General features: G+C 66.4%; 55 protein-coding genes and 1 pseudogene (1 of these 56 running past the window's edge). 36 read left to right on the top strand and 20 right to left on the bottom strand.

The features are described 5' to 3' along the window. Positions 1 to 1469, bottom strand: the 5' portion of a protein-coding gene (locus IEY36_RS28400) for a TonB-dependent receptor (protein ID WP_188973349.1). The gene continues 772 nt to the left of window position 1, outside the view; the window shows 1469 of its 2241 coding nt (coding positions 1–1469); the start codon lies at positions 1467 to 1469; the stop codon falls past the left edge of the window. Between the two features lie 229 nt (positions 1470 to 1698). Here IEY36_RS28400 and IEY36_RS28395 point away from each other — a divergent pair, with 229 nt between their 5' ends. The 6 genes from IEY36_RS28395 (at position 1699) to IEY36_RS28370 (ending at position 7669) form a co-directional block, all read left to right on the top strand. Continuing rightward, positions 1699 to 2796: an alpha-hydroxy acid oxidase gene (locus IEY36_RS28395; RefSeq protein ID WP_188973347.1), complete on the top strand. Its 1098-nt coding sequence runs from the start codon at positions 1699 to 1701 to the stop codon at positions 2794 to 2796. 270 nt (positions 2797 to 3066) lie between these two features. Beyond that, the gene (locus IEY36_RS28390; protein ID WP_188973345.1) at positions 3067 to 3747 is read left to right on the top strand and encodes a PepSY-associated TM helix domain-containing protein; all 681 of its coding nucleotides are present in this window, start codon (positions 3067 to 3069) and stop codon (positions 3745 to 3747) included. Between the two features lie 12 nt (positions 3748 to 3759). After that, a complete protein-coding gene (locus IEY36_RS28385; protein ID WP_188973343.1) occupies positions 3760 to 4284 on the top strand; it encodes a DUF2271 domain-containing protein in 525 nt (174 codons plus the stop codon). A 16-nt stretch (positions 4285 to 4300) separates the two neighbouring features. After that, entirely contained in the window at positions 4301 to 5107 is an 807-nt protein-coding gene (locus IEY36_RS28380) for a DUF4198 domain-containing protein (RefSeq protein WP_229681658.1), read from the top strand. 97 nt (positions 5108 to 5204) lie between these two features. After that, positions 5205 to 6143 (top strand): FAD:protein FMN transferase, encoded by a 939-nt coding sequence (locus tag IEY36_RS28375; protein ID WP_229681657.1) that lies wholly within the window; start codon positions 5205 to 5207, stop codon positions 6141 to 6143. 14 nt (positions 6144 to 6157) lie between these two features. Further along, positions 6158 to 7669, top strand: a complete 1512-nt coding sequence (locus tag IEY36_RS28370) for a sulfite reductase subunit alpha (protein ID WP_188973339.1) — start codon at positions 6158 to 6160, stop codon at positions 7667 to 7669. Between the two features lie 411 nt (positions 7670 to 8080). Here the strand turns inward: IEY36_RS28370 and IEY36_RS28365 are convergent, their stop codons facing one another. Continuing rightward, a complete protein-coding gene (locus tag IEY36_RS28365) occupies positions 8081 to 8977 on the bottom strand; it encodes a nitrilase-related carbon-nitrogen hydrolase (protein WP_229681656.1) in 897 nt (298 codons plus the stop codon). Between the two features lie 268 nt (positions 8978 to 9245). Here IEY36_RS28365 and IEY36_RS28360 point away from each other — a divergent pair, with 268 nt between their 5' ends. From IEY36_RS28360 to IEY36_RS28305, 12 genes are all read left to right on the top strand, one after another. Then, positions 9246 to 10943 (top strand): efflux RND transporter periplasmic adaptor subunit, encoded by a 1698-nt coding sequence (locus IEY36_RS28360; protein ID WP_188973337.1) that lies wholly within the window; start codon positions 9246 to 9248, stop codon positions 10941 to 10943. A gap of 2 nt (positions 10944 to 10945) precedes the next feature. Further along, the gene (locus tag IEY36_RS28355; protein WP_188973335.1) at positions 10946 to 14059 is read left to right on the top strand and encodes an efflux RND transporter permease subunit; all 3114 of its coding nucleotides are present in this window, start codon (positions 10946 to 10948) and stop codon (positions 14057 to 14059) included. A gap of 18 nt (positions 14060 to 14077) precedes the next feature. Then, positions 14078 to 14461: a hypothetical protein gene (locus tag IEY36_RS28350; RefSeq protein ID WP_188973333.1), complete on the top strand. Its 384-nt coding sequence runs from the start codon at positions 14078 to 14080 to the stop codon at positions 14459 to 14461. 10 nt (positions 14462 to 14471) lie between these two features. Continuing rightward, the gene (locus IEY36_RS28345; RefSeq protein WP_188973331.1) at positions 14472 to 15023 is read left to right on the top strand and encodes a hypothetical protein; all 552 of its coding nucleotides are present in this window, start codon (positions 14472 to 14474) and stop codon (positions 15021 to 15023) included. Then, on the top strand, positions 14986 to 15771 hold the full coding sequence (locus IEY36_RS28340) for a response regulator (RefSeq protein WP_188973329.1): 786 nt from the start codon (positions 14986 to 14988) through the stop codon (positions 15769 to 15771). The genes IEY36_RS28345 and IEY36_RS28340 overlap by 38 nt, the downstream gene beginning before the upstream one ends. Beyond that, positions 15768 to 17114, top strand: a complete 1347-nt coding sequence (locus IEY36_RS28335; protein ID WP_229681655.1) for an ATP-binding protein — start codon at positions 15768 to 15770, stop codon at positions 17112 to 17114. The genes IEY36_RS28340 and IEY36_RS28335 overlap by 4 nt, the downstream gene beginning before the upstream one ends. A gap of 188 nt (positions 17115 to 17302) precedes the next feature. Then, complete coding sequence (locus IEY36_RS28330; RefSeq protein ID WP_229681654.1) at positions 17303 to 17599, top strand: DUF411 domain-containing protein; 297 nt, start codon at positions 17303 to 17305, stop codon at positions 17597 to 17599. 101 nt (positions 17600 to 17700) lie between these two features. Beyond that, the gene (locus IEY36_RS28325) at positions 17701 to 17904 is read left to right on the top strand and encodes a heavy-metal-associated domain-containing protein (protein WP_188973327.1); all 204 of its coding nucleotides are present in this window, start codon (positions 17701 to 17703) and stop codon (positions 17902 to 17904) included. A 92-nt stretch (positions 17905 to 17996) separates the two neighbouring features. Beyond that, positions 17997 to 18536: a CopM family metallochaperone gene (copM, locus tag IEY36_RS28320; RefSeq protein ID WP_229681653.1), complete on the top strand. Its 540-nt coding sequence runs from the start codon at positions 17997 to 17999 to the stop codon at positions 18534 to 18536. 1 nt (position 18537) lies between these two features. After that, positions 18538 to 18813, top strand: coding sequence for a DUF2933 domain-containing protein (locus tag IEY36_RS28315; protein ID WP_229681652.1), 276 nt, complete (start codon positions 18538 to 18540; stop codon positions 18811 to 18813). 62 nt (positions 18814 to 18875) lie between these two features. Further along, a complete protein-coding gene (locus tag IEY36_RS28310; protein ID WP_188973325.1) occupies positions 18876 to 19280 on the top strand; it encodes a hypothetical protein in 405 nt (134 codons plus the stop codon). A gap of 14 nt (positions 19281 to 19294) precedes the next feature. Continuing rightward, the gene (locus IEY36_RS28305) at positions 19295 to 21664 is read left to right on the top strand and encodes a heavy metal translocating P-type ATPase (protein ID WP_188973323.1); all 2370 of its coding nucleotides are present in this window, start codon (positions 19295 to 19297) and stop codon (positions 21662 to 21664) included. Positions 21665 to 21679: 15 nt separating this feature from the next. Here the strand turns inward: IEY36_RS28305 and IEY36_RS28300 are convergent, their stop codons facing one another. Continuing rightward, positions 21680 to 21958, bottom strand: a complete 279-nt coding sequence (locus IEY36_RS28300) for a metal-sensing transcriptional repressor (protein ID WP_188973321.1) — start codon at positions 21956 to 21958, stop codon at positions 21680 to 21682. 56 nt (positions 21959 to 22014) lie between these two features. Here IEY36_RS28300 and IEY36_RS28295 point away from each other — a divergent pair, with 56 nt between their 5' ends. Continuing rightward, complete coding sequence (locus IEY36_RS28295; RefSeq protein WP_188973319.1) at positions 22015 to 22281, top strand: hypothetical protein; 267 nt, start codon at positions 22015 to 22017, stop codon at positions 22279 to 22281. A gap of 124 nt (positions 22282 to 22405) precedes the next feature. On the opposite strand, the pseudogene IEY36_RS28290 reads toward IEY36_RS28295, so the two are convergent. Together IEY36_RS28290 and IEY36_RS28285 are read right to left on the bottom strand one after the other, a co-directional pair. Next, positions 22406 to 22849 (bottom strand): annotated as a pseudogene (locus tag IEY36_RS28290) (DUF488 domain-containing protein). 22 nt (positions 22850 to 22871) lie between these two features. Then, positions 22872 to 23258 carry a CBS domain-containing protein gene (locus IEY36_RS28285; RefSeq protein ID WP_188973318.1) on the bottom strand — a complete coding sequence of 129 codons (387 nt, stop codon included), beginning with the start codon at positions 23256 to 23258 and terminating at the stop codon, positions 22872 to 22874. 447 nt (positions 23259 to 23705) lie between these two features. Between IEY36_RS28285 and IEY36_RS28280 the strand changes: the two genes are divergently transcribed. From IEY36_RS28280 to IEY36_RS28265, 4 genes are all read left to right on the top strand, one after another. Beyond that, positions 23706 to 24326 (top strand): helix-turn-helix domain-containing protein, encoded by a 621-nt coding sequence (locus tag IEY36_RS28280; protein WP_229681650.1) that lies wholly within the window; start codon positions 23706 to 23708, stop codon positions 24324 to 24326. Positions 24327 to 24417: 91 nt separating this feature from the next. Continuing rightward, positions 24418 to 25239, top strand: a complete 822-nt coding sequence (locus tag IEY36_RS28275; protein WP_188973316.1) for an XdhC family protein — start codon at positions 24418 to 24420, stop codon at positions 25237 to 25239. 11 nt (positions 25240 to 25250) lie between these two features. After that, positions 25251 to 25967, top strand: a complete 717-nt coding sequence (locus IEY36_RS28270; RefSeq protein ID WP_188973314.1) for a 5-formyltetrahydrofolate cyclo-ligase — start codon at positions 25251 to 25253, stop codon at positions 25965 to 25967. After that, positions 25964 to 26416, top strand: a complete 453-nt coding sequence (locus tag IEY36_RS28265; RefSeq protein WP_229681649.1) for a PAS domain-containing protein — start codon at positions 25964 to 25966, stop codon at positions 26414 to 26416. The genes IEY36_RS28270 and IEY36_RS28265 overlap by 4 nt, the downstream gene beginning before the upstream one ends. A gap of 142 nt (positions 26417 to 26558) precedes the next feature. On the opposite strand, the gene IEY36_RS28260 is transcribed toward IEY36_RS28265, so the two are convergent. Together IEY36_RS28260 and IEY36_RS28255 are read right to left on the bottom strand one after the other, a co-directional pair. Then, entirely contained in the window at positions 26559 to 27794 is a 1236-nt protein-coding gene (locus tag IEY36_RS28260) for an NnrS family protein (RefSeq protein ID WP_188973312.1), read from the bottom strand. A 57-nt stretch (positions 27795 to 27851) separates the two neighbouring features. After that, on the bottom strand, positions 27852 to 28004 hold the full coding sequence (locus IEY36_RS28255) for a hypothetical protein (protein ID WP_188973310.1): 153 nt from the start codon (positions 28002 to 28004) through the stop codon (positions 27852 to 27854). Between the two features lie 82 nt (positions 28005 to 28086). Here IEY36_RS28255 and IEY36_RS28250 point away from each other — a divergent pair, with 82 nt between their 5' ends. Beyond that, complete coding sequence (locus tag IEY36_RS28250; RefSeq protein WP_188973308.1) at positions 28087 to 28518, top strand: Rrf2 family transcriptional regulator; 432 nt, start codon at positions 28087 to 28089, stop codon at positions 28516 to 28518. A 27-nt stretch (positions 28519 to 28545) separates the two neighbouring features. Here the strand turns inward: IEY36_RS28250 and IEY36_RS30885 are convergent, their stop codons facing one another. Further along, positions 28546 to 29040, bottom strand: a complete 495-nt coding sequence (locus tag IEY36_RS30885; RefSeq protein ID WP_229681648.1) for an FAD-dependent oxidoreductase — start codon at positions 29038 to 29040, stop codon at positions 28546 to 28548. Between IEY36_RS30885 and IEY36_RS28240 the strand changes: the two genes are divergently transcribed. Then, on the top strand, positions 29039 to 29530 hold the full coding sequence (locus IEY36_RS28240) for a cupin domain-containing protein (protein WP_188973306.1): 492 nt from the start codon (positions 29039 to 29041) through the stop codon (positions 29528 to 29530). The two genes, IEY36_RS30885 and IEY36_RS28240, sit on opposite strands and share 2 nt — an antisense overlap. Before the next feature lie 45 nt (positions 29531 to 29575). On the opposite strand, the gene IEY36_RS28235 is transcribed toward IEY36_RS28240, so the two are convergent. After that, positions 29576 to 30496 carry an AraC family transcriptional regulator gene (locus IEY36_RS28235; RefSeq protein ID WP_188973304.1) on the bottom strand — a complete coding sequence of 307 codons (921 nt, stop codon included), beginning with the start codon at positions 30494 to 30496 and terminating at the stop codon, positions 29576 to 29578. 85 nt (positions 30497 to 30581) lie between these two features. Between IEY36_RS28235 and IEY36_RS28230 the strand changes: the two genes are divergently transcribed. Next, a complete protein-coding gene (locus tag IEY36_RS28230) occupies positions 30582 to 30956 on the top strand; it encodes a VOC family protein (RefSeq protein WP_188973302.1) in 375 nt (124 codons plus the stop codon). Positions 30957 to 32264: 1308 nt separating this feature from the next. On the opposite strand, the gene IEY36_RS28225 is transcribed toward IEY36_RS28230, so the two are convergent. Together IEY36_RS28225 and IEY36_RS28220 are read right to left on the bottom strand one after the other, a co-directional pair. After that, entirely contained in the window at positions 32265 to 32696 is a 432-nt protein-coding gene (locus tag IEY36_RS28225; protein WP_188973300.1) for a hypothetical protein, read from the bottom strand. Continuing rightward, positions 32693 to 33436, bottom strand: a complete 744-nt coding sequence (locus IEY36_RS28220) for a DUF2786 domain-containing protein (protein WP_188973298.1) — start codon at positions 33434 to 33436, stop codon at positions 32693 to 32695. The genes IEY36_RS28225 and IEY36_RS28220 overlap by 4 nt, the downstream gene beginning before the upstream one ends. A gap of 71 nt (positions 33437 to 33507) precedes the next feature. On the opposite strand from IEY36_RS28220, the gene IEY36_RS28215 reads away from it, so the two are divergent. Then, complete coding sequence (locus IEY36_RS28215; RefSeq protein WP_188973296.1) at positions 33508 to 34224, top strand: glutathione S-transferase; 717 nt, start codon at positions 33508 to 33510, stop codon at positions 34222 to 34224. A gap of 61 nt (positions 34225 to 34285) precedes the next feature. On the opposite strand, the gene IEY36_RS28210 is transcribed toward IEY36_RS28215, so the two are convergent. Then, positions 34286 to 34705, bottom strand: a complete 420-nt coding sequence (locus IEY36_RS28210) for a DUF6525 family protein (RefSeq protein WP_188973294.1) — start codon at positions 34703 to 34705, stop codon at positions 34286 to 34288. 398 nt (positions 34706 to 35103) lie between these two features. Between IEY36_RS28210 and rsgA the strand changes: the two genes are divergently transcribed. From rsgA to IEY36_RS28175, 7 genes are all read left to right on the top strand, one after another. Next, positions 35104 to 36177 carry a ribosome small subunit-dependent GTPase A gene (gene rsgA, locus IEY36_RS28205; RefSeq protein ID WP_188973292.1) on the top strand — a complete coding sequence of 358 codons (1074 nt, stop codon included), beginning with the start codon at positions 35104 to 35106 and terminating at the stop codon, positions 36175 to 36177. Positions 36178 to 37188: 1011 nt separating this feature from the next. After that, positions 37189 to 37740, top strand: a complete 552-nt coding sequence (locus IEY36_RS28200) for an Hsp20/alpha crystallin family protein (protein ID WP_188973290.1) — start codon at positions 37189 to 37191, stop codon at positions 37738 to 37740. A gap of 80 nt (positions 37741 to 37820) precedes the next feature. After that, positions 37821 to 39443: a chaperonin GroEL gene (gene groL / locus IEY36_RS28195; protein ID WP_188973287.1), complete on the top strand. Its 1623-nt coding sequence runs from the start codon at positions 37821 to 37823 to the stop codon at positions 39441 to 39443. A 48-nt stretch (positions 39444 to 39491) separates the two neighbouring features. Further along, positions 39492 to 40862: a sodium-dependent transporter gene (locus IEY36_RS28190; RefSeq protein ID WP_188973285.1), complete on the top strand. Its 1371-nt coding sequence runs from the start codon at positions 39492 to 39494 to the stop codon at positions 40860 to 40862. A 40-nt stretch (positions 40863 to 40902) separates the two neighbouring features. Further along, a complete protein-coding gene (locus IEY36_RS28185) occupies positions 40903 to 42243 on the top strand; it encodes a cyclic 2,3-diphosphoglycerate synthase (protein WP_188973283.1) in 1341 nt (446 codons plus the stop codon). 152 nt (positions 42244 to 42395) lie between these two features. Beyond that, a complete protein-coding gene (locus IEY36_RS28180; RefSeq protein WP_229681647.1) occupies positions 42396 to 44756 on the top strand; it encodes a Lon protease family protein in 2361 nt (786 codons plus the stop codon). 28 nt (positions 44757 to 44784) lie between these two features. Then, positions 44785 to 45681 (top strand): hypothetical protein, encoded by an 897-nt coding sequence (locus IEY36_RS28175; RefSeq protein ID WP_188973281.1) that lies wholly within the window; start codon positions 44785 to 44787, stop codon positions 45679 to 45681. 98 nt (positions 45682 to 45779) lie between these two features. Here IEY36_RS28175 and IEY36_RS28170 read toward each other — a convergent pair whose 3' ends face one another. Next, positions 45780 to 46754, bottom strand: a complete 975-nt coding sequence (locus tag IEY36_RS28170; protein ID WP_188973279.1) for a zinc-dependent alcohol dehydrogenase family protein — start codon at positions 46752 to 46754, stop codon at positions 45780 to 45782. A 78-nt stretch (positions 46755 to 46832) separates the two neighbouring features. Continuing rightward, positions 46833 to 47315: a hypothetical protein gene (locus tag IEY36_RS28165; RefSeq protein WP_188973277.1), complete on the bottom strand. Its 483-nt coding sequence runs from the start codon at positions 47313 to 47315 to the stop codon at positions 46833 to 46835. 118 nt (positions 47316 to 47433) lie between these two features. Between IEY36_RS28165 and IEY36_RS28160 the strand changes: the two genes are divergently transcribed. Continuing rightward, a complete protein-coding gene (locus IEY36_RS28160) occupies positions 47434 to 47598 on the top strand; it encodes a hypothetical protein (RefSeq protein WP_188973275.1) in 165 nt (54 codons plus the stop codon). Positions 47599 to 47912: 314 nt separating this feature from the next. On the opposite strand, the gene IEY36_RS28155 is transcribed toward IEY36_RS28160, so the two are convergent. From IEY36_RS28155 to IEY36_RS28130, 6 genes are all read right to left on the bottom strand, one after another. Next, positions 47913 to 48881 (bottom strand): Bug family tripartite tricarboxylate transporter substrate binding protein, encoded by a 969-nt coding sequence (locus IEY36_RS28155; RefSeq protein ID WP_188973273.1) that lies wholly within the window; start codon positions 48879 to 48881, stop codon positions 47913 to 47915. Positions 48882 to 49002: 121 nt separating this feature from the next. Then, complete coding sequence (locus tag IEY36_RS28150) at positions 49003 to 49980, bottom strand: Bug family tripartite tricarboxylate transporter substrate binding protein (RefSeq protein ID WP_268238214.1); 978 nt, start codon at positions 49978 to 49980, stop codon at positions 49003 to 49005. 163 nt (positions 49981 to 50143) lie between these two features. Then, positions 50144 to 51070, bottom strand: coding sequence for an SMP-30/gluconolactonase/LRE family protein (locus IEY36_RS28145; RefSeq protein WP_229681646.1), 927 nt, complete (start codon positions 51068 to 51070; stop codon positions 50144 to 50146). Then, the gene (locus IEY36_RS28140; RefSeq protein WP_188973269.1) at positions 51063 to 51833 is read right to left on the bottom strand and encodes an HpcH/HpaI aldolase family protein; all 771 of its coding nucleotides are present in this window, start codon (positions 51831 to 51833) and stop codon (positions 51063 to 51065) included. The genes IEY36_RS28145 and IEY36_RS28140 overlap by 8 nt, the downstream gene beginning before the upstream one ends. Further along, entirely contained in the window at positions 51830 to 52663 is an 834-nt protein-coding gene (locus IEY36_RS28135) for an NAD-dependent epimerase/dehydratase family protein (protein WP_229681645.1), read from the bottom strand. The genes IEY36_RS28140 and IEY36_RS28135 overlap by 4 nt, the downstream gene beginning before the upstream one ends. Further along, positions 52660 to 53580, bottom strand: a complete 921-nt coding sequence (locus tag IEY36_RS28130) for a TauD/TfdA dioxygenase family protein (protein ID WP_188973267.1) — start codon at positions 53578 to 53580, stop codon at positions 52660 to 52662. Before IEY36_RS28130 ends, IEY36_RS28135 begins: the two co-directional genes overlap by 4 nt. A 221-nt stretch (positions 53581 to 53801) precedes the next feature. Between IEY36_RS28130 and IEY36_RS28125 the strand changes: the two genes are divergently transcribed. After that, the gene (locus IEY36_RS28125) at positions 53802 to 54836 is read left to right on the top strand and encodes a LacI family DNA-binding transcriptional regulator (RefSeq protein ID WP_188973265.1); all 1035 of its coding nucleotides are present in this window, start codon (positions 53802 to 53804) and stop codon (positions 54834 to 54836) included. Positions 54837 to 55538: the final 702 nt, after the last annotated feature.

The raw sequence follows: 55538 nt of genomic DNA, 5'->3' as shown, positions 1-55538 counted from the left end.
GTGCCGCCGAACTGCTGGTAGTCGGATTGTTGGCGCGTCCAGCGCAGGCCGCCGAGGACGGAAATCTCGGGCGTCAACCACACGCGATCGCTGGCGAAGGCGGCGAACTGGGTTGTCTGCGAACGCCGGTTCGCATTGGCCGCGATGCTCGGCGTATAGGCGAAGTCGAGGTTGTTGTTCGGCGCAAGTAGGTTGCCACGATAATTGGTGCGGTCGGTGCCGTAGACATAGCCGTCGCGCTCGAAATCCTCGTACCAGACGTCAAGGCCGAGCGTTGCCTCATGCCGCAGTGACCAGGTGTTGAAGCGCGCCACCGCGCTGGTGATGTTCTGCACGCCCCAGGTCTGCGACGTATAGGGCGAGCCCGCGCCGCTGAAGGCGTATTGTGGCACGCCTCCACCATTGAACAGTCGGCCAGCGCAGGTCGCGTCGCAGGACACGATGGAATAGCTGAAGTCGCGCTCCTGAATGCCGAGACGAGTATCGTTATAGACTGTCAGCCACTCATTCGCACGGTGCTGCAGGCGCGCCGTCACGCGATTGACCGTGGATTGGTCGCGATCGGTGTGGTTGCTGCCGTACCAGGTGGCCCGGCTGACACCGTATTCCGTGACCGGACGGCCGACGATGCTGCCAGGCCGCGCCACCACTGGGATGCCGCCATCGGTCGGCTCGTCGTAGCGGTAATAGAGGTATTCGAGGGTCAGCGTCGTATCGGTGCCTAGGCCGAAGGCGATGGACGGCGCGATGCCCCAGCGCTCACCGGTCGGCATGTGCCGGTCCACCAGCCGCTGCTGCTGGTACATCACGTTCAGGCGCAGCGCCGTGGTCTCGCCGATCTGGTAGTTCGCGTCGGCGGTGCCGCGCAGCATCCAGTTCATGCCGCCCGTCACGTCCATGTTGAGCGCATTGCCCAGATGCGGCGTGCGGCTGGTGACGTTGATGATGCCGCCCGCAGAGCCGGACCCGAAATTCACACCCGACGGGCCAAGAATCGCCTGCACTTCCTCGAAGGTGAATGCATCGCGGCGGAAGCTGCCGAAGTCGCGCATGCCGTCGACGTAAAGGTCATTCTGCGAGTTGAAGCCCCGGATACGCAACTGGTCGCCGGCAACGCCGCCATTGCCCTCCCCGGCCGAGGAGGTGATGCCGGGCACGTTGCGCAGTGCTTCGCCAAGCGTTGTGACATTCTGCTGGCGCATCACCTCCTGCGGAACGACCTGGATCGTCTGCGGGATGTCTTGGATTCGACCGGGAATACGCCCGAGTCCGGTCGTGCCTTCAAGCGTGTTCTCCGGCCGCGCGCCGTCGACGCTGATCTGCGGAAGGCTCACCGCGCCGGCGGCCTGGCCCGGTTCGCTGCTTTGGGCGCCGGCGGGTGCGGCGGCGGTGATGGCGAAGCCCGCAGCAAGGCTCGCGCCGAAGGCTGTTCTCGAAAGCGCGGCGCGAAGCGTCGACGGATTGTTCACGTTGATGGTCTCCCGGCGGCTTGCGCCGTGTCAGCATTGAGGTCGTGACACAATATGCGATTGCGAGTCATTATCAATCTGGAGATTAACGATCGGTGACCCAGCGATACCGACCGCAGCGCGGGTGGCATTTCGGCAACAGACTCCGGGCGCGGTGTGCGAACCGGTTCGCCGTCTGCCACCGCGTCGGGGCCCGCTAGGATGCCGCGCGCAATGCGAGGTGAGGACGATGCCGAGCGCCTATGCCATTCCCCCGGACGTGACATGTCTGGCCGACTACGAGGAACACGCCCGCGGCCGGCTCTCACCGGCGGCCTGGGCCTACATCGCCGGCGCCGCTGCGGACGGCCTGACCATGCGCCGGAACCGTACCGCCTACGATTCGATACAGCTCACCAGCCGCGTGTTGAACAACCTCGGCGGCGGCAGCACGCGCCTCCATCTGTTCGGGGCAGACTTTGATTTCCCGGTTCTTCTGGCACCAGTCGCTCACCACGGTCTGGCCTGCGCTGCCGCGGAAGTCGCCACCAGTATCGGGGCCACGGCGGCCGGCTCCGGCCTCGTCGTCAGCACCGAGGCCGATACGGCCATCGAGGACATCGCGGCCGCGACCAACGGGCCCTTCTGGTTTCAGCTCTACATCCAGCACGACCGCGCCTTCACCCACGCACTGGTCGCGCGGGCCGAACGGGCCGGGGCGAAGGCGATCGTCGTCACTGTGGATGCACCGGTCGCCGGGATTCGCAATCAGGAGCAGCGGGCCGGAATCACGCCCGGCAGCCTTGGCGAGGCCGTCAATCTCCGCGGCCTCCGGCCCGGTCCGGTCGCCCAGGCTCCTCTGGGCGCCAGCCTGCTCTTCGACGGGTTCCTAACAAATGCCGCCCGCTGGGAGGACATCGCCCGACTGCGCGCTGCAACGCGCCTGCCGCTGCTGATCAAGGGCATCATGGCCATCGAGGATGCTGAGCGGGCGATCGGGGAGGGCGCCGACGGTATCGTCGTGTCCAACCATGGTGGCCGCGTGCTCGACACCCTGCCCCCCACGATCGAGGCGTTGCCCAGCATCGCAGCGGTAGTGAAGGGGCGCGTCCCGATCCTGGTCGATGGCGGCATCCGTCGTGGCACCGATGTGATCAAGGCGCTCGCGCTCGGTGCGACGGCCGTGATGATCGGTCGCCCCTACATGTTTGCTCTTGCCGTGGCCGGTCCTGCCGGCGTCGCGCACGCCTTGCATCTATTGCGGATCGAATTCGAAATGGCGATGGCCCTGACGGGCTGCGCAACTCTCAAGGACATCGGCAGCCAGGCGATCTGGCATCGAACCTGAGGGCGGTGGCGCGCAAATGGCCCGGGTGAAGTCTGGAGCGCGCCAGCCGAAGCCCGAACGCGACGCGCACGACGGCAGCCGACACGGGCGGGGGCGCCAAGTGCGAGACATTGTACTTGCAACTGCCTCGCACTTGCGATTAGGTGCAGCCGTCCCCTAATGCATTTGAACGTGGCGGCCCCTACCCATGCGATCGCCTTCCGGAGCATTCGGCCTCCGTGTCTCCCGCGCGACGGGCACGCCTGTCCTGTGCCTGCGGATCGCGCGGCGATGACGCGTGCCGCCTTCTCGCCGCCGGATGGGTCGGCCGTTGACGCCGTGCTGCCGGCGCGTCGCGCCATTCTCGGTGGCCGCGGCTTCTGGCTGAAGCACCTGCATCGCTGGCACTGGATCAGCGCGGCCGTCAGCCTGATCGGGATGGTTCTGTTCGCCGCCACGGGCATCACGCTCAACCATGCCGGCGACATTGAGAGCGTGCCGCGGGTCACGACGCGCTCCGCGACCTTGACGCCGGAATTGCTGGTGGGTCTGCCGGCATTCAACGGTGATGGGAAACACTCGATGTCTCGGGAACTGCGCAGCTGGATCGGGGCGACTTTCGGTGTCAGTGCCGGTGACCGCCTCGCCGAATGGTCGGCCGATGAGGTGTACCTGCCTCTGCCGCGACCGGGCGGCGACGGCTGGCTGACAATCGAACGCGAATCCGGCCTTGTCACGCTCGAGGTCACGACGCGCGGCTGGGTCTCTTACCTCAACGACCTGCACAAGGGCCGCAACGCCGGTGCTGCCTGGAGCTGGTTCATCGACATCTTCGCCGGTGCCTGCCTGGTCTTCTGCCTCACAGGGCTCGTGCTTCTCCAGTTCCACGCTCGTACGCGACCAGCCACCTGGCCACTGGTCGGCGTTGGCCTGGTGGCACCGCTGGTACTGGCGATCTTGTTCATCCACTGACCGAGGACCTTCATGCGCATCGCCTCCTCCCTGGCCCTCCTGGGCCTCGCGACGGCACCCGTCACGGCGGCAAGGGCCGCCCCCGAGATGGCGGTGACCGTCGAGGTGCCGCAGCTTTCGGTCGCCGAATACCACCGCCCCTACGTGGCGATCTGGGTGGAGCGGCCCGATCAGCAGGCGGCCGCGAATCTCTCTGTCTGGTACGACGCGGGCATGCGCAATCGGGAAGGGGAAAAGTGGCTGAAGGACATGCGGCAATGGTGGCGCCGCACGGGCCGGACGCTGCAGATGCCGGTCGATGGCGTGACCGGCGCGACGCGCGCGCCGGGCCGCCACACGCTGCGCTTCGATGCCACGCGCACGGCGCTCTCGGGCCTCGAACCGGGCCAGTACAACCTTGTCGTGGAAGCGGCGCGCGAAGTCGGCGGCCGCGAACTCCTGCGCGTGCCGTTCCAATGGCCCCCGACGGCACCACACAGCGGCGTTGCACAAGGTGAGAACGAACTCGGCACCATCACCGTTCAGATCACACCGTGACATGAAGGAGAGTCGCATGACCATCCGCTCGCTGCAGCGCCTGGCGCTCGCCGCCATGCTGGTTGTCCCGGTCAGCGCGGTTGCGCACCGGGCCTGGATGCTGCCCTCGGCCACCGTGCTGTCGGGCGACGATCCCTGGATCACGGTAGATGCCGCCGTCTCCAACGATCTCTTCTACTTCGAACATTTCCCGATGCCGCTCGAAGGGCTGACGGTCATGACGCCAGACGGGTCCGCCGCGGAGACGGTGAACCAGTCGCGCGGGCGCTACCGCAGCACCTTTGACGTGCGGCTGACCGTACCCGGCACCTATCGCATCGCCGTCACCGGCGAGGGATTCAACGCTTCCTGGCGAGCCAACGGGCAGACGCGGCGCTGGCGCGGCACACGTGACGCCTTCGCCCGCGAGGTGCCGACCGATGCCGAGGGGCTGCGCGTCAGCCTCGGCCAACGACGCGTCGAATTCTTCGTCACCCGCGGCGCACCGACGGACCGCGTCCTGCAGCCGCTGAATGAAGGTCTGGAAGTGGTGCCCGTAACCCACCCCAATGACCTGGTCGGCGGCGAGCAGGCGCGGTTCCGCCTTATGCTGGACGGTAAGCCGGCCAGTGGTGTCGAAGTCGCCGTCGTGCCCGGCGGCAATCGCTACCGCGACCAACTCGGCGAGATGAAGATCCGCACCGACGAGGATGGCAGCTTCGCCGTTACCTGGCCCGGACCCGGCATGTACTGGCTGAGCGCCTCGGTCCGGGATAGCAATTCCGGCATGCCGAACGTGCAGCGCAACGCCAGCTACGTCGCGACGCTCGAGGTGCTGCCGTGATGGTCGGCATGGCGAGGCCGGCGCGACGCTGACGCGGCCAGACGTGCATCGGGTCCTGATACCGACGGCGTTCGCGCCGCCATCGCCGCCGCGTGGCATGCCAATCCTGGCGCTGAAGGGCGAGACGATGGGCACGAGTTGGTCTGTGCGCTGCGCCGCGGGTGCCGACGGTGATGGTCTGCGCGCAGAGATCGAGCGGTGCCTTGATCGCGTGAATGCGGAAATGAGTGGTTGGCGTGCGGGCTCCTACCTTTGCCGCTTCAACCGCTTGCCCGCCGGCGGCTCGTTGCGGCTGCCGACGGGGTTCCGCAGTGTGCTTGAAGCCGCGCTGGCGACCGCCAAGGCGACAGCGGGCGCCTTTGACCCGACAGTAGGTCCGCTGGTCGATCTGTGGGGATTCGGTGCCACGCCAACCATCCATGAAGGTCCGCCACCGAGCACCGGGATTGCCGCCGCGCTCCGCCGGGTCGGCTGGCGGCAGTTGGAATTCGATAGCGCCGACGGCGGCCTGCACCAGCCAGGCGGCGTTGCGCTCGACCTCAGCGGCATTGCCAAGGGCTATGCCGTGGACCTCGTCGCGAGGGCACTCGAAGCTGCTGGTGTCAACTCCTACCTCATCGAGGTCGGTGGCGAGTTGCGCGGGTGTGGCGTCAAGCCGGACGGAGCGCCGTGGTGGGTCGCGCTGGAATCCCCGGTTGCGAAGAGCGCGCCTGCCTACCTTGTGGCACTGCACGATCTCGCCATCGCCACTTCCGGCGACTACCGGCGCTACTTTCGGCATGGCGGCATACAGTACGGCCATACACTCGACCCGCGCAGCGGTTGGCCGATCCCGCCTTGCATCGCCGCCGTCACGGTTCTGCATCGCCATTGCATGCAGGCCGATGCCTTGGCGACGGCGTTGGCCGTGCTGGGCCTGCCGGCGGGGCTTGAACATGCAACCCGCCACGGCATCGCGGCCCTCATCGTGTCGCGGGATGGTGCCGGAGGTTGCACGGATCACCTCTCCCCGGCGCTCGCCGCGATGCTCGGCTAATCACGGATACGACAATGTCACCGGAAAGCGGACGGCTTCTCGCCGCCTCGGCGGTGCTGGGCGCATATGCGGCCTTTTGTGGGCTGATCGCCTGGCGCACCAGGCGCCACCGCCGGGCTATTGCGGCACAACCCTACGCACGTGGAGCGCAGCCGATCCTGGTTGCCTATGCCAGCCAGACCGGTTTCGCCGAGGAGTTGGCGCAGAACACTGCGGCGCTCTTGCAGGCCGGCCTGGTGCCGGTCCGCATCTGTGGCGTGGATGGGCTGAATGCCGATGCGCTTGCCTCGGCGCGTCGCGCGCTGTTCCTGGTCAGCACGACCGGCGAGGGCGACGCGCCTGACAGCGCCGCGCACTTCGTGAGCAAGGTGATGGATGGATCAGCGCCGCTACAGGGGCTGGACTACGGGCTGCTCGCACTCGGGGACAGTAGCTATGCGCGGTACTGCGCGTTCGGCCGGCGGCTGGATACCTGGCTGCAGGCGCAGGGCGCCACGCCCCTATTCGGGCGCATCGAGGTCGATGGGGGCGCGGCCGATGCGCTTCGCCATTGGCAGGTGCATGTCGAAGGCTTGGCCGGAACCGCGCCGGGCAACGCCTGCCTCGGCATTGTCGAGGACACCGCGCCATGGCGATTGGTGGAACGCTGTGTGCTGAACCCCGCTGGGCTCGGGGAACCGGTATTCCGTCTTGCTTTCGAACCGGTCGCGAGCCGACCCATCTGGCAGGCCGGCGATATCGCGATCGTGGTGCCACAGAACCCGCCGCACCTGGTGCACGGGCTGCTCGCGGCGATCGGATTGACCGGCGAGGAGCCAGTGAAAGGTGGCACGCTGTCCGAGGCGCTGGCGACGCGGCAATTACCGACTGATGCATCGTGTCTAAACCGACTCGCGCCGGCAACGCTGGCGGCAGCGTTGCCGCTTCTGCCAAGGCGCGAATACTCCATTGCATCCGTGCCGGAAGACGGACGGCTCGAGCTGCTGGTGCGCCGCGTGCGGCGGCCCGATGGTGGGCTTGGTCTCGGTTCCGGGTGGTTGACGACGCATCTGCCGGTCGGCCGCGACGTCGCGCTACAGCTGCGCCCGAACAAGGGGTTCCACGCGCCGGATGTGGACATGCCGATAATCTTCATCGGCAATGGCACTGGCATGGCCGGCTTGCGCGCACATCTGCACGCGCGGCTTCTTGCCGGCTACCGACGGAACTGGCTGCTGTTCGGCGAACGCAGCCGCGCGCACGATTTCCTGTGTGATAGGGAGATCGAGTCCTGGCTTACGTCGGGTGACCTGGCGCGGCTCGACCTTGCGTTTTCCCGCGACGAACCGCGACGCTATGTACAGGATGCGCTGCGCGCCGCCGCGCCGGATCTGCGCCGCTGGGTCGATGCCGGTGCGGCCATCTTCGTTTGCGGCAGCGCCCAAGGCATGGCGCCCGGCGTGCACAAGGTCCTTCAGGAGGTCCTTGGCGAGGAGGCCGTGATGGAGTTGGCAGCGACGGGACGTTACCGGCGCGACGTCTACTGAAGGCGGCACCGTCGGCCGAAGTCGCCCGTCGCCGCGCCCATCGCAGATGGAAGCGCACCGGCACCGTGACAGCCAAGCTGTCCTCCGGGATGGCGGCCGGCATGTTGGGCAGGTCGGCGCGCTGGATCATTGCCTTGGCCGCTTGTTCGATATCCGCATCGCCGGCATTGCGTTCAACGCGCCAGCGGCGGACGCAGCCATCCGACAGCATGGTAAATTGCTGCGTCACGACAGCCGCACGTCGCGCATGGCCGACAACGGGCCCCGCTACATTGCTAGTGAACTGGCAGAGAAGGTTAGATCCCAGTTCCTCCCGCTTCCAGAAAGGCACGATGCTGCGCCACCCAGCCCCCAGTTTGTTGCCACGCCAACGGCGCTAGTCGAATCGAACGGGAGCCTGCTTCTTTCGGTTCACGGTAAGAGTGAAGACATCGGGCCTGGCATAATGCCCGCTGGCGTCAAACTTCCGCCGAGAGACACGCGCGGCCGCCACGTCGATCTCGGCGAACAGCAGGCCCTTCGCCCGGCCCATCGGCCCTGCGATGACGCTGCCGAAGGGTTTGTAGACGACGGCGTCGCCCGCGTTGATCCACCCGTCCTGATTCGGAAAAGCGCATCGCGATACGGCACGTCATCGGGTATGACGGATGCTTCCAACGCCGTCGCGCATCCAACGACCCAGCAGCCGCCCTCACGCGCGATGTGCTGCATCGTCGCGAGCCAAGTTCCGCCACTGTCCCAGGACGGGGCGACGTAGATGTCGATGCTCTGCGCATAGAATGCGTAACGTGCCAGCGGCATGTAGTTTTCCCAGCAGATCAGTGCCCCGACGCGGCCGACCGCGGTGTTCACGACGTTCAGGCCTGAGCCGTCGCCGAAGCCCCAGACCATCCGCTCCGGGTTCGTCGGAATTAACTTGCGGTGGTTGTTCGCAAGCCTGCCGTCCGCATTGATGATCGCGTAGCTGTTGAACAGCGTGCTGCCGCTGACCGAGCCATCGACCTCCTGGTAGCCCAGGACGATTACCAGCCCGTGGTCCTTCGCCGCGTCCAGAGGCGGTCGCAGCCCGTCCCTGCTCAGGTCGGCGGAATTCGCCTGCGAGAGAGCGTAAAGTTCATCTGTCTTGCTCATCCCTGCCTCAGGCGGCAGCCGCCATACGAAAGTCGGGTAGCCAGGAAGCCATGCCTCGGGACATACCGGCATGTCGCAGCCCTTCTCTGCCGCCTCCTGCACGAGCTCGACCGCGCGCGTCATGGATTTTTCGAGATCGAGGTAGACCGGCGGTTGCTGGACAACTGCAAGCTTCATGTAATCGTTCGACGTTCGACTCTTTCATTCGCATCCATCCGCCGGTCTCCCGGCGCGCAGAGAAGGTTGGAATCCGGTTCCCACCGCTGCGGTGGGAACTGAATTCCAACTTGCTCTGGGCGCTGTGAGACGCGTCTCGCCGGCTGCGTCACCTTTCGCCAATGGCTAGGTGCCTCCGCTGCAATGTTTTGTCATGATCGGGCAACGCCCACGACGTCCTGCGCCGCCAGATTGAGATGGCGGTGGTTGGTAGTCAGGGGGCGCGCGCGTGCTGATTCGTATTTTGCTGCTTCTGGCGCTGCTGGCCGCACCCGGCATCCGCCCTGCTTTCAGCCACGAAGGCCATTCCCATGGTGACGAACCCGCGCCGCCCGCGGCCGCCGCACCGCGCGCCGAGGCGCATTCCGATCTGTTCGAGATTGTGGCGGTACTGGGAGCGGACCGGCGGCTCTGGCTCTACCTCGACCGACACGCAACGTCAGAGCCGATCGACGGCGCCACGGTCCAGGTCACTGTTGATGGCCAAGACATCGGAACGGCCCCCCGCGCGGGTGAGGCTGTGTACGTCCTCGAAAACCCGGCGCTAGACCGCCCGGGTCAACGGAACATCGTCTTCACCATCACCGACGGCGAAGACATGGACCTGCTGCCGGTGACGCTCGTGATTCCCGCGGGCGTTGCCGCTGCAACCTCTGCGCCAGGGCTCGCGGAAGTGGCCTCGACGGCGATGCGCGAGCCTTACGTATGGGCGGCGGGGATATTCCTGCTGCTGGTCGGCGTGGCTGTCGGCAGGGCAGCAGCGCCACGGCCATTGCCTCCACTGGTTGTCGTCGAACCGTCAGCAACCGGCACGCGCCCACATGCCTTGCCGTCCGGCGCGCCGATACCTGAGCGCGTGGCTGCCGCGCCGGCCGTGATGGCCTTGATGGCGATAGTCATGGCGCCGGTGCTTGCCTGGGCGCAGCCGATGGACGCGCCGCGGCGCCAACCCGACGGCAGCATCTTCGTGCCCAAGCCCTCGCAGCGGCTCCTAGGCCTCCGAACCAGCCCGGCCGAGCTGGGTGAGGCCTCGGTCACCATCCACCTTACCGGACAGGTGGTGGCGGACCCCAACGCCTCCGGCCGCGTCCAGGCATCCGAGGCGGGCCGCATCGAGCCACCGGAAGGCGGCTTCCCGGCGCTTGGCCAGCGCGTCGCGCGTGGCGAGGTTCTGGGCTTTGTCGTGCCCATCATGGCCGCGCAGGATCGCGTCGGCGTGCGCGCCAGCATCGCCGAGCTCGACGCGCTCATCGTCATAAGCGAGGCACGGGTCCGCCGCCTGACCGCTCTGACCGGCACAGTCGCGGCACGAGAGATCAGCGATGCCCGCGCCGATCTCGAAGGCCTGCGTCAGCGCCGCGCGGCGAACCTGCCGGCGGTGACCGGGCGCGAGCCGATCGTGGCACCTTCCGCCGGCCTGATCAGCGTGGTTCGCGTCGCCGCCGGTCAGGTGATCCAGGCGCAGGAACCTCTATTCGATATCGTCGATCCCGCCAGACTGTGGGTCGAGGCCATCGCCTTCGACACCGCAGCGGTTGCGGAGGTCTCGGCGGCCTCGGCCATGACGGCAGGCGGCCAAGTGCTTCGGCTCGGCTTCGTGGGCCGCGGCATGACGCTGCGTCAACAAGGCTTGCCTCTGCATTTCCGCATCGAGGCCGGCGCCCGTGGCCTTGCCGTGGGGCAACCGGTGACGGTCCTGGTGGAGACGCCACGCCGCACCGTTGGCATCGTGCTGCCGGCTGAGGCGGTGGTGCGCAACCCAGAGGGCGGCCAGGTGGTCTATGAAATGCCGAGCGCCGAGCGCTTCCTGCCGCGGCCCGTGCGGGTCCAATCCCTCGACGGCCAGCGCGTGCTGGTAACCGTGGGGCTGGAACGCGGGGCGCGGGTGGTGACCAGCGGCGCCGCGCTGATCGCGCAGGTCCGCTAGCCGTGTTCAACATTCTCGTCACAGCCAGTCTGCGGAACCGGCTGTTCGTCCTCGTCGCCGCAGTGATCCTGGTGGTCTATGGCGCGCTGACATTGCAGCGCCTGCCTGTGGATGTCTTCCCCGACCTGAACAAGCCGGTGATCACCCTGATGACCGAGGTTGAGGGCCTGGCGCCGGAGGAGGTCGAGCTTCTCGTCTCCTACCCGATCGAGACGGCGATGAACGGCATGCCGGGTGTCACGCGCGTGCGTTCGGTGTCCGGCGTTGGCCTGTCGATCGTCTTCGTGGAGTTCGACTGGGGCACGGACATCTGGGTGAACCGGCAGCAAGTGGCGGAGCGCCTCTCGCTGGTGCGGGCACAGCTGCCGGCGAATGTCGCGCCACAGATGGCGCCGATCTCCTCCATCATGGGCGAGATCATGCTGGTGGCGATGTCCACCGATGGCTGCGCCAGCCCGATGGAGTTGCGGGAGCTGGCGGATTGGGTGGTGCGACCTCGGCTGCTGACAATCCCTGGCATTTCGCAGGTGATCCCAATCGGCGGCGAGGTGAGGCAATACCGCGTGACGCCGGATGTCGCGCAGATGCACGCGCTGGACGTCACACATGAGCAGGTGATTGCAGCGCTTCGGCAGTTCGGGGGCAATACCGGTGGCGGCTATGTGGATCAGGCGGGGCGCGAATACCTGATCCGCAACATCGGCCGCACCACACGGCTGGAGGATCTTGCGAATACGCCAGTGGCCATGCGGGCCGGCCAGCCGATCCCGCTGCGCCAAGTCGCGACGGTCGATTACGCCGCACGGCTCAAACGGGGCGAGGCCGGCAGCATGGGCCAGCCCGCCGTGATCCTGTCGATCCAGAAGCAGCCATCTGCCGACACGGTGGTCCTGACGGCACAGGTCGAAGCGGCGCTGGTCGAGTTGCAGCGCGCCATGCCGCCGGGCGTGATCGCGAACAACGTGCAGTTCCGCCAGGCCGATTTCATCGCCGCCTCGATCGGTAACGTGCAGAAGGTGCTGCTTGAGGCGGTCGCCGTCGTCGCCGTGGTGCTGTTCCTGTTCCTGCTGAACGGGCGCACCACCTTCATCTCGCTGACCGCCATTCCGCTTTCCGTGCTCATCACGGTCGTGGTGTTTCAGCTGCTCGGCCTCTCGATCAACACCATGACGCTAGGCGGCCTCGCCATCGCGATCGGCGAGCTGGTGGATGACGCGGTGGTCGACGTGGAGAACGTCTTTCGCCGTCTCCGGGAGAACCGGGCGCGGCCGGACCCCCAGCCCGCCCTTCTCGTAATTGCTCGGGCGAGCCAGGAAGTCCGCTCGGGCATTGTCTATGCGACGATGATCGTGATCCTGGTTTTCGTGCCGCTTTTCGCGCTGACGGGAATCGAAGGGCGGTTGTTCGCGCCGCTCGGCGTTGCCTACATCGTCTCGATCCTGGCGAGCCTAGTCGTCTCGATCACCGTCACGCCCGTGCTCTGCTATTACCTGTTGCCGCGCATGAAGCGAATGGCGCATGGCGACAGCGCTCTGGTGCGAGTACTTAAGCGCTGGAACGAGCGTGCCTTGCTCTGGGCCTTCGCCCGCGCGCGCCTTGTCTACCTGCTCGCGGGCGTCGGCGTGGCAGGCGCGCTGGCGACCGTGCCCTTCCTGGCGCGCTCCTTCCTGCCGCCCTTCAACGAGGGCACGCTGACCATCAGCCTGCAATTCCAGCCCGGCATCAGCCTGGCTGAAGCCAACCGGCTTGGCCGGCAGGCGGAACTGCTGATCATGCAGGTGCCGGAGGTCCGCACCGTGGGACGGCGCACCGGCCGCGCCGAGCTGGATGAGCATGCAGAGGGCGTGCATTCCGCGGAGATTGACGTCTCGCTCCATGCCTCCACACGCGGCAAGCAGGCGATCTCGGCCGATATCCGCACGCGACTCGCGGTACTGCCGGGCAGCGCCAATGTCGGCCAGCCCATTGGCCATCGGCTGGACCACATGCTCTCCGGCGTACGTGCCGAGATCGCGCTCAAGATCACCGGCGACGATCTGGACACGCTCCGCACCCTCGCCGAGGGCATGCAGCAGCGCCTTGCCGCCATCCCCGGCCTGACAGACCTCCAAGTGGAGCGCCAGGTGCGCGTGCCGCAGCTGCAAGTCGCGGTGAACCACGAACTCGCGGCGCTGTATGGCGTCTCGGCAGCGTCCGTCGCTGAAGCCCTGCAAGCCCTGTCCGGTGGCCAGGTCGTCAGCCAGGTGGTGGATGGCGCGCGGCGCTTTGACGTGGTGCTGCGCCTCGGCGACGCGGACCGCACCGGCCCCGGGCTCGCCGCCGTCATGATCGAGACGCCGGGCGGGCGCGTGCCGCTGTCGCTGCTGGCTGAGTTGCGGGACACCGATGGGCCCAACCAGATCCTGCGGGAGAATGGCCGGCGGAGGATCGTGGTGCTCGCCAACACCGATGGCACCGACATGGCCGCCATCGTCGCGCGCATTCGGGCTGAGATGGAGGCGGCCACCTTGCCCCCAGGCTACTTCTTCACGCTGGAAGGCACCTTCCAGGCGCAGGAGGAAGCGGCGCGGCTGATCGCGGGACTCTCGCTGGTGTCCTTGGCGCTGATCTTCATGGTGCTCTACAGCCGCTACAAGTCTGCGGTGCTCGCGCTGATCATCATGGGCAACGTGCCGCTCGCGCTGGTGGGCGCCATCGCTGCGCTATGGATCGCGGGGCAACCGCTCTCGGTCGCCTCGATGATCGGCTTCATCACGCTGGCTGGCATCGCGACCCGCAACGGCATCCTGAAGGTGAGCCACTACCTGAACCTCGCGCTGCTCGAAGATGAGCGCTGGGGCCTGGCGCTGGTGATCCGCGGCAGCCTGGAGCGGCTGACGCCGGTGCTGATGACGGCGCTTTCCGCGGGCTTCGCGCTCATCCCGCTGATGATCGGCGCGAGCGAGCCGGGCAAGGAGATCCTGCACCCGGTCGCCGTGACCATCTTCGGCGGGCTGATCACCGCCACACTGCTCGATACCTTCCTGACGCCCCTGCTGTTCCATCGCTTCGGGCGCCCTGCCCTGGAACGGCTGCGCGCCGTCCAGCAGGAAACGAAGCTGGCTGAGGCCTATTGATCCATGAGGAACCTGCCCATGACCCCGCGCCGCATGCTGCTCGCCAGCTTCGTCCTTGCCCCGTTCGCGGCCGTCGCGCATGAGCCGCGTCGCGGCCCGAACGGTGGCCAGAAGGTGGATATCGGCAGCAATCACGCCGAGCTCGTGGCCGAGGGAAATACGCTACGGCTGTTCCTGTTCGACAGTGCCGACCGCCCGATTCCTGCCGTCGGCGTCACGGCGCAGGCCGTCATCCTCGCCGGCGGGCGCCAAGCCACCATCGCCCTCGCCCCCACCGGCGCCAATGTTTTGGCGGGAACCGGAGACTTCTTGGCAGCGCGCGGCATGCGCGCGGTTGTCACGCTGACGCTGCCCGGCCAACGTCCCGCGCAGGCGCGATTCACGCCGATGGATCAGAACTGAGGAGGGAAGGATGCGCTCGACCTTGACGGCCTTGGCCCTGTTTCTGGCGAGTCCCGGCTGGGCCGACACGCCCTCGCCTTATGCCGGCATGGAGGACCGCTCGATCCGCGCGCTCTCCGCGGAGCAGCAGGCGGATCTGCTGGCCGGCCGTGGCATGGGCCTCGCGCTGGCCGCGGAGCTCAATGGCTGGCCCGGTCCAGCCCATGTCATCGAACTGGCTGGCGCGATGCAGCTCACACCAGCACAGCTCGCGGCGACGCAGCGCCTGATTGCGGAGATGCAGGCGGCGGCTGGCGACCTCGGCGCGCGGGTGATCGAGGAGGAGCGCGCCCTCGATGCTGCCTTCCGCGACCGGAGCATCACACCCGCCAACCTCTCGGCCCGCACGGCCCGCATCGCGGCTTTGCAGGGAGAGATCCGGGATGTGCATCTGCGAACGCATCTGGCGCAGGTGGCGCTGCTGAACGCAGAACAGATCGCCGCCTATCCTCGCCTGCGTGGCTATGCCGGCGGCGCATCCCAGCATGGCGGCGCGATGCCGGGCGGCCACCGGCATCATTGACGTGATCGCATCCGATAGCCTGCCGCAGGACGCCCACATCCTCGTCGTCGAGGATGATGGAGAGATGCGCACGCTGATCGCCAGGCTTCTGCGCCAGAGCGGCTTTCGCGTCACAGGCGCACGTGACGGCCGCGAGATGTGGGAGGTGCTGGCCGGCGCACCCGTCGATCTCGTGCTGCTCGATGTGATGTTGCCTGGCGCCTCCGGACTCGATCTTTGCCGAGCGCTGCGCGCCAAGTCGGGCGTGCCGATCATCATGGTGACGGCGCGTGGTGAGGAGACCGATCGCGTGCTCGGGCTGGAACTCGGCGCCGACGACTACATCCCGAAGCCCTTCGGGCGCGCCGAACTGCTGGCGCGCGTGCGCGCGTTGCTGCGGCGCTCGCGTGGCGAGGCGGGCGAACCGATGGCAGGCCAGGCGGGCGAGCGGATCCACTTCGCCGATTGGAGCCTCGACACGCGGCGTCGCGAGCTCAGCGCGCCGGATGGTACGGCGGTGGATCTCTCGAGCGGCGAGTACGATCTGCTGCTGGCATTCTGCGAGCACGCCCAGCGCGTGCTGAGCCGCGACCAACTGCTCGACCTCGCCCGCAACCGGATGGCCTTCAACGGCACGGAACGCTCGGTCGATGTCATGGTCAGCCGATTGCGGCGGAAGCTGGAGCCGACGGAGGACAGCCCCGCCATCATCAAGACGGTGCGCGGCGCCGGCTACATGCTGGTGCCCACCGTGAAGCGCGGGGCATGACGAAGCTGGGGCGCCTGCTGCCGGACACGCTCGGCGGGCGCATCGTGCTCGTGCTGCTGGTCGGTCTGATGGCCTTCCATCTCGGCAGCCTGTGGTTGCACCAGATCGGCACCGAGGCGGTTCTGGGCACCACGCGCGAGGTGCAGCTGGCCGAGCGCCTGGTGGCGGCGAAACGCGCCGTGGCGGAGCTGCCGGCCGAGGAACGCGACCGCACCGCACACGCACTCTCCAGCGCCAGCCTCGACATGCACTGGACCCTCGCGCCCACCGTCCAGCCCGCGCAGGCCAGCAGCGCCCGTATCGACACGCTGCGCAGCCGCCTCGGTGAGTTGGTGCCGGAACTCGACGTCACGGGGCTGCGTTTGGGCTACGGCGAGGTTGGCGTGGCCGATAGCGAGGCGTCGCGGCACCTCCTGCTCGGCGCCCTGCCGCTGCCGGACGGAAGCTGGCTCAACTTCTCCGCCGCCCTGTTCCGCCCGCCGGCGCCGGAACACGCAACGCTGCTCTCCACCACGGCGATGGCAGTGGGGATCCTATTGCTCGGGCTGCTGGTGGTGCGGTTGATCGGGCGGCCCTTGCGCGCGCTGTCCGATGCGGCGGATCGCTTCGGCGGCCCGGGCCCGGTGGTGCCTGTGCCCGAGGACGGCCCGCGCGAGGTACGCCACGCCGCGCAGGCCTTCAATCGCATGCAGGGCCGCATCGACCGCCTGATCGCCGACCGCACTCAGGCCCTGGCCGCCGTCAGCCATGATCTGCGCACACCCATCGCACGGCTGCGGCTACGCGCCGGCTTCGTTGAGGATGGCGAAGCGGCGCACGCCATCGATGCCGACCTCGACGAGATGGAGGCGATGATCGATTCGACGCTCGCCTATCTACGCGGCGAGACGGAGAGCGAGCCGCGCAAACCCGTCGATCTCGTCGCGATGATCGAGACGCTGTGCGACGCCGCCACCGATGCGGGGGCGGCCGTGACCTATGCCGGCCCCTCGCAGGCCAGGCTTGTCTGCAGCCCAGTGGCGCTGAAACGCGCTGTCTCGAACCTGATCGACAATGCCGTGAAGTACGGGGCCGGCGCGCGTGTCGTGCTTGAAGATGAGGGGCGAGAGCTCCTTATCCGGATCGAGGATGACGGGCCGGGCATTCCGGAGGCTGACATGCAGACGGTATTCGAACCGTTCCGTCGCCTTGAGACCTCGCGCAATCGCGGCACGGGTGGGAGCGGACTGGGCCTGACCATCGCGCGGCGCGCAGTCGAACAGCACGACGGCACGTTGCAGTTGAGCAACCGTCCCGGCGGCGGACTTCTCGCTCTCGTTCGCCTGCCGAGGACCCGGAATTGAGGGAGTATGGGACGACGTTGGTTCGAAGAACCTTTGTGACGGCCGGCCTTGGCGAATTGGCCTTGCCCAGGCTGGCTCGGGCAGAGGTGCTGCCACGCCTCCAGGTCTGGCGGGATGAGCACTGCGGATGCTGCGCCGCGTGGGTGGACCACATGCGCGCAACGGGGCTTCCCATCGAGGAAAATGTCGTGCGCTCGGTGGCTACGGCGCGACGCATGCTCGGTACGCCGTCCGATCTGCTATCCTGTCATATGGGGCTCGTACGGGGCTATGCGCTTGAGGGTCATGTCCCGGCGGCGGCGGTGACACGTCTGCTGGCCGAGCGCCCCGCCGGAATCAGCGGGCTCGCGGTGCCAGGCATGCCGGGGGGCTCACTGGGCATGGAAGTCCCTGGCCAAGTGCCGGACAGCTATGACGTTCTGGCCTTCGATGCGCGTGGCGATCGCTCGGTGTTCATGCGCTTCCGCGGCGGCACACCGGTGTGATGCGACCCCGAAGCCGAAATGGGGCCGCATGTGGCCCTTGACCCTCCCATAGGGGCAAACACCACGTCCTCGGTCAGACAAGAACCCATCAGGAGGGCGTGATGCATCGCTTTCGGATTGCGAACATGAACTGCGGCGGCTGCGCAAAGGGCGTCACGGCGGCGCTGCAACAGGCGGACCCTCTGGCGCGGATCGACATCGCGCTGGATGCGCGGGCGGCGGCTGTGATGTCGGCCGTGGACGCGGCGCGCTTGGAGCAGGCGCTGCGCGATGCTGGTTGGCAGGCTGAGCGGATCCCCGCCTGATCCCGCGCTGACATGTTTTGTCATGACGGCGAGACGCTGGTGACATGCCGGTGGATCAGAGTTGGGGAACTTGAATCAAAGGACTCCGGCACATGACCTGCCTTGCACCAAAGCTTGCCCTTATTGCCGGCCTCGCCACCGTCTCCGCGACAGGCTTGGCCATCGCGCAGGGCACTGCGCCGCAACTGCAGCCGGCACAGCCCGGACAGCCCGGCATGATGGGCCAGATGCCCGGCATGCAGCAGCACATGCAGCAGATGCAGCAGATGCAGCAGCGGATGATGCCTGGCGCGCAGGCGCCGGGGAGTGGTGCTGCGCAGGCGCCGGCGGCGGCCGACCCGCATCACCCCGACGCCGCGGCTCCTGGAACTGCGGCGCAATCCGCCTCGACCGCCGCTTTCATGGCCGCGAACGAGAAGATGCACCGCGACATGGCCATCACCTACACCGGCGATGCGGACCGCGACTTCGCCGCCTCCATGATCCCGCACCATGAGGGCGCGATCGCGATGGCGCGGGTCCAGCTGGCGCATGGTCGGGATCCGGAGATGCGCAGCCTGGCCGAGGCCGTGATTCGCGCGCAGGAGGGCGAGATCACCACGTTGCGCGCCTTCCTGGCACGGCCGCGCTGACATGGTCGACGAGACCACCCTCGGCTCACCCGCCAGGCATCTCATGCCAGGTGATCGGCCAGTTTGGTGGCGCACACGCACGGGGGTCACTGTGATCGGCTTCGCGCTGGTCGCGGCTTTCTACGTCCTGCGAGAGCATTGGGAGCACGCGTTCGGCGCGCTTCCCTACCTCCTCCTCCTCGCCTGCCCGCTGATGCACCTGTTCATGCACCACGGACATGGCCACGGCGGAGGCGGGCAACGCGCTGGTTCAGATCGCGGCACCGGCGCCAAGTGATTCACCTTGTTCCGCGAGGGTGGGCTGGCTTGGCTGCTCCGGCGGCACGCTACCTCTCGGCCATGCTGGCCATGAGCCTGACCTGGGAGATCGCGCAGCTCCCCCTCTACACGCTGTGGGTGGAGGGAACGCCGGGCGAGATCGCCTTCGCAGTCCTTCATTGCACTGGCGGGGACGCGACGATCGCTGCTGCTGCGCTGGCAGTCGCGATACTGCTGACACGATCCTGGTATTGGCCAATCCAGGGATGGAGGCGCGTCACCATGGTCGCGACCGTGATGGGCCTCGGATACACGGTGTTCAGCGAATGGATGAATGTCGATCTGCGCCAGTCCTGGACGTATACGGCCGCCATGCCGCGCCTTCCGCCGTGGGGAACCGGGCTCGCCCCTTTCCTCCAATGGCTATTGTTGCCGCCTCTGGCGATGCTGGCAGTGCGGCCGCCCGCGCGACCATTCGCGCGCTGAGGAGTTGAACGGTCATGGAACATCACGGCTCCCACACAGCCCACGGCAAGCATGATCCTCACCTTGAAGGGACTGCGGCGGCATCGGGCACCGTGAAGGATCCAGTCTGCGGCATGACGGTGGACCCGGCAAAGACCGCGCACCACGCCGATTATGGTGGGCATGCCTACCACTTCTGCTCAGCCGGTTGCCGAACCAAGTTCGTCGCCGAACCGGGAAAGTATCTGCAGGCGCGTGCGCCGCTGCGCGCTGAGGCCGCGGCGCCGGGCACCATCTACACATGTCCGATGCACCCGCAGATCCGGCAGCCGGGCCCGGGCAGTTGCCCGATCTGCGGCATGGCACTCGAACCCGAAACCCCCTCGGCCGAGACGGGACCCAACCCGGAACTGGCGGACTTCACTCGTCGCTTCTGGATCGGCCTTGTGCTGACTGTCCCGGTAATCCTGCTGGAAATGGGCGGCCACCTGACGGGAATGATGCACCTCGTCGGCGGGCCGCGCGTCGGCAACTGGATCCAACTGGCGCTGGCGACGCCTGTGGTGATCTGGGCGGGCTGGCCGTTCTTCGTCCGCGGCTGGCAGAGCCTGGTGAACCGCAGCCTCAACATGTTCACGCTGATTGCACTCGGAACTGGCGTCGCCTGGGTGTTCAGTATCGTCGCCACCCTCGCTCCCGGTATCTTTCCCGGCGCCTTCCGCGCGGCTGATGGCTCGGTGGCGGTGTACTTCGAGGCGGCAGCCGTGATCGTGGTGTTGGTGCTGCTCGGGCAGGTGCTGGAACTGCGGGCGCGCGAGCAGACGGGCGGCGCCATCCGCGCCCTGCTCGATCTGGCCCCGGCCCAGGCGCGTCGGTTGCGCGACGATGGGTCGGATGAGGAAGTCCCGCTGGCGGTAATCGTGGTCGGCGATCGGCTACGCGTCCGCCCAGGCGACAAGGTGCCCCTCGATGGCGCGGTGTTGGAGGGCGCCTCCAACGTCGATGAGAGCCTGGTAACCGGTGAGTCGGTGCCGGTCACCAAGACAGTGGGTGATCAGGTCGTGGGCGGGACGCTGAACGGCCAGGGCAGCTTCGTCATGCGTGCCGATCGCATTGGCCAGGATACGGTGCTGGCGCAGATCGTTCGCATGGTTGCGGGCGCCCAGCGTTCCCGCGCGCCGATCCAGCGCCTGGCGGATCAGGTCAGCGGCTGGTTCGTGCCCGCGGTGGTGGCCATCGCGCTGCTCGCCTTCGCAGTCTGGGCGACTTGGGGACCGGAACCGCGCCTCGCATTCGCGCTGGTCGCCGCCGTGACGGTGCTGATCATCGCCTGCCCGTGTGCGCTGGGGCTGGCGACACCGATGTCCATTATGGTGGGTGTGGGCCGGGGCGCGCAGGCCGGCGTCCTCATCAAGAACGCCGAGGCGCTGGAACGCATGGAGCGGATCGACACGCTCGTCGTGGACAAGACCGGCACGCTTACCCAGGGGCGGCCGGACGTTGTGGCGGTGATCCCGGCGACGGATGTCGACGAGGAGGAGGTGTTGCGCCTGGCTGCGGGGCTGGAACGACCAAGCCAGCATCCCCTCGCCGAAGCCGTGGTGCGGGCGGCGGAGAAGCGCGGGATCGCCGTGCCGCCCGTCGAGAGCTTCGACGCGCCCGTTGGACGTGGTGTGACTGGCGCGGTCGAGGGACGTCATGTCGCGGTAGGCAATGCCCGGCTCATGGACGAGGCCAAGGTGAATGTCGTCGCGCTGTCGGCGGAGGCCGAGCGTCTGCGCGGTGACGGCGCGACGGTCTTCTTCGTGGCGGTGAATGGCCGCGCCTTCGGGATTGTCGCCGTGGCGGACCCGGTGAAGGCGACGACACCGGCGGCGCTCGCGGGCCTCGCCAAGGAGGGCGTGCGGGTGGTGATGTTGACCGGTGACAATCGCACGACAGCCGAGGCCGTGGCGCGGCGCCTCGGCATCACCGAGATCGAGGCGGAGATCCTGCCCGAGGACAAGCAGCGCATCATCGAAAAGCTGAAGGCCGAAGGGCGTCGCGTGGCGATGGCGGGTGATGGCGTGAACGACGCGCCGGCGCTGGCAGCGGCCGAGGTCGGTATCGCCATGGGCACCGGCACGGCCGTGGCGATCGAGAGCGCGGGTATCACGCTGCTCGGCGGTGACCTGATGGGCATCGTGCGGGCGCGGCGACTGTCGCAGGCCGTAATGGGCAATATCCGGCAGAACCTGTTCTTCGCCTTCGTCTACAATGCGGCCGGTGTGCCGATCGCCGCGGGGGTGCTGTACCCGATGTTCGGCATTCTTCTGTCGCCCATCATTGCGGCGGCGGCGATGGCGCTGTCGTCGGTAAGCGTGGTCGGGAATGCGCTTCGGCTGCGAACAGCGCGGTTGGATTGATGTTGGAAACCAAGCTCACATATATTTCGTGATCGCCTTGAACTCATCGATTGGCCCTCGATCGGCGCGCGGGATCGCGCCGACCACATGGTCCAGACAATCGTTGAGAGGGTCATGGATGAGGGTGCGCTTGGCCTTCGCGGTGGCCGCTTCCACTGCGTGAAGCTGCTGCGCGATGTCCAGGTATGGCCGACCCGCCTCGATCATCTCGACCACGCTGTGCAGATGACCCTCGGCCCGCTTCAGGCGTTTGGCGATCTCCGGGTGGGAGCCGTGGATATGAGGATCGCTCATGCGGCTTTCCTATCCCCCTGGCGGGGATACCGGCCATCTGGATCGGCGTTGCAGGCATGGCATTGGGGCAGCCGCGCGGCATGAGGGAGTTTCGACACATCGGCAGGCTGCTGCTCGTGGCCCTGCTGGTCTGCACCTTCGCGCGGCCCTTCGCCGCGGTATCGATGCACGACGCCGACCGTGTTCACGCCACTGACGATCCGTGTCTGCCCGCTACCCACGATGCCGGCGATCATGCGGTCACGGACCATGTGCATGAGGCGGTGACGCTGGGCGCGGTCACTTTGGCGCCGCGCTGGATGCCGCGCGCCCGGCTCGCATAGCTCGGGCAGGGGGGCTTGGCGTCAGCACCACGCAGCAGGATGGAACGGCCACCCCGCGGACGCGGCTGGGGAAGTCTCGACGCGCCGCAGGGATCAGTCCCTGCGATCGCGGTTCCACCCCATTTCAGCAACGACCCGGATTCGGATCCGTGTCGAGCAGAAACTCCCGAAGCACGACTGCTTCGTTGTGCTGTTCGACGCGCGCGGCGAAGATCAGCGTTACGGGTCCTTGGCCGATCAAGTCGCGGACCGGCGCGGTGGCTTGGTCCTGCCCGCGCAACTCGGCGCGGTATCGTCTGCGGAATTCGTCCTAGCGCGCAGGATCGTAGTTGAACCATTGACGCAATGCCGTGCTGGGTGCGACGCCACGGCACCAAAGGTCCAGCGCCGCGCGTGCCTTGCTGACGCCGCGCGGCCAGAGGCGGCCCGCCAGCACGCGCGCGCCATCATCCGGCGCGGCCGCATCGTAGATGCGCTTTAGCCGGACCGTGGGGCGTTCCGTCGCGCCCACGCTGCGCGTCCCCGATCCGGACGCCGCCCGCCCTGTGGTCGTCGCGGCCGTCGCCATCAAAGCATCACCTAGTCTGACATCAGCATGACCTCTGTACGGTCGCGACGCCTTTCACGCCCGGCACCTGTTCGGCAAGCACGCGCAGCGCACGCTGCACCGCAGGGCCTGGCGTGAATCCGAAGAATTCGTCGATCCCGTCATGGACCTCGACATGGGTGTAGAAGGGATCGGCCCAGTCCTCGCGCCGCATGGCCGCGAGAATGGCGGAACGAATGCGCGTGTCGGGCAGGTCGGCCGGTTCGATCTCCTGACTGATGACGGCGGGCAGGAGATCCGGGCGGGTGACCACGCCATGCAGGCGGCCGTCCTCAATCACCGGGACGCGGTGAATACCCTTCCGCTCCAGCGTCGTGGCGATGACCGAGGCCGGTGCGTCCGGCGGGATGGTGTCGATGTCGGTCGTCATCACCTCCTCCGCAACGAAGCCGTGGACGTGGGCGTAGCGATCGGCCGACTTGGCCGGATCGGCGAACAGCCATCGCGTCCAGGACGGATGCTCTGATCCGGGCGCCGATAATCGGATCGTGAGGTCTACCAGGCTCACCACGCCGAGCAGCGTGCCGTCGGCCTGCGTTACCGGGACGGCTGAGATTCAGCCGGCGGCCAGGAGTTGAACGATCGTCATCACGGGGATGTCGGGCGGTATCGTCACCACCGTTCGGGTCATCAGGTCGCGAGCTGTCGGTTCGGTCATGGTCCTTACTCCTGCCCTTCCCGGAATGGGTGGGCTCGTCCGGAGCGGTGCGGCAGGCAAATGGGCGGAACGGCGCCCGCACCCGCCGACCGTGGCCTTGACGGGTGAGATTCAGCTTGCTCTCGCGAATTCATGCCGACAATTGAGTTTTAATGACCAATGAATGCGGAAAATCTGCATCTCGAGGCGCCGATGGATACTGAACTGGTCCGCACCTTCCTCGCCATCGTCTCAGGCGGCAGCTTCGTGCGCGCGGCGGATCGCCTGCATGTCAGTCAGACGACGGTCAGTGCCCGCATCCGCACGCTGGAAGACCAGCTCCGGCGACGCCTGTTTATCCGCAACAAGGCGGGTGCCAGCCTGACCCCGGTCGGCGCCGCGCCAGGGGCGCAGGAATACGTCCAGGTGGATTGGAGCCCCGACCTCGCCCTTCACTACGCGACGGCCGGCGCGGCGTACGGCGATCCTGGCCTGGTCGTGGACCTTGGTCCGCTCGGCCTTGGCTATATTCTTGAAGCCGGCGGGGCCGGATATTTCCGTCTGGGCGCGGCGCGGCCGCATCTGGAGAGCGGGCGTCTCGAACTCGTGCCCGATACGCCGGAATTTCTCTACCCCGGTTATGCCGTCTTCAGCGAAAGCAGTGGCGAGCCGGGATTGATCGAGGCCGCGCTCAATGGCTTGCGCCAGTTGGCACGGAGCCTGCCGGGCACGGCATCCGCCGACCCAGCCCCGCGTAGACGCACCGTACGAAGCAAGAAATCGGCATTGAAAGGCCAATAAATCTCGTTGGTCGTGTATATCTATTGGGATCAGTATCCTCCCGTACCGGCTGCCGACCCGCGGCCGACGTGCAGGAGGGACACGGCCGAGAATGCCGGACGGAAGCGCATTGGTTGAACGCATGGCGGCCCTGGCCGGGCGCGGAGAACCGCACGTCCTCGCGACAGTGGTGGAGACGATGGGCTCCACCTCCGCCCATGCGGGCGACAAGGCGCTGATCAATGCGGCGGGGACCGTTCTGGCCGGATGGGTCGGCGGTGGCTGCGCCGAAAGCACGGTCCGCCAGGCCGCGCTGGATTGCCTGGCGGACGGGACGCCGCGCCTGATCGGGCTTGATCTGGATGACGAGGTGCTCGGCGTTGGCATGCCCTGCGGCGGCACGATGCGCGTCTTCGTCGAGGCCTTCCTGCCACCGCCTGGTTTGTGGCTCGTCGGGCATGGCCGGGTGGTGGAAAGTCTCAGCCGGTTCGGGGTGGAACTGGGCTTTCGCGTCATTGTCAGCGACACGCCCGCGCCCGATGCGGCGCGTTATCCGGGCGCGGCAGGACTCATCGGCGACGACTACCAGTTCGCGCGGTTGCAGCCGCAGCACGGTGATGCCGTGGTGATTGCGACGCAGCACAAGGGGGATCATCTCTCCGCGGTGCGCGCGCTGCGATCGCCGGCCGGCTGTGTCGCCATCATCGCCAGCCGCAAGCGCGCCGGGCTGATGCGCGACTTCCTTCGCGTCGAAGGCTTCAGCGGGGACGAACTCGCGCGCCTGCGTGCCCCGGCCGGGCTCGATATCTGGGCACACACGCCGGAGGAGATCGCCCTGTCGATCATCGGCGAGATTGTCATGCGTCGTCGCGGCGGCCACGGCGGACCGCGCCGTGGCGCCACCACGGCGCCCGCCATGGCAGAGACAGGCTGACGGACGGCAAAATGACGCAGCGTCCCGGCATCGCCTCACCCGAAGAAGACCCCAATGCGGAGATCCTCTGCGCCTCGCCGCCCTGCTTCATGCATGAACTGGACCCGGCATGGCTGGGGCTTCTGTCCTGGGAGCAGGTGCGGGCCTGGCGCAGGGCAGAGCGCGCCGCGCTGATCGCACGCCGGGTCGCCGTACCCGTGGCGGAACGGCTGGAACGTGACGATGCGATCACCGTTCATCTGCGCGCGACGGTGCCGGACCTCGCGCAGCGGCATGTCGGATTCTACTGGCCGTTCAAGGGTGAGTACGACCCGCGTCCTCTTGCGCGCGCCCTTCACCACGAAGGAACCAGGCTGGCGCTGCCGGTTGTCGTCGCGAAAGGGCGGCCGCTGATTTTCCGCAGCTGGTCGCCCGGCACCCGCATGATGCCAGGGGTGTGGAACATCCCCATCCCCGACGAGGGCGACGAGGTCACACCCGACACCCTGCTGATCCCGCTGGTGGGGTTCGATGCGCAGGGCTACCGGCTCGGTTATGGCGGTGGCTATTACGACCGCACGCTCGTCAGCATGGCATCGCGGCCGCTTGCCATCGGGGTCGGCTTCGAGAGCTCGCGCCTCGTCACCATCCATCCGCAGCCGCACGACGTGCGGATGGATCTGACGGTGACCGAGGCCGGTGCGACAAGCGTCAGCCGCGGCACCAGACTGAAGGAGCCCGCACGTTGACCGTTGCCCCCATGAGTGCGGCGCAGCGACAGACGCTTGCCGACACGATCCTCACCTCCGCCGGGGACGCCATCCTCTGTTGTGACCGCGACGGGCTGATCCGCTTCTGGAATCCGGGCGCAGTGCGGATCTTCGGCTTCTCCGCCGAGCAAGCGCTGGGGCAGTCCCTCGACATCATCATTCCCGAACAGCAGCGCGCGCGTCACTGGCGCGGTTTCCAGCGCGTCATCGAGAGCGGGCACACCCATTACGAGGAAGGCGACCTGCTCGCCGTACCGGCGCTGCGCCAGGACGGCCGACGCATCTCGGTCGAGTTCACCATCATGCCGATGCGAGGCCCCGACGGACGCATGGACGGCATGGCGGCCGTGATGCGCGACGTGACGGAACGGTTCGAGGCACTGCGCGACGCGCGCCGGCGGTTGAAGGACGCGCAGAAGGCCGAGTAGGCATGCTGCCCCGCCGCCGAGCAAGCCAGGCGGACGGAGGCGATGCAGGGTCCCAGACAAACCGGCCTGAAGTCCGATCGTCATTTCGCCGGGTGAGGCAGGACTAGGCGGGCTTGTCGGATGTCGTGCCGGCTCGCGGCCCTCACCCCGGCTTCCCGTCCGGCCGGGTGAGGAGCAGCACTGGCGCATAGACCATCAGGTACAGCGCGAAGGCCGCAACCCAGAGCGCCCCAGCGACCATCAGCGGCGCCAACGCGCCGCCGGTGAGCGGCGGCCCAAAGCAGCGCATCAACGCGGCCAGCGCGATCAGCACATAGGCGACGACGGTGGCCGGGGCGGCGACCAGGTCACGCCCCGTGTGACCCAGCGCCGCGCGGGTCATCACCGCCACGATCATCAGCGCGAGCGCGCCGGCGCCCTGCAGGTGCAGCCAGTTCATCGCCCACGGCGCGCCTGCCAGCAGAAACGCGGCTTTCGTGGCAAGCGACAGGGGCACGAAGGCATAGGCCAAGTGCAGCACCCAGACGATCGGCACGCCCAGAGTCCGCAGCCCGTGCCAGCGGGAAAGCCGAAGCCCGACGAGGATCGCCGCCAGCGCCGCGACGCCGCCAGCCGCCACGCTGTCCGGCAGGACGAGGTCGATCAGCAGCACGCCCAGCAGCGACAACACGGCGGCGCGGTCGATGCCCGGCAGCGGCGAGGGCTCGGCCGGCCTGCCGGTCTTGCGCAGGGCGTTCAGGGTGAAGGAGGGGACGATGCGCCCGCCGATCAATCCGACCAGGGCGAGCGCGGCATTGGCCGACAGGAGCTGCCCCAGCCGCCAGGTATCCGCGGCCCACCAGCCAGCCGCCCCACCCAGCATGAGGAGATCGCCACCCCAGAACACAAGCACGATGAGGGGCGGGCCGAAAAGCCTCGGCTGCCGGGCCTTCACGAGGGACGGCAGCAGCAGGAGCAGAAGCATCGGCAAGCCGAGCAGAGCGATCGCGGCCGCCAGGCCGGTTGAAAGAGGCGATCCCGGCAGCAAGGCGAGGCGACCGGCAAGGATGACCGTCAGCAGGATCGCCAAGGGGGCACCGGCATGGCCGCGCCGCCCGGTCCAGTTCGGCACGGCCGTCAGCAGGAAGCCGACCATCGCGGCGCCGACGAAGCCAACCAGCATCTCATGGCCGTGCCATCGCACGAGCGGGAGTGGCCCGTCCGGCACCGCCATCCCGGCGAGCGCGGAGGCCCAGAGCGCAACGCCGAGCAAGGCCCAGATTCCCGCGAGGAGAAAGAAGGGCCGAAACCCTTGGGCCAGCGGCGCGAGGCGGAACCCGCGCCGCGCCCCGGCGACGGAAGCCACGCCGCGACCGGGCCCGTTTGATACTGCACTCATCGGCTTGCCTGCCTTCGGGACTATGGGGCGCCGCTGGCGTCGCCCCGCAACGATGGATCAGATGAAGGGCAGCACCGCCATGACGCCCACGAAGTTCCACACCAGCATGTTCACGAGGGAGCGGAGCATGGTGCGGCTGTCGGGATCGGCGACGTGGAGGGCGTCGCTGACGAGGTCGCCCGGGAGGAGGAACAGACGGAGCGGTGTCATGGGGCCCCTTAAGATCTATGTGTCGTCCATCTTATGGGCGCGCGGATCTTGAAAAGCAATATTGTATATGTATCTTTAAACCATGCGCCTGACCGTCCTGACTGACTACTCCCTCCGCATGCTGATCCATCTGGCGGTGAAGCCGGGCGGAAGGGCGACCATCGCCGAGGTGGCGACCGCCTATGGCATCTCGGAAGCGCATCTGATGAAGGTCGCGCATCTGCTGGGGCAGTCGGGCCATGTGAGCACCGTGCGCGGCCGCGGCGGCGGGCTCGCACTGGGGCGGCCCGCAACCGAGATCACGGTCGGCGACGTGGTGCGGCAGATGGAACCGGACATGGCGGTCGTCCCGTGCCTGGCAGGCGGCTCCTGCGCCATCCTGCCAGCCTGTCGCCTGAAGCGGACGATGCATGAAGCGCGCGCAGCCTTCCTCACGGTGCTGGACCGCACCAGCATCGCCGATCTTGCTCAACCCGAAGGGCAATTGCAGGAGCTGCTGGGCATCGCGGCATGAACGCGTGCAGCCGGATGGTCTCGGTGTTCATGCGGACGCCAAGGATGTCGCGGATCGGCGTTGCGATATCGGCCGGAGAGAGTGCGGCCGTAGCCACCGGCAGAGCAGCGGCTGAAAGACATGGTGGTTGCGGCGATCGATGACGACGAGATCGTTCGGCTCTCGCGCCAGCATCATCGCCTCCGTGAGCCCGGCGAAGCCTCCCCCGACAATGACGACGCGATGCCGGGCGGCCGCAGGCTGCGCGGGTGGCATGGGTTGCGCGGCGAGGGACATCGGCATGACCTCCATTTCGCGCTGCGGACGAGGTGGGCAGCGAGTTATTCGCAGCGCGTGCCGCAGCGTCACGACCTTTGACGCATCGTCCTGATGCGCGTGCGCTATTGCGCTGAAGGCACATGCATCCCGGGCATCGGCTTCGGGCCGCATCGGCATTGGATGGAGCACGGCGGCGCATCGATCCTCCGCACTGCCCGGCGCACAGGCGGGCTCCATGCAACCGAAGGAAGGAATGTCTGCCATGAGTGCTTCGACCCAGCATCGCCCCGCCTTTCGCCGTGGCGCGGCCTTCGCCGCCATCCTCGCGGCCGGCCTCGTGGGTGTCTCCGGCGCGCAGGCCGGCGAATGCCCTGCCGATCAGCGCCTTGCGGATGCGCGGCCGGCGGCGACCCATCCCGCGAATGGCGTGACCGACACGGTCATCGCATCCATCGAGCTGTCGCGCGAGCCGGCAGCGATCCAGGACCGGAAGTTCCGCATGCGTCGGCTGGTCATCCAGCCGGGTGGCACGGTGCCCTGGCACAGCCACGGCGATCGCCCGGCCCTGATCTACATCGTGGAGGGCGCGATCGTGGAGTACGCCTCGAATTGCGCGGTCCCGATCACGCATCGCGCCGGCGATGTCGCGAGCGAGACGCATGCGACCTCCCACTGGTGGCGCAACCATACCAATCGGCGCGTCGTCCTGATCTCCGCGGATCTTCTTCGCGATCCCAACGACCGGAACATGTGAGGCGGGCCGGGCAGGGAGCGCAATCGCCTCCCTGCTTCCCCGGCCTCAAGCAGGATGCCGGGGATGCGTCATGTCGGCGATGGCCCGCCCGGAAGGCGTTCGGACCACGCGACGGGGGACAGCCGCCGAAATGACGCCTGACCGCCGCCAGGCCTGCGGTGCCTGGCCGAAGGCCGCACGGAACTGAGCGTTGAAGGTCGATAGATCGCCAAAGCCGATGTCGAAGGCAATCGTCGCGACACTCTCCCGCGTGCGGCGCAGACGGAGCGCGGCGCGGCGCAGACGAAGATCGAGCAGGTAGCGATAGGGCGTGCGCCCGGTCACGCGACGGAAGCGGCGGAGGAAGTGGTAGCGGCTCATGCCCGCCTCGGCCGCCAGCGCATCGAGGCCGAGAGCCTCCTCCGCGCGCGCTTCGATGAGGCGTATGGCGCGGGCAACGCGTCGCTCATCCGCCGCGGGGCAGGGCTCGCAGCGCAGCGTCGCGCCGGCGCTGGCAGCGACGACCTGCTCGGCGACGGCCAGCGCGAGCTCCTCCATCGATGCCGCGGTGCCGGTCGATGCGGCTTCCAGCGCGACCAGGATGCGGGCGAGGGCGGGGCCGGATGGCAGCATGGGGGTGGCGAAGCGGAAGCGCGCCGTGCCGGCTGCGAAGGCCGCGATCTCCTCGAACAGCGCGGGTGCCAGCTGCACGGCGATGCAGCGGTCGCCGTGCCCATGCTCATGGCCGCATTCGTAGCAGGTGCCGGCATTGCCGAGCAGCACGGCGCCGGGGTGCAGCAGTGCGCGCCCCGATGCGGCGCGGTAGCCGAAGGTTCCGCCCACCACCAGGCCGATGCCGTAGTCCTCGTGCCGTTCCTCAAACCGCCGGTCGGATGGGCCCGCGCGGCAGACGACGTCGCTCACGCGCCAGTCCGGGCCCTGGCCGAGCAGGCGCAAGGTCAGCGGCGGGGCGGACTCGATCTCCATGGGCGGCATCATAGCAATATTCCCCAAGCCTGGCGGTGCCGCGCCGCGCAAAGTGCCCGCACCACGAGCAAGGAGATACAGAACGGTGATCAATCACCTTTCCATCGGTGTCCGTGACATCGCGCGCACGAAGCGCTTCTACGACGCGGCGCTGGCGCCGCTCGGCTACCGGTGCCTGAGCGAGGGCGAGGGCTCGCTGGGCTATGGCGCGAAGGACGTCGTGCTGTGGATCGGGCAGACGGACCACCCGGTGCCGGCCGACCCGCGGTCCGGCCTGCATGTCTGCTTCGACGCGCCGAGTCGTGCGGCGGTCGGCGCGTTCCATCGCGCTGCGCTGGCCGAGGGCGGCAAGGACAACGGTGCGCCCGGGCTGCGGCCGGATTATGGCCCGACCTACTATGCGGCCTTCGCGATCGATCCGGATGGCTACCGCATCGAGGCGTATTTCGGAGCGGCGTGACTGGACGGCCTTGGAGGCAAGCGACCCCGCGCAGGGCAGGCCACCGGCAATCCGGCCGATGGCTCCAAGAGGGGGCGGCGCGGGCGTCGCATGGGCCGAGGTCGTGCTGCGGCGGTGCGGTCAGCATGCGTTCAGAGAGGTTCGTTTCTCGGCTCCCACCGCTGCTCCAATCTTCTCTCTCACAACCTGTCTCTCCTGCGCGGTGCACTGCGCTGAGGCGCAGGTTTTGCTGGGATCGGCGCCTGGACCTTGATGGTGCGATATCGCAATAAACGCCAATTTCAGTCCGCGGAAGAGGAAAGGCTCTCCAACCTTGAGGGTGGGCTGATTTTATCATCAAGCTTAAGCCATTGAACTCAAGGAATATTTTCTAGGTGAGAGTTTCAAAATTCAGCAAACCGATCGCCCCGGCAATGTTCTTTTGATCCGAATTGTTGATCGAGCCCCAAAATTCATACGGCGTCGATTGCGTCGTATCGCCTCGCAAAATTGGTAATCATGGGCGACGAGGACCACGTCTTCGCCTGATTCAAAGACGACAAAACGGTCCGGCTGATCGGCGCGAGACGCTGACGGTTCTCCGACGCGCCGGCGTGCCCGGAAGTAGGTCCGTCGACGTTGTGCATGTGCGTTCCGGCGGCGCGGTCCTAGACAGGCAGCAACGACAGGAACCCTGTGTTCGCGCGGCGTTCTGGGACGGTGGCTTCCCGACGAAGCAGACAGCCCGCGCATCCATGCCGATCGAGCCGGCGGCTCCTGAGGTCGCCCCGCCTGTCACCCACGCCATGCCGGCCTGGGAGCCAGCGGCGGCAGAGGCGGGCGCAGCCTGCGCTGAGGAGCCCGTCGCAGCACCGCGGCACGGCCGAGGGCGGCCTCGTAAACAGTCCGCGCTGGTGCCGGTGCGTTCCGAAGCGGAGACAGCCCAAACTTGTACGGCCTCCGCTGAAGAGCCCGTCGTTCGCCGCACGCCGGGACCGGGGAGGCCGCGCATACAACGTGCCTCGAGGCCAGCGGTGGCAACGGCCGGCGCAGCGCGCACTGAGAAGCCCGTCGTTGGGCCGAGCCACGACCAAAGGCGGACTCGCAAACAGCCGGTCGGCTCGTCGACGAGACGCGTCGCCGATCCATTCAACCCCTCCGACGACGGCGCGAACTGCATGCGCTGCGGCTATGCGGTCGAGCCGGCGCGGGAGAAGCGCGGGCTGATGACGTGTGCGGTGTGCGCGTAAGCAGAGCGCACGGCCCCGCTCCAGTCAGATAAGGCCGAATTCGGAATGACCGCATTGCGGTCGCGACGCATGACACGACTCAGTTCGGATCCAGGAACGATGGCGTGGCCTCCGGATTCCATTTGATTGCAGCGGCTGCCAGCGTTTCGGCCAGCATCTCTTGATCCAGCCGGCAATGTCGCACCAGAAGCCGAACATAGATCCCAACAAAGTCGGGACCGTGACCCGCACCGGAGCCCTCAGCCGTGCTGGTCATCGCATGCGCGATCTCGTGCAGCAGTATCCACGTCGGAAGGCTCGCAGGCGCCTCGATCGCCAAGCGGCTGCCGGTCGCGAGTGTCACTTTGGTCGCTTTGCGTGGCCGGACGCGTGGCGGCCATCGCAGACCTTCCGCCGTCCAGACATGGTCCACGATCCCCTGCATGTGATTGAACGTCACCACGGAGCGGTCCAGCGGCGCGATGACCCGGTTCTCCCACGCGTAGAGCCGCTCGTCCCGCGCGCTGGTCATCGCTGTCGGCCAGGCAGGGATGGCGTACCGGCGGCACCGCGAAGGGGCCTCTCGAGGCTCACGCGGCCACCGGCTTCCATGCCCCGCCGATAGGCATCCCCGTCCCGTACGGTTCGACTCGTGTAGCTTGTCCGCAGACGGATCCCGATTTCACGAAAGCCGTCTGCGATCAGTTGCTCCTTCACTAGGACCAGCGCCGTGCCCGTCGAGGTCGGCGTTCTGGCGGCTTCTTCGGAAGCCCGGCGATGGGCCGCGAGCTCCTCGATGCGTTTCGACACACGTTCGGCAAAACCATAGCGGAAGCTTCGGAGCCGATTCTGTGGCGTAGCGCGGCTGCGCTGATATGCGGCGCTGGCGCGATACGCGGCCTCCTCGTGGTCGACCGTGCCCGACACGATATGCATCAGGTATTCCGCCATCAACACGTCAGGTTCGAGCCCATAGAAGACAAAGGTCGTGCGCCCGACCATCCAGCCTTTGGTCTCGGCCAGATCGATGACCGACAGGAAGATGCCGGAAAGTGCCTGGAGGCGAGGCCCGGTGAACACGACCTCGCGCTGGATGCAGATCTCCTGTCGCAGCTCCACCTCGGTCATGGTGAGGCCATAGACCTCGAGCAGTTCGCCGATCTTCTGTGCGGCAGCGAGCGCCTCCGCCTCCGAACAGCCGCGATCCACAGTGCGGGCCGCCAGAGCGCGGATGCGACCCTTCACCTTCTCCAGCTCAGTCTGTTGGCTCACAACACCTCGCCTTGTTCTCCCGCAATGAATATGAATGTCCCAACTGACAGTCCTGTTCGAGGAGGTGCTCCATGGCTGCCTACGAACTGTTCTACTGGCCTGGCCTGCAGGGCCGCGGCGAATTTGTCCGGCTCGCGTTCGAGGAAGCGGGCGTCGCCTACCGCGATGTTGCCAAGGATGGGTCGGTTGCCGAGGTCGCCGACGGGTTCGGTAACGTGGACCTTGCTACGCCTCCCTTCGCGCCGCCTTTCCTGAAGCATGGCAAGCGGGTCATCGGCCAGACCGCCGCGATCCTTCTCTACCTCGGCGACCGGCACGGTCTGGCGCCGAAGGCTGAGACGGGTCGGCTCTGGACCCATCAATTGCAGCTCACCATCGGCGACGTCGTGACCGAGGCGCATGACACCCACCATCCGATTGCCTCTCGCCTCTATTATGAGGACCAGATGCCCGAAGCGAAGCGGCGCGCAGAGGATTTCTGCCGCCAACGGATGCCCAAGTTCCTGGGCTGGTTTGAGACGGTGCTTGAGCGGAACGCCAACGGGAGGGGCCATCTGGTCGGCGCCCGCGTGACCTATGCCGAACTTTCGCTTTTCCAGCTGGTCGCCGGGCTGAGCTACGCATTTCCGAAGGCGTCCCGGCGGGTTCTGCAAAAGACCTCGAGGGTGGCTGCGCTCGCGGAGGCGGTCGCCGCGCGCCCGCGTATTGCCGCTTACCTCGCTAGCGAACGACGCATCCCGTTTAATGAGCTTGGGATCTTTAGGCGTTATCCGGAACTTGACCTGTAGGGGGCACGACCCATCAGCTATCGCCGGGATGGCTGGGTGCCGCGTCGCAGTTGGCCCTCGATCAGCGCCGGACGCGCCGGCCTGCCTTCCGCTTGCCCGGTGCCTTTGACCGCTTTCCCTTCGGGGCGACGTGAATCGGCACGGCTGCGGGGATGCCGTCCGTCCCAACATAACGTTGGAGCGTCGCGCTGGCCGCGAGGTGCGGATAGGCGTTCGGGCCGTTCGGCCATGTTCTCGCGAAGGCGGCGACTTCTGCATGATCGTGACTGCGAATGGTCTGGACGAGGAGGGACGTCGCCTGGGCCGGCCGTAACCGCAGTTGGCGCAGCAGGTGAATGTGCCATTCACGAGCACGCAGGGGGCACCAGTCAACCAAGGCTTCCTGCAGGGCTTGGCGCACCTCGGCGGGCAATTCCTCATAGGCCCGGTAGGAATCGCCCTTCAGCTTGCTGTAGGGCTTGGTTGCCATGCTGTTGTCCATTGCTGGCTTCTAACGAAGGGAAGACCTTCCGGAAACCGTAGCGCCAGCCGTCTGATGCACAGCACCTATGCCACCTCGTCGGACGATGGCGCGGTTCCGCCCTCATGGCTGGTCGTGCCCGAAGTGGAATGGCGGCTTTCCGGCTGCCGCCGGCGCAAAGCAGCCTATCGCCTATTCGGGGATGGGGTCACCGGTGATTGTGCCCCCTCGACCGACGGGGTTATTGTTGATCGGGGCGACGCTGATCCCCTGGCAAGGCATGGCGGCGCGCTATCGTCGGTGCATCACCCCACACTTCGCGCCGTGCTGGGCCGATCATCTTCCGGGGGTAAAGCCCAAATGGGCGGCTTGCCGCAAGGTCGGTGCTAGACTGCCCATCCCATATGAAAGTGCCGGTCTTGATCGAACAATATGGCTGGTCCGATGCGCTGCGGCTGGCGTTCGAGCCGCATGCGCGAGCCGGCTACATCCCTGGGCGCATCATCGTCCAGCAGCGTCTGGCGAACCTTGTGGCCACGGATGTCGGCACCCTGAGCGCCAAGCTCTCCGGACGCATGCGTCACGAGGCTCGGGAGGCGGGCCATCCGGCCGCCGGCGACTGGGTGGCTTTGTCTGCGAACGTCGACGAAGGTTCAGCCACCATCCATGCCGTCCTGCCTCGCCGCACGGCGTTCGTGCGCAGGGCGGCCGACAGCGTGCAGACACTGCAGGTTGTCGCCGCCAACATCGACGTCGTTTTCGTCGTCACCTCGATGAACGCTGACCTCAATCCGCGTCGGCTTGAGCGTTTCCTCGCGGCTGCCTGGCAGAGCGGTGCGCGGCCGGTGGTGGTACTGACCAAGGCCGACCTGTGCGAACAGCCTGAGACCCAGGCCGCGGAAATCGCAACCCTGGCGGCGGGCTGCCCGGTGCTCGTCGTTTCGGTGCGCCAGGGTCTCGGCCTGGGCGGCTTGATGGATCACATCAAGCCGGGCGAGACCTGTGTGCTGATCGGCTCATCGGGCGTTGGCAAATCCACGCTGGTGAATGCCCTGCTGGGCGAGGAGCGGATGGCAACCCAGGACATCCGCGCGGCAGATGCCCGGGGGCGTCACACTACCAGCCATCGCCAACTCGTGCTGCTGCCTGGCGGAGGGCTGCTCCTCGACACGCCCGGCATCCGCGAAGTGGGCCTGGTTGACGCCGATGAAGGTCTCAGCACGGTCTTCGACGACATAGAACAGCTGGCCCGGAATTGCCGGTTTCGCGACTGCGGGCACAATACCGAACCCGGCTGTGCCGTGCGCGGCGCGCTGGACGCGGGCCTCCTCGACGCCGACCGCTGGGCGCATTTCCAGAAGTTGAGCCTGGAGCTGGCGGCGTTGGGGTTGACGAAGGACCGGATGGCGCAGGAGGTCGAACGCCGTCGCCTGGCTGCGCTGCAGAAAGCGTATCGGTCGACGAAGAAGGATCTGCGAGACCCGGCCTCCTGAACTCTGTCGGCAACTGAGGCGCACGAGCGCGACCGAGCAGCTGAATGGGTGCGCCCTGATCCTGCCAATGTCCGCTTCCTGGTGAGCTTACCCAGCCACATCAGGTTCGAGACGCCACCAAGCGATGCGGTCGGATTTGGCCGGAAGTTGCCTGTCCGCTCATCTACTGCTGGCTCGGAAAGCGGACGCCTAACGACCATTCGTTTCCGCCGCACCCGTCATGGTAAGCACCCGGTTATTGCGGCCGCCGCTAGACCTCTTGGCGCGACCTACTGCTTGCAATGGATTGAGAGACCTCGCGGGCGCTTTCCAGGAAACGCACCACGATGGGCCTTGGTGTGCGGTGTCTCAGGGTCACCGCCATTATCTGCCAGATTCGCGATGGCACATCCACAGGTAGGATCTTGAGCCGGGGGGGCGTGAAGCAGCAGGACCGACCACGGAAACGTGGTGATGCAGTTGCTCGTTGCCGCCATGCTGGCGCGCAGGTGCATGGACAGAGTCTTCATGTGGAGCCTGGGCGGTTGCCCGCATCGGCGTAGCCCCGCAATCGCTGAACGTCTCGCGCCCAGGAACACGAGGATTGGAGCGATGCAATCACCACCGACGCTCGGCGATCTTCACACTCTGCTCCAGTCGAGCCTATTGAACCTGCCGAGCCATCGCTGGAGAGCCTGGCCATCGCGCTACGGGTCATCGCTGAGCGCGTCGGCATGTCCAAGGCAGAGGCCGAGACGTTGGTCCGGTCGCCGCGCTCGCCCGTCACACCGGATCGTGGCTGATGACCCTATCTTGAAGCCGCGGCACCGTGCCTGCGCGCCTGGCCCGAGCACCCCTCAACTCTCCCGGCGACGGCAATCACGGGGATGTGTGAACCTACATCTCGCATCTTGATCTCTCTCAAGGCCGCCTTCTCTGATCTTCAGCAAAAAGCAATCGGGGTCTGTCGGTGATGCACTCCGCACTTCCAAGCGAGACGGGGACCCGACAAACACGGAAGGACCTCTACCGATGCCCGAAGTGAAGACTCAGGCACCCGCAAAGATGGGGGAAAATCCCGCCGCCGTTGCCCCCTCGGAAAGCAGTTGGCCTGCAGGCATTTGGCAGCCCCGCGCTGCGCTGCGGGCCGAGATGGACCGCGACTTCGAGGCATTCTGGCAAAGCTTCGGCGGGGCCAGGCCGGCTCCTCTTCAATGGCCGTGGCGCTTTGACACCGCCCTCGGATCGGCAATGCCTGCTGCTGATGCGCTGAAGAACGAGAAGGACTTCCGTATCGTCGCCGAACTGCCGGGCTTGAGTGCTGACAACATTGACATCGGCATCTCGGATGACCTGCTCACCGTGAAAGGCGAGAAGGCGGACGAGCGGGAGGAGAAGGCAAACAACAACCGCGTCTCCGAGCGCCGTTTCGGAGCCTTCAAGCGCAGTTTCCAGCTTCCGCGCGGCGTTGATGCTGAGAAGGTGGTAGCAAAATTCAACAAAGGTGTGCTGACCATCACAATGCCCAAGAGCGCCGAGGCAGCATCCCGGCAGAAGAAGATCGAGATCACATCGGGCAGCTGAAGGAACGCTCGTCTGTACCGCTTGCGCGGCTGAGGGGGCGCTGAACCCATCGTGTCGCGCACCCTGAATGAGGGATTGCCATGGGCCATAGACAGGTTCTGTTCCGCTCGGCGGCGCGCGAAAAGATCCTGCGTGGTGCCACGCAGCTCGCCGATGCGGTACGCATCACCTTGGGACCGCGGTCGAAATCCGTTCTCATCCAGAAGAAGTGGGGGGCGCCGATCGTCTGCAACGACGGCGTTACCATCGCTAAGGAACTCGACCTGAAGGACCCCGAGGAAAATCTCGGAGTCCAGATGCTGCGCCAGGCGGCCGAGAAGACCGGCGACGTCGTCGGCGACGGCACCAGCACCGCCACGGTGCTGGCTCATGCGATCCTGGCAGATGGCATGCGCAACGTCGCCGCCGGGGCAAGCGCAGTGGATCTGAAGAAGGGCCTCGACAAGGCCGCGCATGCTGTCGTGGCAACGCTGCAGGGGCTGTCGCGGCCGGTCCGCACACGGGCCGAACGCGCGCAAGTGGCGACCATCTCCGCACACAACGACCTGACCGTCGGCGAACTCGTTGCCGATGCCATGGAACGCATCGGCTCGGAAGGCGTCATCACGGTGGAGGAGGCGAAGACCACCGAGACGGTGCTCGATGTGGTCGAAGGCATGCAGTTTGATCGGGGCTACGTCTCTCCCTACTTCGTCACTAACGCTGAGAAGATGGAGGCTGAACTCGAAGACGCTTACGTCCTGGTGACGGATCGCAAAGTCAGCGTGGTGAAGGATCTGATCCCGGTCCTCGAACAACTCCTGAAGGCGGGCCGTCCGCTGCTTGTTGTCGCCGAGGATGTCGAGGGTGAGGCGCTCGCCACCATGATCCTGAACAACATCCGCGGGGCCCTGCGGTCCTGCGCGGTGAAGTCGCCGGGCTTTGGCGATCGTCGCAAAGCCATGCTGCAGGATATCGCGGTCCTCACGGGTGGCGAAGTGGTCTCCGAGGAACTCGGGCTCAAGCTCGAGACGGTCGCCCTGGCTCAACTCGGACGGGCGCGCCGTGTCGTTGTTGATAAGGACACGACCACCATCGTGGGCGGAGCGGGGGAGCACGGCCAGATCGAGGCGCGCATCGACCAGATCCGACGTGAAATCGAGAGGAGCACGAGCGACTACGACAAGGAGAAGCTGCAGGAGCGTGTCGCCAAGCTCGCCGGCGGTGTTGCCGTGGTTCGTGTCGGCGCGCCGTCGGAAGCCGAGATGAAGGCACGCAAGGAAGCCCTCGACGATGCCATCAGCGCCACGAAGGCCGCAGTAGCCGAAGGCATCGTCCCCGGTGGCGGCCTGGCGCTGCTTCGCTGCGTAGCGGCAGTGGCGCAATTGGAGGCGGAAACCGAAGGTGACGAGCGCACCGGCGTGCAGATCCTCAAGCGCGCCCTCGAGGCCCCGGCCCGCCAGATCGCCGAAAATTCCGGCGTCGATGGCGGGGTTGCCGTGGCCCGAATGCTGGAAGGTGCGGCCAACTTCGGGCTTGATGCCTCACGCAAAGCCTATGTCGACCTCGTGGAGGCGGGGATCGTCGACCCAACCAAGGTGGTGCGGGTCGCGCTTGAGAATGCGGTGTCCGTCGCGAGCGTGTTGCTGTTGACGGAAGCGACAATGACGGAACTGCCAGAGGAATCGAAGGCGGCGAGCTCGCAACCCGAGATGGCATTGTGATCCAGCGCCCGCTGATGCCGCAATGCGGGCGCCGAACTCGTATCCACCGTGCAAGAAGATAGCCGGGACCGCTGGTCGAGCCATCGCGGGTTCATTCTCGCGACCATCGGCTCGGCCGTCGGGTTGGGCTCGATCTGGAAGTTCCCATACGAGGTCGGCCGGAATGGAGGGGGCGGATTCCTGCTGTTCTATACGCTCGGGCTAGCCCTCGTCGTGCTGCCTTTGATGCTTGCGGAACTGCTGATCGGCCGCCGGAGCCGTGCCGACCTTCCATCGGGCATGGCGTCCCTCGCGCAATCGACGGGTCGGAATCCACGCTGGGGATGGGTCGGCGTCTTCGCCATCGCCACCGGGTTCGTCATCCTCAGCTACTATGCGGTCATCGGCTGCCTGACCATCGCCTATGCGGAACGCGCGGTGCTGCGCGGCTTCGCCGGCATCGACCCAGGGGCGGCGGTGGCACTGTTCGCTGCCATCACCGGCGACCCGATCGCCTTCGCCGCCTATCATGCGGCCTTCGTGTCCGCGACCGCCAGTGTGGTGGCGCGCGGCATCACCGGCGGCATCGAGGCAGCCTGCAGGGTTCTCATGCCCTTACTGATGCTGCTGATGGTCGCCCTCGCAGTCTACGCGAGCGTGGTTGGCGACGTTGGCCGCGCCGCCGAGTTCATGCTGGTGCCACGGCTCGAATCCCTTACGCCGCGTGTCGCACTCGAAGCGCTGGGACTCGGGTTCTTTTCGATCGGCGCTGGCCTTGGCGTCATGGCGACCTATGCGGCGCATGCGGCGCGCGATACGCCTCTGGGTCTCGTCACTGTTGTTACCATCCTTGGTGACACGGCCATCTCACTGCTGGCGGGCTTTGCAGTGATGCCGCTTGTCTTCGCACAGGGGCTCGACCCATCGGCCGGCGCGAGCCTGATGTTCCTCAGCCTGCCGGTTGCCTTTGGTGGCCTGCCGGTGGGAGACCTAGTTGGGCTGACGTTCTTCGTTGCACTCTTTGCGGCCGCACTGGCGTCGGCGATCTCGTTGTTCGAACTGGCGGTCGCACCACTCGTGAAGTACGGGCGGCTGACGCGTGGTCAGGCCTGCCTCATTCTTGGCGTCGCCTGTTGGGCCGCCGGACTGCCGAGCCTGCTATCCTTCAATCTCTGGTCCGATGCGCGTCCCCTCGCCCCGATCATCGGCTTCGAGGCATCCGGGATCTTCGATGCGCTGGATCGCGTCGCCTCGGATCTGATGCTGCCGGTCAGTGGCTTCCTGCTCGCCGTCTTCGGCGGTCGCGTGCTGAGTCGCGCCGTATTTGCCGAGGAACTCGGCTGGTCGACCGCAGCTGTCGGGGGCATTCGGCTGCTCCTGCGCTGGATCGCACCGAGCCTCATTGCGATGTTTCTCGTGCTGGGGATATTGTCGGCATGACCGCGGCACGCTCGCAAGGGGTTCCGACGGGAGAAGGTCCATGACGTCGATGGCGAGAAAGCGCGTTGTCATCATGGGCGCGGCAGGACGCGACTTCCATAACTTCAACGTGGTATTCAGGGACGATCCCCAGACCGAGGTGACGGCCTTCACTGCGGCCCAGATTCCGGGCATCGCCAGGCGATCCTACCCGCCGGCGCTCGCGGGCGACCTCTACCCCACCGGAATCCCCATCCACGACGAGGCAGATCTGCCGCGGATCATCCGGGAGGATGGTGTGGACACAGTGGTCTTCGCCTATAGCGACGTCGCGCATATCGATGTGATGCACCGAGCCTCGGCGGCACTTGCTGCAGGCGCCGACTTCCTGCTCCTTGGACCACGCCGGACGATGCTGCCGTCCAGGCTTCCAGTCATCGCGATCTGCGCGGTGCGCACTGGCTGCGGCAAATCTCAGACGGCGCGGTGGATTGCGGCGAGGCTGCGTGAACGAGGCCTGCGCGTTGGGGTGCTACGGCATCCCATGCCCTACGGAGACTTGGCGCGGCAGACCACGCAGCGCTTCGCAACCCTGGCCGACCTCAACGCCGCGGACTGCACGATCGAAGAGCGCGAAGAATACGAACCGCACATTGCCGCTGGTGGCGTCGTGCATGTCGGCGTGGATACGGCGCGCGTACTGGCCCAGGCAGAGGCCGAGTCCGATCTGCTGCTCTGGGACGGCGGCAACAACGACTTCCCCTTCCTGCGCCCGGACCTCCTGATCGTGCTGGTGGACCCGCTGCGCCCCGGCCATGAGAGCACCTATCATCCGGGCGAGGCCGTGCTGCGCATGGCGGACATCGTGCTCGTCGCGAAGACGAATGCGGCGCCGGCCGAGGATGTGCGCCGCGTGGCCGATGCCGCACGCGCCCTGAGCCCCTCGGCCTCCATTCTGCTTGGCGCCTCGGTGGTGACGCTGGACGATGCGGCGGCGGTGCGCGGGCGCCGCGTCCTTGTCGTGGAGGATGGGCCGACGCTCACCCATGGCGGCATGCCGCACGGCGCTGGCTATGCAGCGGCGCTGCAGGCGGGTGCGGCGGAAATCGTGGATCCGCGTCTGTCTGCGACACCGGAGATCGCCGCCGTCTTCGCCGCATTCCCACATCTTGGCCCCGTTCTGCCGGCGATGGGCTATGATGCGGCGCAACGCCGCGGCCTCGCCGAAACCATTGCGCGCTCGACGGCGGATCTGGTGGTGTCTGCGACGCCCGCCGGTCTTCAGGACGTGATCGGGCAGGCGCGTCCTGTCATCCGTGCACGCTATGCCTTTGCGGAGGCTGGCACGCCCGGCCTCGGCAGTGCGTTGGAGGCGTTCCTGCTGCAACGCGGCCTGACATGAGGGCCGACGGCATCAGTGAGTTTCGGCCGTAAGGATACGAGATGAGCGCAGGCGAGGAGAACGGGGAACAGGCGATGACCGCGACCGGAGCCGCCGAGCATGCTGGCCCTTTGCCGCCCGCAAGCCTGTATCGTGCCGCCGACCTTTCGGCGATGGCCTTCACCACCACCGATGATCTCGAGCCCCTACAGGCCCTGGCGGCGCAGGACAGGGCCCATGAGGCCATCCGGCTCGGCACCAGCATCGCGACACGCGGCTTCAATATCTTCGCCATCGGGCAGGGCGATGGGCGCATCAGCGAGTCGATCAAGTCGCTTCTCACGGAGGCGGCGGCGCAACGGATGGCGCCGAACGATTGGGTCTACGTCAATAACTTCGCCGCGCCCCACCACCCGCTGGCGATCGCGCTTCCGCCCGGGCGTGCCCCGGCATTCGACACCGCCGCGGTTCAACTCCTCGATGACCTGCGCGCGGCCCTGCCGGCGGTGTTCGAGAGTGAGGACTACCAGCGCCGACGCGGTGCGATCGACTCCTCCTTTCACGGCCAGGCGGAGCGGGCCTTCGAGGCGCTGGGCACCAAGGCGACCGCCAAGGGCGTGGCGATACTGCGCACGCCCATGGGCTTTGCCGTTGCGCCCACGCAGGACGGCAAGGTCGTGACGCCCGATGAGTTCGCGACCTGGCCGGAGGAGCGACAGCGCACGGTGCGTGAGACGGTCGGCCAGACCGAAAAGGAGCTTGAGGAGACGCTGCGGTCCATTCCCCGCATCGAGAAGGAGCGGCGCGACGCCGTCCGCGCGCTCGACCGCGAGACCGCCAAGGTGGTGATCGACCAGGCGATCGCCGAGGCATCCTCGCCCTTCGTCGACCTCCCCCGCGTGATCGAGTATTTCGCGGCGGCGCACGCCGACTTGCTGGAAAACGTGCACCTGTTCCTGGAGACCGGGACGCAGGGCCCCGAGGGGATGCCGGCCGGCCTGCGCATCGGTACGTCGTTCGACCGATATGACGTGAATGTTCTGGTGAGCCAGCCGGCGGACGGACATGGTGCGCCGGTGGTGGAGGAACTGCACCCGACGCTCAGCAACCTTGTCGGGCGTATCGAGCATCTCTCCGTGCAGGGCGCCCTCGTGACCAATTTCAGGATGATCAAGGCCGGGGCCTTGCACCGTGCCAATGGCGGCACGCTCATCATCGACGCGCGTGCGCTGCTGACCGAACCATTCAGCTGGGCCGCCTTGAAGCGCGCGCTGGTGCAGAACCACATTGCCATCGAGGACGTCGCCCAGTTCATCGGCCTGACCACGACGGTCTCGCTGGAGCCGGATCCGATCGCCCTTGACTGCAAGATCGTGCTCGTCGGCGAAAGGCTGATCTACTACCTCCTGGCGGAACTCGACCCGGACCTCGAGCGTCACTTCAAGGTCCTCGCCGACTTCGATGACGACATGCCACGCAGCCTCGAGACCGAGGCCATGCTCGCGCGGATGGTGGCGACCGTCGCGCGACGCGAGCAGCTTCGGCCGCTCGATCATGGCGCCGTGGCCCGTGTGGTCGAGTACGCGGCACGACTTTCCGATGATTCGGCGCGTTTGACGTTGCTCATGGAACGATTGCGCGACTTGATGGCCGAGGCGTCGCACTGGGCCGCAACGGCCGGGCACGATGCCATCGGCCGGGACGACGTCGAACGTGCCATTCGGGAACAGCGGCGGCGAGTGGCGCGGCCCGAGGAGCGTTCCCGCGAGGCGATCCTGCGTGATATCGCGTTGATCGACACCACCGGCGAGCGCATCGGCCAAGTCAATGGATTGAGTGTGCTGTCCCTCGGCGCCCATGCCTTCGGCCGCCCATCGCGCATCACGGCGCGGGTGCGCGCGGGCGGCGGCCGCATCCTGGACATTGAGCGGGAGGTCAAGCTCGGCGGGCCACTGCATTCCAAGGGTGTGCTGATCCTGTCTGGCTTCCTGGCCGGACGCTTCGCGCTCGATGCGCCAATCTCCCTGCAAGCCAGCCTGGTATTTGAGCAATCCTATGGTGGTGTCGAGGGCGACAGCGCGTCCACGGCGGAACTCCTTACCCTGCTGTCTGCCCTGGCTGAACTTCCGGTGCGGCAGGATCTGGCGATCACGGGGTCGGTCAATCAGCATGGCGACATCCAGGCCATTGGCGGTGTCAATGAGAAGATCGAGGGCTTCTTCGATCTCTGTCATGCGCGTGGACTGACAGGCACGCAGGGCGTTCTCATTCCCCAGGCGAATGTACAGCATCTCATGCTGCGGGCCGATGTGGTCGAGGCCTGCGCCGCTGGCCGTTTCGCCATCCATGCCGTGCGCCATGTGGACGAGGCAGCGGCGTTGATAATGGGCCAGCCCGCGGGAGCCCGCGCAGCGGACGGCACTTACCCGGAAGGCAGCGTCAACGGCTTGGTCGAAGCCAAGCTCAGGCGGTTCGCGACGCTGCGGCGGAACATGGAAGGCGGACCGGCAGCCGAAGCGGAAGAACGACAATGACGGATCGCCCCGAAGATCGGATGCCAGCATGTCGGCATATCGGACACCCGTCGATGTGCCGGCCGGCGCGCGTGTCATGAGCGGCGAGGCGCGCGGCATCGACCGTCACCGGCGCCTGCTGCTCGATCTGTGCCACATCGGCGAGGATCCTCGCGCCATCTCCACAGTCGCGGAGCTGGCGGGCCTGCTGGACCTGGACCTTCTGGGGATTTTCGTCGAGGACGAGGCTGTCTGCAGCCTGGCCTCCCTGCCGTTCGCGCGCGAATTGTGTCTTCCGGTGCATGAGTGGTCGCCATTGGCGATCAGACGGATCGAGGGAGAGTTTCAGGCTGCGAGCAGCAGGCTGCGGACGATGCTCGACGCCCATGCCGCGCGTCTCGGCGTGGCGAACCGGATCGAAGTGCTGCGTGGTGACCCGGCGGCCGCCGTGGCGGCCCTCTCGGGGGAGACCGATATCATGGTGCTCGGTGCGTCAGGCAGCGCGGCCGCGCATATGCTTGGCACCTTTCCCCGGGCTTGGCGGGCCGCCATAGAATCGCCTGCCGCAGTGCTCCTGTTGCCGTCGCGAATTGCGCACCGCACCGGGCCGGTCGCGGTGCTGGTCAAGGCGGGCGCTGGGCACAAGTTCGCGCTGGCGGCGCGCATCGCCAAGGCAACGGGCGAAAAGCTCATTCTGCTTCGCTCAGTGCATACCGAAGCGGGTTCCGTCGATGCCCTGGCCGACGTAGCGCGGGCCATCGGCATCGCGGAGGACCAGGTGATCGTGCGGGAGGCCGGCGATGCCTCGACGGCAACCCTGCAGATACTGATGGCAAGGACCGGTGGGCGCCTGCTGGCGCTCGACCGACCGAGCGTGGAGGACGCCAGCCCAGACGTTGCGCGCCAGCTATCCCAGGCACTGCGCATTCCCGTCCTGCTGCAATAGCCGGACCGTCGGCGACAGTGATGCTCACGCCACGCAGGCCGCGGCGGCATGGGGAGCGCATGATGCCGTTTCAAAAGGACTGCGCGTCCGCCAGGCTCTCAGGGGATCAGGACAGCGGCACCCGAGAGCTTGCCTTGCCGCAGGGTGGACAAGGCTTCATTGGCGCTGCGGAGGGGAAATTCGATCACCTCGGTGCGTACCGGCACGCGCGGCGCCAGCGCGAGGAACTGGATGGCATCGTCCCGCGTCAGGTTCGCGACCGACCGCAAGACCTTCTCGCCCCACAGCAGACGGTAGGGAAAGGTCGGGATGTCGCTCATGTGGATCCCGCCGCAGACCACTGTGCCACCCTTGCGCACCGCGGCCAGCGCCGTCGGCACGAGACCGCCCACCGGCGCGAAGATGATCGCTGCATCGAGCGTCGTTGGAGGCGGCGCGTCCGACCCGCCCGCCCATTCGACGCCCATGCGTCGCGCGAATTCCTGCGCCTGGGCGTCGCCGGGGCTCGTGAAGGCGAATACCCGCCGCCCTTCCGCGATCGCGAGCTGCGCCACGATATGAGCCGCCGCGCCGAAGCCATAGATTCCCAGCCTGTCGCTGTTGCCCGCCATGCGCAGGCTGCGGTGTCCGATCAGCCCTGCGCAGAGAAGCGGCGCGGCCTCGGCATCGCCATAGCCTTCGGGCAAAGGGAAGCAGTAGCGACTGTCGGCGATGGCGAATTCCGAATATCCGCCATCGCGCGTGTAGCCGGTGAAGCCTGGCGCGTCGCACAGATTTTCGGAGCCCATCCGGCAAAAGGGGCAAGTGCCGCAGGTGCTGCCAAGCCATGGCACGCCGACACGCTGACCGATTCTCAGCCCGGTCACATCCGCGCCCAGGCACTCGATGCTGCCGACGATCTCGTGGCCTGGGATCAGCCCGGGACGGACCCCTGGCAGGTCACGATCCACCACATGCAAGTCCGTCCGGCAGACGCCGCAGGCGCGGACCCGGACAAGAACCTCCTGCGCCCCGGGTGACGGCACCTCCCGTTCCACCAAATCCAAACGGCCCACGGTATTGCTGACGGCCATGGCAATCACACTGATCTCCCTCCGTCGGCACTGGTCACGCCCCGACCGTACGCTCACCAAAATATACGCCGACCCAGCTCATTCCTTGCTCGAGATCAAAGTATCGACGGCCCGGCAGGATGGCCTACCAATATGAATGGCAGTGAAGCGACATTCATGCATGGGACCCAGGCCGGGCAGCAGCTGACGGTCTATGCGCTGCCGCGCGGCGGTGTGCCGGTCGCGGTCGAGATTTCGCGCCGCCTGAACGCCTCGCTTGATCTCGCGATGGTCCGCAAGATCGGCGCTCCGTTCAATCCCGAACGCGAACCGGCGCCTCCTGCTCTGTCCCCTGGTCGGCGAGGGCGAGATGACGGTGGGGGCGTTGGCGGAGGCTGCAGCCTCTCCCAGCCGGCCCTTTCCCAACATCTCGCCATGCTCCGCGAGGTCGGCTCGGTGGCGATCCGGAAGGAGGCGCAGGCGGTGCTCTGCCGGTTGGCCGATCCCAAGGCTGCCAGCGTCCTGGCCGTGCTGCGCGACCTCGACTGCCCGCCCGCCGACCTGATCCCGGAAGGAGGACAATTATATATCTCGGGAGGCGGCGGCCACCTTGCTACGCGAAGGCGGGGCGACGTTGGTGGATGTGCGCGAGCCAACGAGCATGCCGGGGCGCATCCGCCGGCCTCGCCCGGGGAGGCGGGTGCGCGGCCTCGTCGAGCGTGTTTTCGCCACCGAGAAGCGCCGCATGAACCTAGTCGTGCGCGACATTGGCCTTGTCCGCGCCACCGCGCGCATCACGCTCGCCAACCTGGCTTACAACCTGCGCCGCCTCGTCTGGATCGAAGGGAGAGGCGCACCCGCCTGACAGTCTCAGGCACCAGGAAGACCGGCAACAAGCCACCCGAGCCCGATCAGCAGACCGCAGACACACGCTCGGCCTCCGCCAACACCCCCCATCGCCCCTCCGCAGTGCCCGATCGGCGGGTTATCCGAGGTGTCCAGATGCTAATTCGGACCAGACCGTCCGGGATTATGGAAGCATGACTATTCCGAATTGGTGCGTGGCCGCCTGCCAATGCGAGCCGGATAAAGCCGCCTGCCGAAATAATTCGCTAGCCTATATCGCAGATTAGTCAAACTTAATCCGACTCTATATTCCATGGAGAAGGGTCGCGTTGCTCAGTTTGTCTGTATCCCCGCTTCGGTGATTACCTTCCGCCAATTTGCTGTGTCCTCTGCCAGGAGCGTCCGCACGTGGTTTGCACCGCCGGTTTCTGCTGACAGGCCAATGCGGGCCATGCGGTCCTGGTATTCACTGTTGTCCGTAACCGTACGAAGCGCGTTTGTAACCCTATTGATGATGGGCGCCGGCGTAGCGGCAGGCGCGAACAGAGCCATCCATAGGACAGCCTCGAAGCCAGACAGAGTCTCGGCAACTGTCGGGACGTCGGGCAGGTTGGCAAGCCGCTGCCGCGAAGAAATTGCAAGCGCGCGCGTCTTACCTTCTTGGAGCGATGGCAAAGCTTCCACCGGCGATTGGAAGTTGCAGTGGATCCGACCAGCCTGAAGGTCAAGCAACCCCTCCGCGCCGCCTCGGTTCGGAACTGCAGTCATCTCGATCCCGGCGCGCTGGCAAAGCATTTCTGTCGCCAGATGCACCACGGTACCTACCACGCCTCCGTAGTTCAGCTTGCCGGGATTCGCTTTCGCATAAGCGATGAATTCGGCAAGGGTGGTGGCTGGAATGCCAGGATAGATGTGGAAGACGAAGGCACCCCGATAGACCATGCCGATTGGCGCAAGCTCCGTCTGCGGATCGCGCGGAGTCAGCCTGGGCTGTAGGGTGGGGTTGATGGCCAGCGAACTTGTCCCGGCCAGCAAGGTATAGCCGTCCGGTCGCGCCTGCGCGACATAGGTCGAGGCGATCGAGGTTGCCCCTCCCACCCTGTTCTCGACAAGGACCCGCTGCCCAATCGCAGCTGTCAGGCGATCCGCAGTCAGGCGCGTCGCGATGTCGGTCTGCCCGCCCGCTCCATAGGCGTTGACGATGGTGATGGGGCGTGACGGAAAGGCATCCTCTGCCCGCGCAGGCAAGGCCGCCAGCGGCAGTGTCGCCAGGACGGTTCGGCGGCCGATCGCATGTGGCATGTCGGTTCTCCTTTCCTCGATGTATCTTTGTACTGGATAGCTGCTGGACGATCAGGCCGACCGACAGTCCCGATGCTTGCTCGGCACCGTCTGGTCTGTTGTGGTTGGCTGACGCACGTGCTTAGCCTTGGCGGCCGCCGGCCACCTCAATGATCGGCTTGTAGCGCTCGATTTCCGAAGCGGTGTATTGGGCCAGCGCCGCCGGCCCGCCGTATTCGATGCGGGTTGCCGTATCCGAGAGGGCGCGGCGCAGATCCGTATCCTCGAGACTGCGCCGCGCCGCCTCGGCAATGGTGTCCACGATGTCGGTCGGCAGGGCCGCTGGCCCGTAGAGACCGAACCAGGACGTAAACACGACGCTCGGATAGCCAAGCTCGACCATGGTCGGCAGGTTCGGCAACCAGGGTGAGCGCATTTCGCCGGTCGTGGCCAATGCGATCAGCGCGCCTGATTCCACATGCTGCTTCAGCGCGAGATAGGGATAGAAGCTGAGCGAGACAGTGCCCGCGAGCAGATCAGCGAAAAGCTGGCTGTTGTTATAGGGCACATGCACCATGGCAATACCGGCCGCGGCCTTCAGCGCCTCACCCGCCAGATGCGCGCTCGCTCCGGCCCCCGGCGAGCCAAAATTCAACTGGTCCGGATTGGCGCGGGCATATCGCACCAGCTCCTCGACCGAACGCGCCGGTACGCGCGGGTTGATGACCAGCACTGAATCCTGGCTGACCAGCCGCGCGATCGGCGTGAAATCACGAATGGGATCATAGCGGATCTCACGCTGGAAGCTGACGTTCACTGCCATCGTCTGATTGTTTCCAAACAGCAGCGTGTACCCATCCGGCCGGCTGCGCGCGACATAGTCGGTGCCGATCATCCCGCTGGCGCCGCCCCTGTTCTCCACGATGATGCGCTGGCCGAGAATGCCGCTCATGCGTTCGCCGATCTGCCGCGCCAGGAGGTCGGTTCCCGTACCGGGGCCATAGGCGACGACAACGGTGATCGGCCGTGTCGGCCATGCCTGCGATGCGGCACGTCGCGACGCGAAGGCGATGGGGACGCCGGCGGCCAAGTGGCCAAGGCGACGGCGGCTGATGGACATGTCACGTTCCTCCTGTCTGTTGTGCACCGCTCTACTGGCGGCTACTCACGGCGTCAGGCGCAATGGCAGATGAATGATGCTTGGCGCGCAGTACCCGCGCATCGCCAACTCTCAACGGAACGCCTGCAGCATTGCCGCTCGGCGTGAATTGTGGCGAAGCCTCTTACGCATGTGATTGAAGCGCACGCCCGGCTACCTCCAGCCGTGCCCGCATCACGGTCCCCGTCGAGGATTCCACGATGAACAGATCACGGCGGTCGAGTCCGCCATAGGCGATGTTGGTCACCGATTTTCCGGCACAGGACAGGATGCGCAACAACGGTGCGCCGTCGGAGGAGAAGAGCCAGACGATGCCGTTGCGGGCGTGCGCAACGGCAAGGTTGCCTGTCTCATCCAGCGCCAGCCCATCCGGCCCCAGGCCGCCACTCAGCTGGATGAACAACTCAGTCTGCCCACCGCCAGCCGGGCAGCGCCACACCGCATTGGCGCGCGTGATGGCGATGAGCAGGTGTCGCCCATCCCCGTCGAGCACGACGCCGTTGGGTGTCGGAGCATTGTCGATCAGCAGCTGCGCGCCGCTGCCATCGGGCATGATCCGCCAGACCCTTCCTGTCGGATCTCCCAGGTGGCTGCGCCCGGGATCGGTCAGGAATATCGAGCCGTCCGGTCCAATGAAAAGGTCGTTGGGGCCGCGGAAGCGCTCCGCCGCGGGCCGGGTGAAGAAGGGACGCACAACGCGCTCGTGGGGGTCCATGACCATGACGCCATGCGCGCGATCGGCGATGAAAAGGCGGCCGTCCTGGTGGATCTTCAGGCCGTTGGGCTCGCCGTCATACTGCACTGCCAGTTCCCACTGCCCTGACGGATCAATGCGAAAGATCCGGCCGTGAGGGATATCCGTGCACCAAAGGTAACCCTCCCGGTCGAAGGAGGGGCCTTCCAGGAAGGAATGCACCGCACCGCCGCCCGGGCGGCTGCGTTCCCAAGGGCCGGGTTCCCCACGCCAGTGGAGGTGGTCCGGCAGGCTGGTAAACCGCTCGGCGAGCAGTTCACGCGGCTGGGGATAGAGCGACACCGTCTGGTCAGCCACTAATATCGGCGTGCAATGCCTTCAGCGCCGCGCCGAGGATGTAGGTGGTATTGAAGCACAGCATGCGCGCGCCCTGGGCAGCCAGTTCCCTTGCCTGGGTGCCGTTGCGCGCGATGGTGGCGAAGGCGGGTCCGCCCGGGATCGACTGCAGTTCTTCGCGAATGGCGGTCACGGCGCGAACGACCGTGGGATGCGAGGAATCGCCCAAATGTCCCATCGATGACGCAAGGTCATTCGGCCCGACGAAGATCGCATCCAGCCCTGGCACACGAGCCACCGCACCAACTTCGGACAATGCCTCGGCGTCCTCGATCATGGCGATCACCGCGGTGCGATCTGCTTGTTCGCGCAGCATGGCGGCAGGATCGCCCATTCCATGACGCGCGGCGCGCGACAGCGTGCTGATGCCCCGACGCCCCAGTGGCGGGTAGTATGCGTGGCGGACGATCTCCGCCGCTCGCGCCGCGCCGGTCACATGCGGCACGAGGATTCCGTCGGCGCCGGCATCGAGCACGTGCAGGATGTCGTCCGCACCGCCGCGCGGCACGCGCACCAAAGCAGCGATACCGGACGCCGTGGCGGCGCGAAGCATGTGTTCCAGAGTCTCAAGCCCGGCAGCGCCATGCTCGGTGTCGATGATCACGAAGTCGAAGCCTGCGTAACCCGCCAGCTCGACGGTGGCTGGCGCGGGAACGCCGATGAAGAAACCGTGCAGCGGAGCGGCACCGCGCAGGCGAGCCTTGAAGGGGAGCTTCGCGCTCATGGCGTCTTCTCCGGCCTGTTGGGGGTCAGCGGCGGTTGCGCGCGGCTGTAGTCGCGGGCGCAGAGATGCCCACCCTGGTACAATTCAGTGACGGGATCGTCGCTGACGATGTTGCCGAGTGCATCGACAAGGTCGTCGGTGCTGTCCTGCGGTACCCAGCCGAGCTTTGCGCGCGAATCGTGGCGCCACCAACTTCTGCTATTGGCGGAAGCGCCCCAGATCACCTCGCAACCGATGTCTGTCGCGCGAAGCCCGGCATCGACGAGACGAGCGAGGTCCGCATAGGACAGCCAGCTCGAGAGCATCCGGCGGTTCGATGGTTCGGGGAAGCCGGAGCCGATCCGGATGGAGATGCTCTCGACGCCATGCTTGTACCAGTAGAGCTTGCCCATCAGCTCACCATAGGCCTTGGACAAGCCGTAGTAGGTGTCGGGCCGCAGTTCACAATCCGCATCGAGCGTCGTGCTCCGTTCGTGAAAGCCGATGGCGTGGTTGGATGAGGCGAAGATGACCCGCGCCCCAGCCAACCTCGCGGCCTCGTAGATGTGGAACAATCCCCCGATATTGGGTCCCAGAACTTCCTCGAATGGACGCTCGGTGGACACGCCGCCGAAATGCACGATGGCCCCGCAGCCTTCGGCGAGCGCGGCAACCGCCGCCTGGTCGCACAAATCGGCATGACTGAAGCGAGCATGCGGCGGCAGAGCCCGCGGGAACGGCTTGAGATCGGTCAGCACCAAGCCCCAACCGGCTTCGGAGAGCGTCTCCGCGAGCATGCTGCCCAGCGCGCCGGAGGCGCCGGTCAGCAGTACGGGGCGGGCGGCGGTCACGCCGGGACGGGTCCGAGCGTCTCCACGCGATGCATCTTCCGTGGCAGGTCACCGTAGTCGAAGATGGCCAGGTGCTGCGTCGCCCGGTTGTCCCAGATCAGCAGGTCGCCCACACGCCAGCTGTGGCGATAGATGAATTCGGGCCGGCGGATATGCGCCCAGAGTTCCTCGAGCAACTCATCGCTTTCCGCGGGGGGCAGGCCTGCAATGCGCGCCGTATGCCCCTCGGTCACGAACAGGTTCTTGCGCCCCGTCACCGGATGCACCGCGACGATGGGATGCTCGACGTCCGGGAGCTCGGCCTTCTGCGCGTCTGTCAGGGGCGGCCGGCGGAGGTCGCCCAGGCGTCGCTTCTTCTCGATGTGGTGTGCGAAGCTGTGGATCGCGGAGCGCCCTGCGACACGCTTTTTCAGGGCGTCCGGCAGGGCATCGTAGGCTTCCGCCGTACTGGTGAAGAGCGTGTCGCCGAGAGACTCTCCCGCGCGCTGCGGAACTTCGAGCGCGTAGAGCGCGGTGTACATGTCCGGGTGCGCCATATGCGTGCCGTCCGCGTGCCACATCGCGCCCGCATCCATCAGCCCGATGTTCCGGCCGTCCTCCACGATGTTGGAGATCACCATCATGTCTGGATAGCCGGGGACACAGAATGAATTGGCGCGACTGTAGGATGACTTCTTCACTGGCCCCAGCCGCTCCATGAAGTCGAGCTGCTCCTGTGGTGTCAGGCGTTGATCCCGAACCACGACCACACCGTATCGATGTAATGCCTCTAGGACCGTCGTCGCGGCTTCAGACGTGACGCCGGAGCCGAGGTCCAGGCCCCGGAGTTCAGCTCCGAGGGCTGCTGCGAGGGGCGTCAGTTGCGGGCCGCCGTCAAGCCTGGGGCGCGCGAGGATTGTGGCGAACGATGCTGACATGCGGGCATTTCCTCCCTTGCCACCCATTCGGCCTGACAGCGCTATCATTCTATGTTTGCTATCGAAGCGAAATAGGATGGAATTCTCTTGGACATGTCAATGGTAGCGGTACCATTCGAAGGCGTCCAGCCGCGCGTTCGAGTATTAGCGCTGACGCGGCTTTGGATGGTCGGAAGGCGCGCCCTGTGGTATCGGTCGCCAGAGACCTTGAGTTCATTGGCATGACCCTGCGGGCCAGTAAGGCCACAGCGCGCGTTCCCGATCCGTCCTGCCGCACGGTACGCATCACCGATGTCGCAGCGGCGGCTGGCGTATCCGCCATCACCGTATCGCGCGCACTTAATACGCCGCAGCTGCTCTCGAAGACCACGTTGCGTCGCGTCCTGGCGGCGGTGGATCGCCTCGGCTACGTCCCCAACCTCACGGCTGGCGCGCTGTCCTCACGACGATCACGCATGGTCGTCGCAATCGTACCCACCATTGCCAGCCCGATGTACGCCGAGGCGCTTCAGGCCTTTACGCGAACACTGGCTGCATCGGGTTATCATGTGCTCCTCGGCCTCGGCGGCTTCGACTCCGAGGACGAGGAACGTTTGATCACCGCGATGCTTGGTCGTCAGCCGGACGGCGTGCTGCTCGTGGGGGCGGTGCATTCGCCGACTGCGCGGCGGCGCCTCGCTGAAGCCGGCGTTCCGATTGTCGAGATCTGGGGCGATTCCGCCGAGCCGTTGGACATTCAGGTCGGCTTCAGTCACCGAGGTGCCGGTGAGGCGGTGGCGCATCACCTCTGCGATAACGGCTATCGCGCATTCGGCATCGTCTCCTCCGACGATCCCCGCGCGCTGGAACGGCTCGATGGGTTCAGGGCCGCCCTCGAGCGACGCGGCCTCAGCCTGCTGGTCCAACGTCTGCTGCCACCACCGAGCACCGTGCTCGATGGAAGGCGTGTGCTGCCTGATCTTCTTGATGCGCTGCCACGCGGCGCGGCAGTGTTCTGCAGTTCGGACATGCTCGCCACCGGCTTGGTGATCGAAGCAAGGGCTCGCGGTATCTTAATTCCAGATGATCTCGCCCTTTGCGGCTTCGGTGATCTGGATATCGGACGGGCCATTGAACCGGCACTGACTACAGTGAGCGTGGACGGAAATGAGATGGGGCAGCTTGCCGCGCGTTGTATCATTGACCGCCTCTCGGGCAGACAAATCCAGCAACGCGTTGCACTACCCGTTGAGATTGTGCGAAGGCAGACGACATAACTTGGCAAAGATATGAGTATCGAAATCGCACTCGTGCCCGATTGGCGCAAATTTACAAGAAATACACACAAATTATCAGATAAAAGATATTAGCATTCTTCGAATCGATCACAACAAAATAGAATACGATAGAAATAGATCTTATTTATAGATGTCTTTCTATAGTCAAAAAGAATAAAATATTAATTTTTCACACACACAATTAGCCTCTGATGATTGTGGCAATTTATATCTCGCCGTAGGTTCAGTATATATATTGCGTAGTTTGATTCTGTTTTGACGTATTGGAGTTTTTAAATATGGTACACTGGCAGCGCGTGCAGCCTATCCTGTTGTAGACTTGTCATGGAATGATGCCATGTTGTAGACTTGTCATGGAATGATGCCATGCAATCGGAGGCAGCCGCATCAGCGAGGCTGAATGTGCCGATTGCCACGCATTGGCCATGCAGCCTCTATCGTTGATGACGACCACACGGCCGCGGAACTCGGCGGCCGGCGCCGTCGGCAGGACAAGCGCCGAAACGACGACAAGGGAGATGGTGGCGAGTGCGCGTCAATTGGCGGCGACGTGTGGTGTGGCAGCGCAGATCAGCGAGCGGGATGAAGCGTGGTGAAACTGGACACCTCCAGAAACCCCTCGTCACGATGACCGCTTGCTGATTCACTGACCCGGGTCGGCGCGAGGGATGGCGATGGTTG

The organism is Neoroseomonas lacus (genome assembly GCF_014644535.1).
Taxonomy (GTDB): Bacteria; Pseudomonadota; Alphaproteobacteria; order Acetobacterales; family Acetobacteraceae; genus Neoroseomonas; species Neoroseomonas lacus.
This window is presented reverse-complemented; position numbering and strand designations above follow the sequence as displayed.

What these genes read in the sequence shown, in the direction of transcription:
- IEY36_RS28395 (WP_188973347.1), top strand. Translation starts at nt 1,699, where the DNA reads ATGCCGAGCGCCTATGCCATTCCCCCGGACGTGACATGTCTGGCCGAC.
- IEY36_RS28390 (WP_188973345.1), top strand. Translation starts at nt 3,067, where the DNA reads ATGACGCGTGCCGCCTTCTCGCCGCCGGATGGGTCGGCCGTTGACGCC.
- IEY36_RS28385 (WP_188973343.1), top strand. Translation starts at nt 3,760, where the DNA reads ATGCGCATCGCCTCCTCCCTGGCCCTCCTGGGCCTCGCGACGGCACCC.
- IEY36_RS28380 (WP_229681658.1), top strand. Translation starts at nt 4,301, where the DNA reads ATGACCATCCGCTCGCTGCAGCGCCTGGCGCTCGCCGCCATGCTGGTT.
- IEY36_RS28375 (WP_229681657.1), top strand. Translation starts at nt 5,205, where the DNA reads ATGCCAATCCTGGCGCTGAAGGGCGAGACGATGGGCACGAGTTGGTCT.
- IEY36_RS28370 (WP_188973339.1), top strand. Translation starts at nt 6,158, where the DNA reads ATGTCACCGGAAAGCGGACGGCTTCTCGCCGCCTCGGCGGTGCTGGGC.
- IEY36_RS28365 (WP_229681656.1), bottom strand. Translation starts at nt 8,977, where the DNA reads ATGAAGCTTGCAGTTGTCCAGCAACCGCCGGTCTACCTCGATCTCGAA.
- IEY36_RS28350 (WP_188973333.1), top strand. Translation starts at nt 14,078, where the DNA reads ATGACCCCGCGCCGCATGCTGCTCGCCAGCTTCGTCCTTGCCCCGTTC.
- IEY36_RS28345 (WP_188973331.1), top strand. Translation starts at nt 14,472, where the DNA reads ATGCGCTCGACCTTGACGGCCTTGGCCCTGTTTCTGGCGAGTCCCGGC.
- IEY36_RS28340 (WP_188973329.1), top strand. Translation starts at nt 14,986, where the DNA reads ATGGCGGCGCGATGCCGGGCGGCCACCGGCATCATTGACGTGATCGCA.
- IEY36_RS28335 (WP_229681655.1), top strand. Translation starts at nt 15,768, where the DNA reads ATGACGAAGCTGGGGCGCCTGCTGCCGGACACGCTCGGCGGGCGCATC.
- IEY36_RS28325 (WP_188973327.1), top strand. Translation starts at nt 17,701, where the DNA reads ATGCATCGCTTTCGGATTGCGAACATGAACTGCGGCGGCTGCGCAAAG.
- copM (WP_229681653.1), top strand. Translation starts at nt 17,997, where the DNA reads ATGACCTGCCTTGCACCAAAGCTTGCCCTTATTGCCGGCCTCGCCACC.
- IEY36_RS28315 (WP_229681652.1), top strand. Translation starts at nt 18,538, where the DNA reads ATGGTCGACGAGACCACCCTCGGCTCACCCGCCAGGCATCTCATGCCA.
- IEY36_RS28310 (WP_188973325.1), top strand. Translation starts at nt 18,876, where the DNA reads ATGCTGGCCATGAGCCTGACCTGGGAGATCGCGCAGCTCCCCCTCTAC.
- IEY36_RS28305 (WP_188973323.1), top strand. Translation starts at nt 19,295, where the DNA reads ATGGAACATCACGGCTCCCACACAGCCCACGGCAAGCATGATCCTCAC.
- IEY36_RS28300 (WP_188973321.1), bottom strand. Translation starts at nt 21,958, where the DNA reads ATGAGCGATCCTCATATCCACGGCTCCCACCCGGAGATCGCCAAACGC.
- IEY36_RS28295 (WP_188973319.1), top strand. Translation starts at nt 22,015, where the DNA reads ATGGCATTGGGGCAGCCGCGCGGCATGAGGGAGTTTCGACACATCGGC.
- IEY36_RS28285 (WP_188973318.1), bottom strand. Translation starts at nt 23,258, where the DNA reads ATGACGACCGACATCGACACCATCCCGCCGGACGCACCGGCCTCGGTC.
- IEY36_RS28280 (WP_229681650.1), top strand. Translation starts at nt 23,706, where the DNA reads ATGAATGCGGAAAATCTGCATCTCGAGGCGCCGATGGATACTGAACTG.
- IEY36_RS28275 (WP_188973316.1), top strand. Translation starts at nt 24,418, where the DNA reads ATGCCGGACGGAAGCGCATTGGTTGAACGCATGGCGGCCCTGGCCGGG.
- IEY36_RS28270 (WP_188973314.1), top strand. Translation starts at nt 25,251, where the DNA reads ATGACGCAGCGTCCCGGCATCGCCTCACCCGAAGAAGACCCCAATGCG.
- IEY36_RS28260 (WP_188973312.1), bottom strand. Translation starts at nt 27,794, where the DNA reads ATGAGTGCAGTATCAAACGGGCCCGGTCGCGGCGTGGCTTCCGTCGCC.
- IEY36_RS28255 (WP_188973310.1), bottom strand. Translation starts at nt 28,004, where the DNA reads ATGACACCGCTCCGTCTGTTCCTCCTCCCGGGCGACCTCGTCAGCGAC.
- IEY36_RS28250 (WP_188973308.1), top strand. Translation starts at nt 28,087, where the DNA reads ATGCGCCTGACCGTCCTGACTGACTACTCCCTCCGCATGCTGATCCAT.
- IEY36_RS28240 (WP_188973306.1), top strand. Translation starts at nt 29,039, where the DNA reads ATGAGTGCTTCGACCCAGCATCGCCCCGCCTTTCGCCGTGGCGCGGCC.
- IEY36_RS30885 (WP_229681648.1), bottom strand. Translation starts at nt 29,040, where the DNA reads ATGGCAGACATTCCTTCCTTCGGTTGCATGGAGCCCGCCTGTGCGCCG.
- IEY36_RS28235 (WP_188973304.1), bottom strand. Translation starts at nt 30,496, where the DNA reads ATGGAGATCGAGTCCGCCCCGCCGCTGACCTTGCGCCTGCTCGGCCAG.
- IEY36_RS28225 (WP_188973300.1), bottom strand. Translation starts at nt 32,696, where the DNA reads ATGACCAGCGCGCGGGACGAGCGGCTCTACGCGTGGGAGAACCGGGTC.
- IEY36_RS28215 (WP_188973296.1), top strand. Translation starts at nt 33,508, where the DNA reads ATGGCTGCCTACGAACTGTTCTACTGGCCTGGCCTGCAGGGCCGCGGC.
- IEY36_RS28210 (WP_188973294.1), bottom strand. Translation starts at nt 34,705, where the DNA reads ATGGACAACAGCATGGCAACCAAGCCCTACAGCAAGCTGAAGGGCGAT.
- IEY36_RS28200 (WP_188973290.1), top strand. Translation starts at nt 37,189, where the DNA reads ATGCCCGAAGTGAAGACTCAGGCACCCGCAAAGATGGGGGAAAATCCC.
- groL (WP_188973287.1), top strand. Translation starts at nt 37,821, where the DNA reads ATGGGCCATAGACAGGTTCTGTTCCGCTCGGCGGCGCGCGAAAAGATC.
- IEY36_RS28185 (WP_188973283.1), top strand. Translation starts at nt 40,903, where the DNA reads ATGACGTCGATGGCGAGAAAGCGCGTTGTCATCATGGGCGCGGCAGGA.
- IEY36_RS28180 (WP_229681647.1), top strand. Translation starts at nt 42,396, where the DNA reads ATGGCCTTCACCACCACCGATGATCTCGAGCCCCTACAGGCCCTGGCG.
- IEY36_RS28175 (WP_188973281.1), top strand. Translation starts at nt 44,785, where the DNA reads ATGTCGGCATATCGGACACCCGTCGATGTGCCGGCCGGCGCGCGTGTC.
- IEY36_RS28170 (WP_188973279.1), bottom strand. Translation starts at nt 46,754, where the DNA reads ATGGCCGTCAGCAATACCGTGGGCCGTTTGGATTTGGTGGAACGGGAG.
- IEY36_RS28155 (WP_188973273.1), bottom strand. Translation starts at nt 48,881, where the DNA reads ATGCCACATGCGATCGGCCGCCGAACCGTCCTGGCGACACTGCCGCTG.
- IEY36_RS28150 (WP_268238214.1), bottom strand. Translation starts at nt 49,980, where the DNA reads ATGTCCATCAGCCGCCGTCGCCTTGGCCACTTGGCCGCCGGCGTCCCC.
- IEY36_RS28140 (WP_188973269.1), bottom strand. Translation starts at nt 51,833, where the DNA reads ATGAGCGCGAAGCTCCCCTTCAAGGCTCGCCTGCGCGGTGCCGCTCCG.
- IEY36_RS28130 (WP_188973267.1), bottom strand. Translation starts at nt 53,580, where the DNA reads ATGTCAGCATCGTTCGCCACAATCCTCGCGCGCCCCAGGCTTGACGGC.
- IEY36_RS28125 (WP_188973265.1), top strand. Translation starts at nt 53,802, where the DNA reads ATGACCCTGCGGGCCAGTAAGGCCACAGCGCGCGTTCCCGATCCGTCC.